General features: G+C 54.1%; 49 protein-coding genes. 32 read left to right on the top strand and 17 right to left on the bottom strand.

The window, feature by feature from the left end:
- Positions 1-445: 445 nt before the first annotated feature.
- The 4 genes from A8O25_RS07315 to A8O25_RS07300 form a co-directional block, all read right to left on the bottom strand.
- Positions 446-1,141 carry a metallophosphoesterase family protein gene (locus A8O25_RS07315; protein ID WP_066832789.1) on the bottom strand — a complete coding sequence of 232 codons (696 nt, stop codon included), beginning with the start codon at positions 1,139-1,141 and terminating at the stop codon, positions 446-448.
- Between the two features lie 410 nt (positions 1,142-1,551).
- Positions 1,552-1,794 (bottom strand): hypothetical protein, encoded by a 243-nt coding sequence (locus A8O25_RS07310; protein ID WP_066832785.1) that lies wholly within the window; start codon positions 1,792-1,794, stop codon positions 1,552-1,554.
- A gap of 56 nt (positions 1,795-1,850) precedes the next feature.
- Positions 1,851-2,138: a hypothetical protein gene (locus A8O25_RS07305; protein WP_066832782.1), complete on the bottom strand. Its 288-nt coding sequence runs from the start codon at positions 2,136-2,138 to the stop codon at positions 1,851-1,853.
- 65 nt (positions 2,139-2,203) lie between these two features.
- Positions 2,204-3,064, bottom strand: coding sequence for an SDR family oxidoreductase (locus tag A8O25_RS07300; RefSeq protein WP_066832779.1), 861 nt, complete (start codon positions 3,062-3,064; stop codon positions 2,204-2,206).
- Positions 3,065-3,263: 199 nt separating this feature from the next.
- Between A8O25_RS07300 and A8O25_RS07295 the strand changes: the two genes are divergently transcribed.
- The 6 genes from A8O25_RS07295 to A8O25_RS07270 all read left to right on the top strand — a co-directional run bounded on the left by A8O25_RS07295 (position 3,264) and on the right by A8O25_RS07270 (position 8,489).
- Positions 3,264-3,515 carry a 4a-hydroxytetrahydrobiopterin dehydratase gene (locus A8O25_RS07295; protein WP_066832879.1) on the top strand — a complete coding sequence of 84 codons (252 nt, stop codon included), beginning with the start codon at positions 3,264-3,266 and terminating at the stop codon, positions 3,513-3,515.
- Between the two features lie 217 nt (positions 3,516-3,732).
- Complete coding sequence (gene rsmI / locus A8O25_RS07290) at positions 3,733-4,422, top strand: 16S rRNA (cytidine(1402)-2'-O)-methyltransferase (RefSeq protein WP_066832776.1); 690 nt, start codon at positions 3,733-3,735, stop codon at positions 4,420-4,422.
- A gap of 19 nt (positions 4,423-4,441) precedes the next feature.
- A complete protein-coding gene (gene lnt / locus A8O25_RS07285) occupies positions 4,442-6,031 on the top strand; it encodes an apolipoprotein N-acyltransferase (protein ID WP_066832773.1) in 1,590 nt (529 codons plus the stop codon).
- 91 nt (positions 6,032-6,122) lie between these two features.
- On the top strand, positions 6,123-6,923 hold the full coding sequence (locus A8O25_RS07280; RefSeq protein ID WP_066832770.1) for an inositol monophosphatase family protein: 801 nt from the start codon (positions 6,123-6,125) through the stop codon (positions 6,921-6,923).
- 103 nt (positions 6,924-7,026) lie between these two features.
- Positions 7,027-8,163 carry a hypothetical protein gene (locus A8O25_RS07275; RefSeq protein ID WP_066832767.1) on the top strand — a complete coding sequence of 379 codons (1,137 nt, stop codon included), beginning with the start codon at positions 7,027-7,029 and terminating at the stop codon, positions 8,161-8,163.
- 137 nt (positions 8,164-8,300) lie between these two features.
- Positions 8,301-8,489: a FeoB-associated Cys-rich membrane protein gene (locus tag A8O25_RS07270; protein ID WP_066832764.1), complete on the top strand. Its 189-nt coding sequence runs from the start codon at positions 8,301-8,303 to the stop codon at positions 8,487-8,489.
- 65 nt (positions 8,490-8,554) lie between these two features.
- Here the strand turns inward: A8O25_RS07270 and A8O25_RS07265 are convergent, their stop codons facing one another.
- Together A8O25_RS07265 and A8O25_RS07260 are read right to left on the bottom strand one after the other, a co-directional pair.
- Entirely contained in the window at positions 8,555-8,965 is a 411-nt protein-coding gene (locus A8O25_RS07265) for a response regulator (protein WP_066832761.1), read from the bottom strand.
- 9 nt (positions 8,966-8,974) lie between these two features.
- The gene (locus A8O25_RS07260) at positions 8,975-10,849 is read right to left on the bottom strand and encodes a PAS domain S-box protein (RefSeq protein ID WP_066832758.1); all 1,875 of its coding nucleotides are present in this window, start codon (positions 10,847-10,849) and stop codon (positions 8,975-8,977) included.
- Between the two features lie 274 nt (positions 10,850-11,123).
- Here A8O25_RS07260 and A8O25_RS07255 point away from each other — a divergent pair, with 274 nt between their 5' ends.
- Positions 11,124-11,462, top strand: coding sequence for a hypothetical protein (locus tag A8O25_RS07255; protein WP_066832755.1), 339 nt, complete (start codon positions 11,124-11,126; stop codon positions 11,460-11,462).
- Here A8O25_RS07255 and A8O25_RS07250 read toward each other — a convergent pair.
- From A8O25_RS07250 to radA, 4 genes are all read right to left on the bottom strand, one after another.
- Positions 11,412-12,290: a mechanosensitive ion channel family protein gene (locus tag A8O25_RS07250; RefSeq protein WP_066832752.1), complete on the bottom strand. Its 879-nt coding sequence runs from the start codon at positions 12,288-12,290 to the stop codon at positions 11,412-11,414. The two genes, A8O25_RS07255 and A8O25_RS07250, sit on opposite strands and share 51 nt — an antisense overlap.
- A gap of 402 nt (positions 12,291-12,692) precedes the next feature.
- Positions 12,693-13,718 (bottom strand): SPASM domain-containing protein, encoded by a 1,026-nt coding sequence (locus tag A8O25_RS07245; RefSeq protein WP_066832750.1) that lies wholly within the window; start codon positions 13,716-13,718, stop codon positions 12,693-12,695.
- Positions 13,719-14,213: 495 nt separating this feature from the next.
- Complete coding sequence (locus A8O25_RS07240) at positions 14,214-15,656, bottom strand: peroxiredoxin family protein (protein WP_066832748.1); 1,443 nt, start codon at positions 15,654-15,656, stop codon at positions 14,214-14,216.
- A gap of 157 nt (positions 15,657-15,813) precedes the next feature.
- On the bottom strand, positions 15,814-17,193 hold the full coding sequence (gene radA, locus A8O25_RS07235) for a DNA repair protein RadA (RefSeq protein WP_066832745.1): 1,380 nt from the start codon (positions 17,191-17,193) through the stop codon (positions 15,814-15,816).
- A 197-nt stretch (positions 17,194-17,390) separates the two neighbouring features.
- Between radA and A8O25_RS07230 the strand changes: the two genes are divergently transcribed.
- The 4 genes from A8O25_RS07230 to A8O25_RS07220 all read left to right on the top strand — a co-directional run bounded on the left by A8O25_RS07230 (position 17,391) and on the right by A8O25_RS07220 (position 20,854).
- Positions 17,391-17,813 (top strand): hypothetical protein, encoded by a 423-nt coding sequence (locus tag A8O25_RS07230; protein WP_066832742.1) that lies wholly within the window; start codon positions 17,391-17,393, stop codon positions 17,811-17,813.
- A gap of 56 nt (positions 17,814-17,869) precedes the next feature.
- Positions 17,870-18,943 carry a hypothetical protein gene (locus A8O25_RS07225; protein WP_066832739.1) on the top strand — a complete coding sequence of 358 codons (1,074 nt, stop codon included), beginning with the start codon at positions 17,870-17,872 and terminating at the stop codon, positions 18,941-18,943.
- A 494-nt stretch (positions 18,944-19,437) separates the two neighbouring features.
- Entirely contained in the window at positions 19,438-19,809 is a 372-nt protein-coding gene (locus A8O25_RS23755) for a hypothetical protein (RefSeq protein WP_338152736.1), read from the top strand.
- Complete coding sequence (locus A8O25_RS07220) at positions 19,691-20,854, top strand: methyltransferase RsmF C-terminal domain-like protein (protein WP_241498952.1); 1,164 nt, start codon at positions 19,691-19,693, stop codon at positions 20,852-20,854. The genes A8O25_RS23755 and A8O25_RS07220 overlap by 119 nt, the downstream gene beginning before the upstream one ends.
- Before the next feature lie 523 nt (positions 20,855-21,377).
- Here the strand turns inward: A8O25_RS07220 and A8O25_RS07215 are convergent.
- The gene (locus A8O25_RS07215) at positions 21,378-22,565 is read right to left on the bottom strand and encodes a class I SAM-dependent rRNA methyltransferase (protein WP_066832736.1); all 1,188 of its coding nucleotides are present in this window, start codon (positions 22,563-22,565) and stop codon (positions 21,378-21,380) included.
- Between the two features lie 529 nt (positions 22,566-23,094).
- On the opposite strand from A8O25_RS07215, the gene A8O25_RS07200 reads away from it, so the two are divergent.
- From A8O25_RS07200 to A8O25_RS07175, 6 genes are all read left to right on the top strand, one after another.
- Entirely contained in the window at positions 23,095-24,087 is a 993-nt protein-coding gene (locus A8O25_RS07200; RefSeq protein ID WP_066832724.1) for a dipeptidase, read from the top strand.
- Positions 24,088-24,408: 321 nt separating this feature from the next.
- On the top strand, positions 24,409-27,084 hold the full coding sequence (locus A8O25_RS07195; RefSeq protein WP_066832721.1) for a TonB-dependent receptor plug domain-containing protein: 2,676 nt from the start codon (positions 24,409-24,411) through the stop codon (positions 27,082-27,084).
- A gap of 63 nt (positions 27,085-27,147) precedes the next feature.
- Positions 27,148-29,847 (top strand): MG2 domain-containing protein, encoded by a 2,700-nt coding sequence (locus A8O25_RS07190; protein ID WP_066832718.1) that lies wholly within the window; start codon positions 27,148-27,150, stop codon positions 29,845-29,847.
- Positions 29,848-29,959: 112 nt separating this feature from the next.
- Positions 29,960-31,033, top strand: a complete 1,074-nt coding sequence (gene prfA, locus A8O25_RS07185) for a peptide chain release factor 1 (protein ID WP_066832715.1) — start codon at positions 29,960-29,962, stop codon at positions 31,031-31,033.
- Between the two features lie 139 nt (positions 31,034-31,172).
- Positions 31,173-32,594 carry a hypothetical protein gene (locus A8O25_RS07180; protein WP_066832713.1) on the top strand — a complete coding sequence of 474 codons (1,422 nt, stop codon included), beginning with the start codon at positions 31,173-31,175 and terminating at the stop codon, positions 32,592-32,594.
- Positions 32,595-32,613: 19 nt separating this feature from the next.
- On the top strand, positions 32,614-33,036 hold the full coding sequence (locus tag A8O25_RS07175) for a secondary thiamine-phosphate synthase enzyme YjbQ (protein ID WP_066832710.1): 423 nt from the start codon (positions 32,614-32,616) through the stop codon (positions 33,034-33,036).
- 534 nt (positions 33,037-33,570) lie between these two features.
- Here the strand turns inward: A8O25_RS07175 and A8O25_RS07170 are convergent.
- The 3 genes from A8O25_RS07170 to gpmI form a co-directional block, all read right to left on the bottom strand.
- Positions 33,571-34,491: a ketopantoate reductase family protein gene (locus A8O25_RS07170; RefSeq protein ID WP_066832708.1), complete on the bottom strand. Its 921-nt coding sequence runs from the start codon at positions 34,489-34,491 to the stop codon at positions 33,571-33,573.
- Between the two features lie 71 nt (positions 34,492-34,562).
- A complete protein-coding gene (locus A8O25_RS07165; RefSeq protein ID WP_161947714.1) occupies positions 34,563-35,177 on the bottom strand; it encodes a hypothetical protein in 615 nt (204 codons plus the stop codon).
- Between the two features lie 413 nt (positions 35,178-35,590).
- Positions 35,591-37,126 carry a 2,3-bisphosphoglycerate-independent phosphoglycerate mutase gene (gpmI, locus tag A8O25_RS07155; protein WP_066832702.1) on the bottom strand — a complete coding sequence of 512 codons (1,536 nt, stop codon included), beginning with the start codon at positions 37,124-37,126 and terminating at the stop codon, positions 35,591-35,593.
- 142 nt (positions 37,127-37,268) lie between these two features.
- Here gpmI and A8O25_RS07150 point away from each other — a divergent pair, with 142 nt between their 5' ends.
- The 10 genes from A8O25_RS07150 (at position 37,269) to A8O25_RS07105 (ending at position 46,888) form a co-directional block, all read left to right on the top strand.
- Positions 37,269-37,670: a DUF4783 domain-containing protein gene (locus tag A8O25_RS07150; protein ID WP_066832700.1), complete on the top strand. Its 402-nt coding sequence runs from the start codon at positions 37,269-37,271 to the stop codon at positions 37,668-37,670.
- Positions 37,671-37,948: 278 nt separating this feature from the next.
- The gene (gene nadC / locus A8O25_RS07145; protein ID WP_066832871.1) at positions 37,949-38,806 is read left to right on the top strand and encodes a carboxylating nicotinate-nucleotide diphosphorylase; all 858 of its coding nucleotides are present in this window, start codon (positions 37,949-37,951) and stop codon (positions 38,804-38,806) included.
- A 132-nt stretch (positions 38,807-38,938) separates the two neighbouring features.
- Complete coding sequence (locus tag A8O25_RS07140) at positions 38,939-39,538, top strand: hypothetical protein (RefSeq protein WP_082893507.1); 600 nt, start codon at positions 38,939-38,941, stop codon at positions 39,536-39,538.
- A gap of 46 nt (positions 39,539-39,584) precedes the next feature.
- On the top strand, positions 39,585-39,872 hold the full coding sequence (locus A8O25_RS07135; protein WP_066832697.1) for a hypothetical protein: 288 nt from the start codon (positions 39,585-39,587) through the stop codon (positions 39,870-39,872).
- Between the two features lie 77 nt (positions 39,873-39,949).
- Complete coding sequence (locus tag A8O25_RS23390; protein ID WP_153042629.1) at positions 39,950-40,231, top strand: heavy metal-binding domain-containing protein; 282 nt, start codon at positions 39,950-39,952, stop codon at positions 40,229-40,231.
- A 63-nt stretch (positions 40,232-40,294) separates the two neighbouring features.
- Positions 40,295-41,029, top strand: coding sequence for an SAM-dependent methyltransferase (locus A8O25_RS07125; protein ID WP_066832690.1), 735 nt, complete (start codon positions 40,295-40,297; stop codon positions 41,027-41,029).
- Between the two features lie 4 nt (positions 41,030-41,033).
- Positions 41,034-41,819, top strand: coding sequence for a ZIP family metal transporter (locus A8O25_RS07120; RefSeq protein WP_066832688.1), 786 nt, complete (start codon positions 41,034-41,036; stop codon positions 41,817-41,819).
- Positions 41,820-43,144: 1,325 nt separating this feature from the next.
- Entirely contained in the window at positions 43,145-43,819 is a 675-nt protein-coding gene (locus A8O25_RS07115) for a DUF2939 domain-containing protein (RefSeq protein WP_066832686.1), read from the top strand.
- Between the two features lie 117 nt (positions 43,820-43,936).
- Entirely contained in the window at positions 43,937-44,767 is an 831-nt protein-coding gene (gene purU / locus A8O25_RS07110) for a formyltetrahydrofolate deformylase (protein WP_193788617.1), read from the top strand.
- Between the two features lie 216 nt (positions 44,768-44,983).
- Positions 44,984-46,888 (top strand): redoxin domain-containing protein, encoded by a 1,905-nt coding sequence (locus A8O25_RS07105; protein WP_066832683.1) that lies wholly within the window; start codon positions 44,984-44,986, stop codon positions 46,886-46,888.
- 593 nt (positions 46,889-47,481) lie between these two features.
- Here A8O25_RS07105 and A8O25_RS07100 read toward each other — a convergent pair.
- A complete protein-coding gene (locus A8O25_RS07100; protein ID WP_082893506.1) occupies positions 47,482-48,849 on the bottom strand; it encodes a deoxyguanosinetriphosphate triphosphohydrolase in 1,368 nt (455 codons plus the stop codon).
- A 125-nt stretch (positions 48,850-48,974) separates the two neighbouring features.
- The gene (locus A8O25_RS07095) at positions 48,975-51,131 is read right to left on the bottom strand and encodes an IPT/TIG domain-containing protein (RefSeq protein ID WP_066832680.1); all 2,157 of its coding nucleotides are present in this window, start codon (positions 51,129-51,131) and stop codon (positions 48,975-48,977) included.
- Between the two features lie 354 nt (positions 51,132-51,485).
- Between A8O25_RS07095 and A8O25_RS07090 the strand changes: the two genes are divergently transcribed.
- The 4 genes from A8O25_RS07090 (at position 51,486) to A8O25_RS07075 (ending at position 56,287) form a co-directional block, all read left to right on the top strand.
- Positions 51,486-51,944 carry a hypothetical protein gene (locus tag A8O25_RS07090; protein ID WP_066832677.1) on the top strand — a complete coding sequence of 153 codons (459 nt, stop codon included), beginning with the start codon at positions 51,486-51,488 and terminating at the stop codon, positions 51,942-51,944.
- A complete protein-coding gene (locus A8O25_RS07085; protein WP_066832675.1) occupies positions 51,916-53,064 on the top strand; it encodes a hypothetical protein in 1,149 nt (382 codons plus the stop codon). The genes A8O25_RS07090 and A8O25_RS07085 overlap by 29 nt, the downstream gene beginning before the upstream one ends.
- A 205-nt stretch (positions 53,065-53,269) precedes the next feature.
- Positions 53,270-55,462, top strand: coding sequence for a prolyl oligopeptidase family serine peptidase (locus A8O25_RS07080; protein ID WP_066832672.1), 2,193 nt, complete (start codon positions 53,270-53,272; stop codon positions 55,460-55,462).
- 348 nt (positions 55,463-55,810) lie between these two features.
- On the top strand, positions 55,811-56,287 hold the full coding sequence (locus A8O25_RS07075; protein ID WP_066832669.1) for a GNAT family N-acetyltransferase: 477 nt from the start codon (positions 55,811-55,813) through the stop codon (positions 56,285-56,287).
- A gap of 147 nt (positions 56,288-56,434) precedes the next feature.
- On the opposite strand, the gene A8O25_RS07070 is transcribed toward A8O25_RS07075, so the two are convergent.
- Positions 56,435-56,740, bottom strand: coding sequence for a DUF4286 family protein (locus A8O25_RS07070; protein WP_066832666.1), 306 nt, complete (start codon positions 56,738-56,740; stop codon positions 56,435-56,437).
- Positions 56,741-56,907: 167 nt separating this feature from the next.
- Between A8O25_RS07070 and A8O25_RS22435 the strand changes: the two genes are divergently transcribed.
- On the top strand, positions 56,908-57,636 hold the full coding sequence (locus A8O25_RS22435) for an energy transducer TonB (protein WP_161947713.1): 729 nt from the start codon (positions 56,908-56,910) through the stop codon (positions 57,634-57,636).
- Positions 57,637-57,671 lie beyond the last annotated feature (35 nt).

The raw sequence follows: 57,671 nt of genomic DNA, 5'->3' as shown, positions 1-57,671 counted from the left end.
AAAAATTTAAATTTAGGTGGTAAGGGGCAATACTAATTTATAGGTAAATACCTGTAGTAATTACCTTAGTTGTAATATGACATATTAGCTATAATTAATATAACTGGGAGGCATTACGTAAGGGTAATTAATTTAGTTTTATGATTTTCGAATAAAAAATAGAGCTAATTCATTCTAAATCATTAAGCAGTTGAAAGACAAGTAAATAAAAGTTGAATTTAGTAGTGTTTTCCTACATGAAAAAGTAGTTGATCCGAAAGGAATGAAGAAAAGATTGATTTTGCAAGGAGATATTTATATTCAATTTATTGAATGTTTTTGAAGAGATAACTGGAGGAGAAAGAAAATTATTGATTTAAAAAAATAGAAATTGCTTCAATTAAAGTCTATACATTGAATATAGGTAAAACTATATTTTAGGTAATCCATTGGAGGTGACGGAGATCTATTTAACTTTAATAAAGTATGGCGTGTCTTGGTTGGGCAGCCAGTAGAGTTGCCAAGTGTCTAAGTTAAAGCCGCAGAGCTGCCCAAACTCCTCATTTTTGTAGTACACACACCCCGCGTCTAAATTGATGGCTGCCTTTTTTTTCTTCACTGCTTTCTCAATGGTGGCTTTAGGCACCGGCAGGTGCCCGTGCACCAGCGTTCTGCCGCTCAGTTTCTGCGCCGAAGGCTGCATGCGCTTGATGTTCATGAGCGTGTAGTTCTCTGTGGCCAAGAGGTTGGGCAATGAGAAATCCAGCCCCGCGTGCACCAGTACATAGTCTTCCAGCACCACCAACACCGGTAGGTTCCGCACAAAGCTGAGGTACTGAGCCGGTATCTGGCTGAACTGCCCTACCCCAAAGTTCTCCAGCGTTTTCTGCTTGTCTTCGGGTGTGAGCCAGACGGCCTGCTCGCCTTGGTCTACCGCGTCTAGCAGCAGCTGGTCATGGTTGCCGCGCAGGCAGGTGAGCTGGTAGCCCTGCCGCTGCAGCGAGAAGATGTAGTCCAGTACCCCTTTGCTGTCCGGACCTTTGTTGATGTAATCGCCCAGCAGGTACAGGTGGTCGTTCGGCTGCAGCCGAAGGATTTCTTCTACCATCATCTGAAAGGTCTTGAGGCAGCCGTGGATGTCTGTGAGGGCGTAGCGGGCCATGGGGTGATTTCTGGTTTTTGAAATTAAGAGATTGGAAGCTGTAGAGATACTTTCTGTTTCCGGGCTGTTTTTGTCAAAACAGCCCGGAAAAGTGAGGCTTAGGCCTTCTGCTTCTTTCCAGGTACATGGGCGGGAATAACAGTGTTGTCATTCTGGAAGAACCTTGGTGGCGAACGGTAATAGCCTTTCCTTCACCGCTACTGCCGTTGCCGCCAAGATCTTTTCAAGATGACAGGAGCAGATAAGGGGCTATTCCTTTATAGCAAACTCTTTCCTTAAAAGAAAGGAAAAAACCTCATGCGTTACCCGTTCCTGTTTTTGGCCTGTTTTTCTGAAAACAGGTCAGAAACAGACACAAAAAAGCACCTTCTTGTAGGGAAGAAGGTGCTTTTTTGTGAAGACTTTGTTTATCAAGACCCGCCGTAGCTGGGCTTGTCAATGTCTTGCTTGTCTGTGTTGCGGTTTGGGTGCGTACGGGCTTCTGGCACTGGACGCTCCTGGTCATCTAAGTGCTTGGCCACAAGATCCTCGGCCCGTTGGATTTCATCTGGATCGCCGGGGCTTTTCACGCCGGCTTTGCTGATGCCGCGGTTAGATGGGGCGCCTTTGTTTTCTGAGCCTTGGTGGCTGCTGTTATCGCTCTTATAGGGCATGGTGTCCTCCTTTTCTGGTTTGGTTCAACATTAAACAATCGGCCTTAGGGCCTGGATCACGTACCGCGGCCTTCGTCCTCGGTACGCATGTTGTCTTTCGGATGCTCAGTCGCGTCAGCATCTTCGTTCACTGATACGCCGGTTGGGCCGTCTGAGGAGTCAGTGCCGTAGCCAGACTTGCCGTCGCGGTTCCCGAAGCCGCCGCGCTGGGCCTCATTCTTAGGGGCGTCTGCGCCCGGAATGATGTGGCCGGCCATCATGTCTTCCATGTTGCTCGCCGTATCGTCAATCACGCGCACGGGGCGGTCATGCCCGTTGGGGTGGTTTTTATCTTCAGTTGCCATAGGCGCTTGTGTTTAGGTGAATTGGTCTTACCGTTTACTGGTTTCCACGTGGAAAGGTTGAGGCCCTAGCCGCCAATCTGCTCGCCGCCGTTCACGTGAATGGTCTGCCCCGTAATGTAAGAGGCGTCTTCACAGGCTAGGAACACATAAGCCGGCGCCACCTCAGACGGCTGACCCAACCGGCCCATGGGCTGGTCTTTGCCAAAGTCACCTACTTCTTCCAGCGTGGCGGGAATCAAGGGCGTCCAGATGGGGCCTGGCGCCACGGCATTCACCCTGATTCCCTTCTCCGCCAGATTCGCCGATAATGAGCGGGTAAACGCAGTAATGGCGCCTTTGGTGGCCGAGTAGTCCATTAAATGGCTGGAACCGCGGTACGAGGTAATGGAGGTGGTGTTGACAATGCAGTCGCCTTTCTGCAGATGGTCCAGTGCCGCCTGCGCCACGTAAAAATACGCGAAGATGTTGGTCTTGAACGTCTTCTCCAGCTGCTCAGAGGTGATTTCGCGCAGATCATTTTTCTCGTGCTGCTCGGCGGCGTTGTTCACCAGAATGTTGAGCCCGCCCAGTTCAGCCACGGCTTTCTTCACCGCCTCCACGCAGAATTTCTCCTCGCGCAGGTCACCGGAGATGAGCACGCATTGGCGGCCCTCCTTCTCTACCATCTCCTTGGTTTCCTGGGCGTCTTTGTCTTCATTAAGGTAGACAATGGCCACGTCTGCGCCCTCCCGGGCGAAATGCACCGCCACCGCCCGGCCAATGCCGCTGTCGCCGCCGGTGATGAGGGCTTTCTTGCCTTTGAGTTTGTCGCTGCCCTTGTAGCCGTCTCTGATCACAATGGGCTCTGGGGTCATCTTGTGCTCGTCGCCGGGCTGGTGCTTCTGGTGCTGGTCTGGCACTTCCTTGGGTTTCTGTTCTTCTGCCATCTCTGTAGTTGTTAGTTGGTTGTTCTTAGTAGTTCATGTATTCCTAAAAGGGGAAGCACAAACAGATACTGACTTTTGCCTTCCGCCCCTGGTCGATGGAATAAAAGAATACGAGCCCCATTCAGGAAGTGCTGCGTTTTTGGCCTACTTTTCTGAAAACAGGCCAAAAACAGTAGTTGCCGTAACCCTTTACAGAACCATGTGGATTGAACAAGAAAACGCCCTCACCCGGAGCTTCATCTTCAAAGACTTCCAGCAGGCCTTCGCATTCATGACAGCGGTAGCCGCCGCAGCCGTAGAACTGAACCATCACCCCTGGTGGAGCAACGTCTACAACCGCGTAGAAATCAAACTCACTACCCATGACGCCGGCAACGTGGTCACCCAAAAAGACTGGGAACTGGCAAAACGCATTGATGAAGTGGCGGAGAAATACATTAACAATGATTGAGTAACCGTCTCCTTTGCCATCTTGGAAAGATCTTGTGTGCGTACTAGAAAAGCAGGAAAGAGACGCAACTACCGTTCGCAACCAAGATCCTTTCAGGAGGACAAAAGAATAGGCAATGCGTTTTGGGGCTGTTTTTCTGAAAACAGCCCCAAAACGCATTGCCACTCAGAACTCCAGACTCAGAACTCAGGACTAAAAAATGTAGTATCTTTGACCTATGGCCGAACCTGTAGAAGAGACCGTACTGTATTTAGTGCCCACGCCCATTGGCAACCTGGAAGACATCACGCTGCGCGCCATCAGAATTCTGAAGGAGGTAGACGTGGTGCTGGCCGAAGATACCCGTACCAGTGGCAAACTGCTCCATCATTTGGGTATTGAGAAGCGCATGCACAGCCACCACCTGCACAATGAGCACAAAGCCGTGGCGCATCTGGTGGAACGCCTCAAGAAAGGCGAGAAAATGGCTATGGTCTCAGACGCGGGCACGCCCGGCATCTCTGACCCCGGTTTCTTGCTGGTGCGCGAATGCGTGAAAGAAGGCATCAAGATTGAATGCTTGCCTGGCCCCACCGCGTTTGTGCCTGCGTTGGTCAAATCTGGCTTTAGCACCGACCGGTTCACCTTTGAAGGCTTTCTGCCCGTGAAGAAAGGCCGCCAGACGCGGCTGCAGAGCCTGGCGCAGGAAGAGCGCACCATGATTTTCTATGAGTCGCCGCACCGGGTGCTCAAGACGCTGGAGCAGTTTAAGGAGTATTTTGGGGCGGAGCGCATGGCCTCAGTGAGCCGCGAGATCAGCAAGCTGTTTGAAGAGACGCTCAACGGCACCCTGGAAGAGCTGGTGCAGACGTTTACCACTAAACCTATCAAAGGAGAATTTGTCATTGTTGTTCAAGGAAGCAAATAATCGTTTTTACCTCCCCCTTATGGCGCTGCTGAGCGCCTTTTTGCTGTGGTTGGGCTGGCCGGTGAAACCGCTGGCTATAGTTTTATTCATTGGTTGGGTGCCGTTCCTGTACCTGGAACAGGCTATTTCGGCTAAAGCCGAACCAAAGCGTGGGCGCACGTTTTTCAAGTACACGTACCTGCTGCTGCTGCTCTGGAACATCTTCACCACGTACTGGGTGAGTTATTCTACGCTGGGCGGCGGCATTGCGGCGGTGGTGTTCAACGCGCTGTTCATGTCTGTGCCCATGATGGCTTTTTTCTGGACCAAGCGGGCGGCGGGCAACACCCTTGGTTACCTGAGCCTGCCCGTGTACTGGATTGCCTTTGAGCAGTTTCACCTCAACTGGGACCTGAGCTGGCCGTGGCTCACGCTGGGCAACGGCTTTGCCGCCCTGCCCAGTTGGGTGCAGTGGTACGAGTACACCGGTTTCCTGGGCGGCTCGCTTTGGGTCTGGGCGGTGAACCTGCTGGTCTTCTTTGCGCTGCAGGCGAAGGCAAAAGCTGCGGTGACCAGATGGTTGGCTCCGGCGCTGGCGTTTTTGCTGCCGCTGGCGCTTTCGTTCTTCATTTACAGCCGCTACCAAGAGAAAGGCGCTGCCGCCGAAGTGGTGGTGGTGCAGCCCAACATAGACCCGTACAAAGAGAAGTTTGAAGGCGGCGAAGGCTATATCCCGTTTGAGCAGCAGTTTGCGCGTCTGCTCCAGTTGTCTGAGCAGCAGATCACGCCCAACACCAAATTCGTGCTCTGGCCCGAGACCTCTATCAGCAACGGCCTGAACTGGGAAAAAGGCTTTGAAAACACCTCTGTCAGCTACGCGCTGCGCGAGTTTCTGAATCGTCACCCGGGGCTGGAGCTGGTGGGCGGCATCACCACCGGTGACCTTTACCCAGACTCCACCCAGCGCAGCGGCACGGCCCGTTTCCATCCGCAGGTGGGGTATTTTGATGTCTATAACACGGCCATGCATTTCAAACCGGGCGGGCAGCATGAGTTTTACCACAAGTCAAAGCTGGTGCCGGGCGTAGAGAGAACTCCGTACCCTGGCTTCTTCAAGTTCCTGAAAGCATTTGCCATTGATCTGGGCGGCATAGCCGGAAACTTTGGCGTACAGGAGGAGCGGTCTGTGTTCACCCATTCCCAGGACACGGTATGGTCTGGCGCGCCGGTGGTGTGCTATGAGTCCATTTACGGGGAATACGTGAGCGAATACATCAGAAACGGGGCCAACGCCATCTTCATCATCACCAATGATGCGTGGTGGAGCGACAGCCCCGGTTACAAACAGCACCTGAGCTACGCTTCGCTCAGAGCCATTGAAACTAGAAGAGACGTGGCGCGGTCGGCCAATACGGGTATCTCTGGCTTCATTAACCAGAAGGGCGAAATTGAGCAGCGCTCCGGCTGGTGGGAACAGGCCGCCCTGCGCGGGCAGGTCCGGTTCAACAACGAACTGACCTTCTACACCCGCCACGGCGAGTTCATTGGCCACGGCACCCAGTGGCTGGCCATGGGTTTAGTGGTTTTGGCCGTTGTGCTGGGTTTCACCCGCCGCAGAAGAACGGTGTAGCATTTACTTAAATATTTTTCTGTTTTCGCTGTTTTCCCAAAAACTCGGCCGAAAACGTAATAGTAACAGACGTACCTCATTTTTAGACACCATGACAGACTTATCCGCGCTCCGCGACCAGGTAGTTACCCTCACCAAAGCAGTAGGCCGCTTCATCAGCACCGAAGCCCAGAACTTTGACCGCTCCAAAATGGAGGAGAAAGGCCTGAACAACCTGGTTTCCTACGTAGACAAAGAGGCCGAAAAGCAGCTGGTGGAAGGGCTGGAGCAACTACTCCCCACGGCAGGTTTCATCACCGAGGAAGAGACCAAAAACGAACGCGGCGAGGAATACAACTGGATCATTGACCCGCTGGACGGCACCACCAACTTCATTCACGGACTGCCGGTGTACTCGGTGAGCATTGCGCTCATGCAGCAGGAGGAGCTGGTGCTGGGCGTGGTCTATGACATTACCCGTGACGAGTGCTACCACGCCATTAAAGGCGGCGGCGCCTACTGCAACGACCAGCGCATTTACGTCTCCAAAGCCGCCACGCTGGGAGATGGCCTCATTGCCACCGGCTTCCCGTACTACAGCTTTGACCTCATGCAGAAATACCTGCAGGTCATGGGCTCCTTCATGCAAAGCTGCCACGGCGTGCGCAGATTGGGTTCTGCCGCGCTGGACCTGGCCTACGTGGCCTGCGGCCGCTTTGAAGGTTACTTTGAATTCAACATCAACTCCTATGACGTGGCGGGCGGCGCTATTCTGGTGCAGGAAGCCGGTGGCCAGGTCACTGATTTCAGGGGTGGCCAGAACTACGTCTTCGGGCGGGAGATCTGCGTGAGCAACAGCCCCGCGGTACAGGAGGAAATGCTGAAGTTGATTGAGCCATTCTGGAAGGAGTAGTTTCTGTTTCCGGGCTGTTTTAAGAAAAACAGCCCGGAAACAGGAAGCCAATCGCCTATGGTACTGTTCAATTCGCTATTTTGGATGGATCAACTAAACAGGCATGGGCGAAACAATTTTCCTTCTGGATGAGAATAGAAAGCTGGTAGAGTTAAATGAGGCTACCTATGACTCAGAAGATTTGCTCCAGCAATTGCTGGCAGATTATCCCAATCTTATTTCAGGAAGCCAGATTAACAAAGACAACCCTAGGCGCTGGCTGTTGATCTCCCGTGAGTTTGGCGTGCCAGATGAAGAGAACGCTGGTAACCGCTGGTCTTTAGATCATCTGTTTATTGACCAGGATGGGGTGCCTACGCTGGTAGAAGTAAAACGCAGCACTGATTCCAGAATTAGGCGCGAAGTAATTGGGCAAATATTAGATTATGCGGCCAATGCCGTCTCCTATTGGTCCATTGGGGAGATACAGCGCAGGTTTGAGGAGCAGTGCAAAGCCCGGGGCAGTCAATGTGAGCGGGTGCTGGAGGAGTTTCTGGCAGCCGAAATGGAGTCGGAAACCTTCTGGGAGCTTACCAAGACCAATCTGAAGGCCGGCAAAATAAGAATGCTCATCATTGCTGACAAAATCCCCAAAGAGCTACAGCGCATCATTGAATTTTTGAACGAGCAGATGCAAACCGCCGAGATTCTGGGGCTAGAGATCAAGCAGTTCATTGGGCAGAACAACCTGAAAACGCTGGTGCCCCGCGTGATTGGCCAGACTACTGTGGCTGAGGACCTGAAGAATATTTCCAGAGGAAGGGCAGATCGCTGGACCCAAGATGCTTTTTTTGATGAACTTTTTAACCAATGCGGCAGTAGAGAAGCTGGCATTGCAAAAGAGCTACTTGATTATTTTACACCTAAAGTTACACGGGTTAGGTATGGAAGAGGGCATCAATTAGGGTCTTACCAGCCTGTTTTCCACAGAAATGGACACGACTATCGGCTGTTTGGAGTATGGACGAATGGATATGTGGAAATGTACTTCCAGTATTACAAAGACCAACCAGCATTTCAACACGAGCAAAAGCGTCTTGAATTATTAGAGCGGCTAAATCAGATTGAAGGTGTTTCTATAGCCAGAGATAAGGTTACAATGCGTCCCAGTTTTCGGCTTCATCTTCTAACAGATGAAAAGCAGCTTCAAAAATTTATTGAAGTGATTGATTGGATCATTGAGGAAGTGCAGAACAGCTAATCATTTCTTGAGCAGTAGCTCCTGTTTCCGGGCTGTTTTTGGGAAAACAGCCCGGAAACAGGAATTGCCTCAGGTATACCTCCCTTTTCTGCCCAAGACTAAACTATTTATCCCGTGGCGGGCGTTATCTTTGCGTTATGGTACAGGAAATCATCATCTTCTTGATTTTTGCGGTAGCGGCGGGGTACCTGCTGCGCATGGGCTACAAGAGCTTCTTCGCCAAAGAGGCGGGGTGCGCCAAAGGCTGCGGCGGGGCGTGCTCTGCTATTGACCTGAAAAAGATTGAGCGCGAGATACAGGCGAAACGTGCTTCGGCAAGGCCGTAAAGGAGAGAGGGAGCCTGTAGAACCGGTTTAGCCTGACAGAAGGAGCAGGCTGAAACCGGTTTTTTTTATGCTTCAGGGGTGTTGGTGACAGAATTGATGATTTCTACAAACTGCTCGGCGCGCATGGGTTTGATCATGTATCCTTTCACCTGGGAGTACTTCTTTGCCCGGTCCTGGTCTATCATACTGGCCGAAGAGCTGGCAATGTACAGGGTGACTTCTTTGGCTAACTGCAGTTGGGAGAACTGGTCCAGGAACTGCCAGCCGTCCATGTAGGGCATCTCCAGGTCCAGCAGAATCAGTTCTGGCAGCAGCCCGGCCTCGTGCTGGTGTTGGGTGAGAAACTCCAGGGCTTCCTGGCCGTCAAAGAACTGAAGTACCTTTTCGGCCTTGCCAGAGGTGAGAATGAGGCTTTTGGAGTAGTATTGGTAGATGTTGTCATCATCTATCAGGCAAATGCTTGACAAAACAGTCATTAGGAGAAGTTAAAAGGTTACTATGAATTTGCTGCCTACCAAGGGCTTGCTCTTTACTTGAATAGTGCCCCCCAGGGTTTCAATTTGGTTTTTCACCAGAAAGAGCCCCACTCCCCTGCTGTCAAACCCCTTGTGGAAGATTTTCTTCAGTTTAAAGATGTCATTGCCGTACCGCTTGAGGTCAATGCCCAGGCCATTGTCCCTGACAGACAGCACCGTTCTGCCTTTGGCAGTGTAGGTTTTGATCTTGATATGCGGGTAAACCCCCTTCTGGCTGTACTTGAGGGCATTGCTCAGCAGGTTGTAAAGAATGCTCTCTAAATAAATTTTAGGGTAGGCCACGGTTTCAAGCGCCAGGTCTTCTTCAATGCGGGCGTGGCTGTTGAGGATCTGCCCCTCCAGGGCACTGTAGGTTTTCTCCAGCACCTCTTTAAAGGAGCAGGTGTCATACGCAATGTTCTTGTTCATGCGCGCCTCTACAATGTTCATGAGGTCAGCCAACGTCTCGTTCAGGGCGTCGCTTGATTTGAGCAGCATCTGGAAAGCCGGCACCTCTATGGCCTGCGGCAGGTCAGTGGGCAACAGATCCAGCATGAGCCGCACATTGCCGGCGGGCCCCCGCAGGTTGTGGGAGACAATGCGGTTGAACTCTTCCAGCTGGTGAATCTTGTTTTCCAGGTCATGGGTGGTGATGCGCAGCTTCTGGTTGTTGTCTTCCAGCTGGGCAATCAGATTCTTGGAATGGCTGATGTCTATGATCTGAGAAATGAAGAAAGACGGCTGGCCCGCCGTGTCCCACACCAGTGATACCGAGAGCAGTACCCAGATGAGGTGCCCGTCTTTGTGAAAGTACCGCTTCTCCATCTGGTAAGACGTGATCTCCCGGCTCAGCATGCGCTGCACGTTGTCCAGGTCTGCGCCCAGGTCATCTGGGTGGGTGATGTCCTGAAAGGTTTTGGCCTGCAGCTCATCCTGTGTGTACCCCAGCATCTGGCAGAGGGCGGGGTTTACCTCCATCCAGGCACCTTCCGGGGAAACCAGGGCCAGCCCTATAGACGAGAAGTAAAAGGTCTTGGAGAACTTGCTTTCACTGAGCCGCAGCTGCTGCTCAGCCATCTTGCGGTCATGAATGTCTTTGAGCGTGCCCACTAACCGGAGCGGCTTGCCTGAGGCGGAGCGGGTCATGACCTTGCCAGAGGTGAGAATCCATTTGTAAGAGCCGTCTTTGCAGCGCAGCCGGTGCTCTATCTGGGAGGTGGAGTATTCGCCGCGGGTAAGTCTTTTGATAATGCCCATCACCCGGGGTTTGTCATCTGGGTGAATGCGGTCTTCCCACTCTCTTATGTCATTGCTCAGCTCAGTCTCGCTGTAGCCTATCATTTTTTTCCAGGTGTTGGAGAAATAGGTCTCCTGGCGCTCAACGCGCCAGTCCCAGACCCCCAGGCTGCTGCCGTCTACCGCCAGGTGCCAGCGTTCCTCACTCTGCCGCAGTTCATCCTCCAGCCAGTAATGCTCTGTCACATCCAGCAGGGTGACCATGACAAACGCCCCCTGGTTCAGGGTGAGCAACTTGGTGCTGATCTTTAGCCAAGGCGAGATCTTGCCTTTCACCTTGACCCCGGTTAACACATCCTGCTGAGGGGCACCCGTCTGTAACGTAAGCTGGCAGGGGTACTGGTCTTCCGGAATAACTGCCCCAGAGGCATCTACCAGTTCCCAGCCCTCTGGGTGAGAACCGGGGTTTAGCAGCTGTGGCTTGCTGAGGTGCAGCAGTTGGAGGGCTTTTTCATTGAACCCCACAATCTCCGCGGCGCGGTTCTGGAGCAGCACGCCCTCCTCAATAGAGTCAATGACGGCTTTGAAGAAATCTACTTCTGGTAACATCCTGATAGTGAAAATGAAGGCAGCGTATCACTGGGTATCTGCCTGAAACAAAAAGTCTCTTAATAAGCAGGGTCTTATCTATCAGGGGAGTTAAGATAATGGCAGCTTTTCTGGTAAACATAACGTTGCGGGTGCAAATATAATTGCTTTACACCTTACGCGCCTTTACGGCGAAGAATATTATATTTTGAATATAACCCGGCAACAAACGGTTTGTTTTACGTATAGCCCAAATACGAACAAAAGCTATTCACCATACCTAACCATACTAGCTATGCAAGACAAGGAAGAACTTACCAGCCAGCTGAAAGTAGAGGCAAAGCTGAAAAATGAAGGCTATACAGAAGATTTCAGGGTCACAGAAGATAACCGCCTTTGCTCTTACAGCGGTGACAAGAGCTACAGCGTTGATGAAGTAAGAATTGTAGACTTTTACCGCTTTGAGGGCGAGACCAACCCAGATGACATGGCCATTCTGTACGCCATTGAATGCAATGACGGTACCAAAGGCAAAATCTCCAACTCCTACGGCCCGTACGCTGACCAGAACATAGACGCCTTCTTAAAAGAAGTAGAAGACTTGGGTAAGAACATAGATGAGAGCGGCGTGTAAGCCCCCAATCACCAAAAGCAAAAGCGGCCGAAGACTATTCTTCGGCGCTTTTGCTTTGTCCCGGTCTCCGCCCGTGGCAGAGGGGGACAAAGGAGACCCCGCACCTTCCTCTGCCTCTGCCGGCTGTGACAACTGCGGAAGTGCCTCCTTGAGCTGGATAGACAGGTCTTTGCCGCCCTTCACCCCAAAGTTGAGCGTACGTATTGGGAACGGAATCTCAATGTTGTGCTGATCAAACGCCTTCTTGATGCGCATAATGGCCTCGCTCTTGGCGTAGACAAAATCAGTCTGGCGCTTGTACTGGATCCAGTAGCGCACCAGAAAGTTAATACTGCTGTCTCCAAACTCCTCATACACCACCTCTACCTCTTTGCCTGAGATCATGTTGGGGATGTCTACCATGGCCGCCTTCACCACCTGCTGCACGCGCTCCAGGTCCTCTGCATAAGAGACGCCCACCTTTAAGTCAATGCGCCTGATGCCGTAGTGCGAGTAGTTGATCAGGGCAGACTCAAACACCTTGCGGTTAGGCATTTTCACCAGTTCACCGGTTTGCCGCCTTATGTCTACCGTGCGCAGGTTAATGCGCTCAATGGTGCCAAAGTGCTCATTGGTGTCAATCACATCACCCACCACAAACGGTTTCCTGATGGCAATAATCACCCCTGAGATAAAGTTGGCTGCAATGTCTTGAAATGCAAAACCCAGGGCCAAACCTATGATACCGGCACCCGCCAGCAAGGTGGTGACGGTCTTGTCCAGCTTAAGAATGCTCAGGGTGAAAAAAATACCCAGGGCCAGGGTGGCCACGTACACCGTGGTTCCCACCAGGTTATTGAGGGAGCTGCTGTGCGTGAACCGGATGAGAAGTTTATCTGACGCCCGGCGGGCCAGGCGGCCACTAAAAAAGAGAGAATTAAAACAACCGTGGCCAGGAAAAGCTCAGGCAGCATGAGCACAATCTGCTTGAGCCAGCGCTCCAGTTTACCCCACAAAAGTTGAAAAGCTTCATTAAGTTCAGTCACAGGCGAGCAAGTAAGAGGTCACAGAATTGGGAGCCGCTGAAAGCGTGGCAACAACTCCCATACGAAAGATAACGCGTGCGGGGTACACAAACTAATGGGGCCACGCAAATACCTGCCGCTGCGCCTGCATGACGGTGCAAGAAAGCCACCGGCTGTTTTTGACCTGTTTTCCCAAAAACAGCCCTAAAACAGCTTTCACCAGAGATTACCCCCAGACTTTGGTGCCTTCTGAGCAGTTGCGGCACATGTCTAGCTGGCTCCGGCTTTGCAGCAGCGACCCCCTGAACTGGCGGTAGGCATCACTCTTCCAGAGGTCGTTGAAGGTTTGCTGCTGCAGGTTGCCCAGGCGGTAGTGGGCGTCTTTGTCAAAGCAGCAGGGCACCACCAGGCCGTCCCAGGTGATGACGCAGGAGTGCCACATCTTCCAGCAGCCGTCAATCAGTTTATTTTTAAGCGAATACCTGCCGTTGGGCTGCGCCTGGTAACGGCTGTAATAATCAATGGTGGGGATGAGCGGCGAGCCGTGCTCATAGTCATAGATCTGCGCGGTCTTAAACCACACGTCATCTACGCCCAGCGCTTTGGCCAGCTGCCTGGCGTCTTCAATCTGGTGCTCATTGGGCTTGACCACCAGAAACTGGAAGATGAGGTACGGGGTTTTGCTCTTCAGTTCGCGCTTGTATTTCACCAGCCGTTTGGTGCCTTCCAGCACCTTGTCCAGTTTTCCGCCCACGCGGTACTGCTGGTACACGTCTTGGGTGGTGCCGTCTAAGGAGATGATCAGGCGATCCAGCCCAGATTCTACGGTTTTGCGGGCGTTTTCTTCGGTTAAATAATGGGCGTTGGTAGAGGTGGCGGTGTAAATGTTCTTGCCGGCGGCGTATTTCACCAGCTCCAGGAACGACGGGTTCAGGTACGGCTCCCCCTGAAAATAGAACAGCAGGTACAGCAGCCGGTCATGCAGCTGGTCAATGGTCTGCCGGAACAGCTCTGGTGACAGCATACCCGTGGGCCGGGTGAACGACCGCAGGCCGCTGGGGCACTCAGGGCAGCGTAGGTTGCAGGAGGTGGTGGGTTCCAGCGAGATGCTCACCGGGCTCCCCCAGTGGCGGGGCTTCTTGGTGAGGCGGGCCAACGCATAGCTGCTCACCACCTGCAGCGCGTTCCAGGCGCGGCGCGGCGTGAGTTTAGATGCTAAGTTGAGTCCGTCCTGTAAAGTGCCTCTGGTCAAGGGGTCAAAGGGCTAAGCAGTGAAGTTCGGCTACGCCGATGCAAGAGTAGCACGTGAAACCGCACCGGTTGGTTGTGCACAAATGCGTTTTAGCGCTGTTTTTGCAAAAGTAGCCCTAAAACAGGAAGTAGCCTACTCCCGGGGTTGCCCTCAGCGCTGAAACCAACCGTCTCACCGCCCGGCCGCAGCGGGAGCTGACTGTAAAATACGCTAGTGGGCTATTTAGCGCCTGTTTACATTTTAGGTTCATCAGCGAAAAAAGCAAGAGCGAGGTTCTGCCAAAGCGTTTTTTGAGCCTCGTAGCAGCGCCACGAAGGCGCTAAAAGTGCTAGCCAGCTTCTTGCTGTGGCCTGTATGAAAGCATGAAGGCCATTTTTTAAACAGGCTCTTAACCCACACTTTCTTCAGAAGTTTAAAAGAGAAGAAGTTAACCCATGCTGCCGTTTAAGCCGTTCTGTTTTGGGGCTGTTTTCTGAAAAGGAGGCCAGAAACAGCTTATTTCCCCTTTGCCTGGGTTTGGGTCAGGCGGTACTGGTCAATGAGGGCGGCTATCTCGCGGGCACCTTCGGCGTGGCCGGGGCGGCGGGCGTTAGAGCTGATGATGTTGCCGTTGGGGTCAATCAGATAATAACTGGGGAACGTTTTTAGGTCATAGTCTTTCACCAGCTTGGCAGATGGGCTGGCCAGGTGCAGCTGGAGCGCAGGAATGGGTTTTTGGGCTACTTTCTGTTTCCAGGCCTCCAGCTCCTCCCCCACAGACACTTGTACCAGCACCACGTCTTTGGGGGCCAGCTGTTCGGCAAAGAACTTGTACGCCTGCTGGTCAACGGTGCAGATACCGCAGGCGGCGCGCCAGAAACCCAGGTAGACGATCTTGCCTTTTAAGCTGCTCAGGGAGACGCTGTCACCGGTAGAAGACAGCAACGTGAAGTTAGGGGCCGCGCTGCCCATGCCTACTTTTCTGAACTGCTGGTACTGGCCTTTCACGTAGCTGATAAACTGGGGTATTCTTGCTTCCTGCTGAAAATCACGGTACATGGCATCTGTGTCTGGCACGTACCCAAACTTGATAGACTGAGACAGGATGCGGGACATCATCATCTCCCGGGCGGGGCCTTTGAGTTCCTGCTTCACCATGTTGTACATAATGGGGTAATAGTCCCGCTCCGGGTTGCCGCGGCGGTCACTCAGGGCCTTGTGCTGGAAGTAGTTCACCAGAAAGTCAAGGTAGGCCTGGTTGCGCACCGCCCCCGCCTTGTTCAGGTCAATTTCTTTCAGGTAGCCATAATAGCTGCTGGAGAGCTGGGGCGGGAGGCCACCCACCCGCTTGCGTACTTCCGGGTAGGTCAGGCGGTCATTGGCGTAGCTGAACTCAATCTGGGCCTGGGCATATTGCATGAACGCCTCTGAGACGGGGGAGCTTTTGGTGAATTTCTCCAGGAAATCGCGCTGGTCCTGGCGGCGCTCCTCCAGAAACTGCAGGAACTCCTTCTCCCGTTTGTGCACGTTGTCTGGCAGCACCTGGTAATCTTCCTCCTCCTCAAACTTGCGCTCGTATTGCAGCAGGTAAGCGTTCTCATTGGTACCTTTGCCTTTGAATTTGATGCTGTAGATAAAATCATCAGCGTTCACCTTGACATCCAGGTTGTCTCCCGGCTGCAGGAACAGCATGATAGACTCTGAACCGTGCACCAGCTCAGCCAGCATGGGCTCTGCCAGGGGGGCGGTGATAGTGAAGTCGCCGCTCTTAGACAAGGCCGTGGTGTGCGACTCACCGGTGTAGGAGGCCGGTACGGTGTAAATCTCCAGCAGCACGCTGTCACTAATAGGCTTATTGATTTTGCCAGAAATGGTCACCGTTTTCTGCGCCCACGCTGAATAGCTCAGCAGGAGCGTAAGAACCAGAGCGGTCAACAGCTTTTTAGAGAACTCAAGCATAGCTGATAAAATATAGGTTGGGGATGCCGGTACGCGTTGTTGAAAATCAGAACAGGTTACAGGTTGGTTTGTTCCGGCCACTGGCCGCCCCTATGCCAAACTATAAACATGTCCTTACAACATATTCTCCAAAAAACAGTTCAAAAACAGGAAAGCCTTACCCGAAAAGTCCGCTGAACACTTCCTCTAACCGGCTCACCGCGTGAATCTTAATGGTAAATCTACTTAAATCAACGCCTTTCTTGTTGTATTTGGAAATATAAATATCCTGGAAGCCTAATTTTTCTGCCTCAGAGATGCGCTGCTCAATGCGGTGCACCGCCCGTACCTCGCCGCCCAGGCCCACTTCTGCGGCAAAACAGGAGGTATGCGGAATGGCAATGTCTTCAAACGACGACAGCAGCGCCGCGCAGATAGCCAAATCCAGCGCCGGGTCTTCTACTTTCAGACCGCCGGCAATGTTCAAAAACACGTCTTGGGTGCCCAGCTTAAAGCCGCCGCGTTTCTCCAGCACGGCCAGCAGCATGTTCAGGCGTTTCACATCAAAACCCGTGGCAGTACGCTGCGGTGTGCCGTACGTGGCAGGCGTGACCAGGCTCTGTACCTCAATGAGCAAAGGCCGGTTGCCTTCCATGGTGCCGCCAATGGTAATGCCGCTGAACGTCTCCTCGCGCTGCGAAATCAAAATCTCAGAGGGGTTGCTCACCTCTCTTAGGCCGGTGCCCAGCATCTCGTAAATGCCCAGTTCAGACGTGCTCCCGAAACGGTTTTTGGTGGTGCGCAGAATGCGGTACGTCATGTGGCGGTCGCCCTCAAACTGCAGCACCGTGTCTACCATGTGCTCCAGAATCTTAGGCCCCGCCAGGTTGCCTTCTTTGGTGATGTGCCCAATCAGGAACACTGGCGTGCCGCTCTCCTTTGCGAACTTTAGCAGCTCTGCCGTACACTCGCGCACCTGCGCCACGCTGCCCGCCCCGCTCTCAATAAACGATGAATGCAAGGTCTGGATGGAGTCTACAATCAACACCTCGGGCCTTAGCTGTTCAATCTGCTTGAAAATGTTCTGGGTGCCGGTCTCGGTGAGAATAAAGCAGTTGGGGTGTTGGGCGCCCAGCCGCTCGGCGCGCATTTTAATCTGCTGCTCGCTTTCCTCGCCCGAAATGTACAAGACGCGCTCGTTCTTCAAACTCAGCGCAATCTGGAGCATGAGCGTAGACTTACCAATGCCCGGCTCCCCGCCAATTAAGACCATGGAACCCGGTACAATGCCGCCGCCCAGCACGCGGTTCAGTTCGCCGTCTTGGGTCACAATGCGGTGCTGCTCAGAATAGGTAATCTCGGCAATGGGCTTGGGTTTGGCGGCTACGGTCTGGCTGCTGGAACCCACTTTCCAGGCGGTGGTGGGCGTCACGTCCTCGCGGGCCACCACTTCCTCTACGTACGTGTTCCATTCGCCGCAGGCCGGGCAGCGCCCCACCCACTTCGCCGACTGCGCCCCGCAGTTCTGACAGAAATATGCTGTTTTAATCTTCGCCATAAATAAGAGAATTCCGCGCCGCGGAAAACGGTTCAAGTTAGGGATTTGCGGCTGATAAATACGGACAGCAGAAGAACAATTTCTAACAGAGAAAAACTCCGTTTTCGGGCTGTTTTCCTGAAAACAAGCCAAAAACAGGTATATCTACCATTGGCTTGCCGCCGTTAAAAGAGAAAATAGATCAAGGAGGTAAAAGGATGGAATACAAGAATATAAGAACGGTTTTCTTTGCTTTTTGGGTGGTGGCCCTTGGTTGGCTGTCAGGCTGTAAAACGGCCAACGCGCCGGCAGATGCCAACGCTGAGGCGGCTACGGTGCAGTATAAAAGCATGGCCCCGCAGCGGGTAGACATTAGAGGTTCTATTTTTCAGAGCCGCTATGACCAGGGGCAGGTGATGCTGGAGGTAGAGGGCTTTGGTTCTACCCCAGATTCGCGCTACAACCGGGCGTATGTGCTGGTGCTGCCCACTACCCAGATTGTGGACCCGGAAGGGAAAACCATAAGCCTGAGCGAGCTGCGGCAGGGGCAGGACGTGGCCATTGTGCTGCGCGGCGGCGGCCGGGGCAATTTTGTAGGCGTGGGTGTGGCCCGGAAAGTCTGGCTGGAACAGCGGCTCTGAATCTGACCTGTTTTTCGTAAATTGCAGCAAAACTGACCTTTACGATTCTCTGCCCTATGGCTTTTCTCTCCCCACGGCGCATTCAGGTTCTGTACGGCCTGCTCCTGCTGTGTTCTTTTCAAGCGCTTGCCCAAGGCGGCAAGGCCCTCAAAATAGCTGATCTGGAGGTGCAGGTGGCGGGCACGGCCCAACCGGTCACCCAGTTCCATTATGCGTTTCAGGCGGGTGATGTGGTGGTGCTGAACCTGGAGAACAAGGCCAAGGTCAACTACAAGCTCACCGTGACCGAGTATTTCTCCAACTCCCCGCTGTATGCCACAGAGGAAGCCAAGAAGGTGAACAATCTGAAACTCAACATTCCGCAGAAGTCTGTGTACACCATTACGCTGCAGAGTCTGTCTGAAACCAGCACCAGGAGCCACTTCACCCTCACCAGAATCCCGGGCAGCGCAGCCACGCAGCATTTCAACACCCACGTGGCCTGGCGCACGGTACAGGACACCACCTGGACCACCGCCACCCAAAAGGTGCTGGTGAAAACCGAGCTGGTGCCGGAGCCGCTGCTGGACAAGACGTTCAGGGTGTCTTCCCGGGCCAGCCTGGGCAGCAACAACCGCACGTATGAGCGCTTTAAATTACCGGCTGGTACCAAGCATTGGGTGTACTGGGTGGGGGTGGGCCAGGAGTCTGTAGAGGCGCTGCAGGAGACGGGCAAAACCCTGGCCAAAGGCGCCTCTGCGTTGCTGACTGGGAGTAACCCGCTGGTGGCGTTCGGGCTGGGGCTTTTGCCGCAGTTGCCCCAGGTGAAGAGCAGCGGCTACATCAGCTACTACCTGCTCAACCAGAAGAATGCCGCGCTGTTCAAGAATGAAGAGGAAGGCTGGAAACCCTACGCTGTGGCCAAGGGGCAGGACGTGCTCAGCGACTACGGCAAAGTGCTGGCCACGCAGACGCCCAAAACCGAAGACGGCTACCTGTACCTCGGCTTTGACAACCCCAGCACCATCACCGGCCTAGACCTGACCTTGAAGGTGGTGGCCTTTGTGGAGCAACCCACGTACCAGAACAAAACCATACGCAAGCCCGGCAAGATTACCACCCGCAAAGAACCCATTGTTCCGGCAGAGTAATTCTATTTTTGGCCTGTTTTTCTGAAAACAGCAAAAACAGGACCTCACACCAGCCCCTCTCCCGTGGAGAGGGAGTGTGCTGTTCATCACTTCCATTCATCGCACGTTGCTGCTTTGCTATTCGGGATTTATAATCCCGAACCACTCTGTCGGGGATTTCCTAATCCCCGTAGCTGGCTGGCTGCAATAACGCAGGCACGGGGATTGGTAAATCCCCGACAAACAACTTTCGGATTAATAAATCCGAAAGGGCGATGTTTACATCATGATAGCCGTGCCCCCCCATATCTTGTCATCCTGAAAGGATCTTGTGGGCAAGCTAGAAAAGCCCTGATTACTTATTAATGCCGTTCGCTGCCAAGATCTTTCCAGGATGACCACATTCTTGATTGAGTCTGAAATCCTGTCTTTCTGTGCCTGTTTTTCAGAAAACAAGCCAAAAACAGAAATGGTATCTTTGCGGTGGCTTAGGCTTTACGTTTTGACTTTCATTTATGCCTGTACAACTTCCGTCTTCGTTCCAGAACCGTATGCAAACCCAGTTGGGAGCAGATTTTGACGCTTTCACGGCGGCTTTGGGCCAAGCCTCGCCCACCAGCATACGGGTGAATACAGGCAAAGCAGATTTGCCATCGGGCTTGCCCGAAGTGCCCTGGACCCAAACCGGCTTCTACCTCCCCACCCGCCCCAGCTTCACGCTGACCCGCTGTTTCACGGCGCGCCTACTATGTGCAGGAGGCCAGTTCTATGTTTCTGGAGCAGGCGCTCACCCAAAGCGTAGACCTGGAGGAGCCGCTGGCGGTGCTGGATTTGTGCGGCGCTCCTGGCGGAAAATCGACCCATTTGGCTTCGCTGCTTTCGCCTGAGAGCCTGCTGGTGAGCAATGAGGTCATTAGGGCCCGCGCCGGCATTCTGGCCGAAAATATTCAGAAATGGGGCAGCGGCAACGTGGTGGTGACGAACAATGACCCCAGCCATTTCCAGTCGCTCACCGGGTTCTTTGACGTGCTGGTGGTAGACGCGCCCTGCTCGGGCGAAGGCATGTTCCGGAAAGACCCGGATGCCATTCAGGAATGGTCAGAGGCCAACGTGAAACTCTGCTCTGAGCGCCAGCGCCGCATACTCATGGATGTCTGGGACTGCCTCAAACCCGGCGGCATGCTCATTTACAGCACTTGTACCTATAATGCTGAGGAAAACGAAGAAAACCTGGCCTGGCTGGCGCAACAGCAAGATGTAGAAACCGTTGCCCTGGAACTGCAATCCGACTGGCAGGTCACGCAAACGGTGGAACAAGGCATGCACGGCTACCGTTTCTACCCCCACAAAACCCAGGGCGAAGGTTTCTTTTTAGCCGCGGTGCGCAAAACCGGCGGCGACGAAGCGGGCAAATACCGCAAAAGCAAACGGCCTTATCTGGTATCAGCGTCAAAGCAGGAGAAAGCGCTGGTGCAAAACTGGCTCAAGGAGCCGAAAGACTGGGAAATAGTCAAACATCAGGACACCCTCAGAGCTTTACCCGCCGCCTGGATGCTGGAACTGGAGCAGGTGTATGAGAATCTGCGCGTGGTCTATGGTGGTATTGAACTGGCCGAAGCCGTCAAAAACAACGTAAAACCGCTCCCCGCTTTGGCGCTCTCGCAGCACTTGGCCCCAGACGCTTTTCCGCGGGCGGAGGTAGACCTGGCCACCGCCCTCAAGTTCCTGCACCGCGAAGACGTGTCTTTGGAAGAAGCCGCCAACGGCTGGGTGCTGGTGCAGTTCAACGGCGTAGGGTTGGGCTGGGGCAAGAAGCTCCAGAACCGCGTGAACAACCACTACCCCAAAGAATGGCGCATCAGAATGAGTCTGGATGAAGCCCTGCAGCCGGAGAATTTGGAGAAGCAGTTTGTGCTGGGGCGCTTCGCTTAGTATCAAGTATCGCGTATCAGGTAGCAAGACTTTATTTTCCCGTTTTTGGGCTGGTTTGGCGAAAACAGGCCAAAAACGGAATATTCAAGTCTTTGCGTGCCTGTTCTGACGCGGAAGTGATTCCTGTGGCTTATCAAGTTAACAACCTTCTGGCGCGAGTCTCCAGACTCGCGCCTACGGATAACTGGTAGTCTCCAGACTACTCTCGCTGCCCAGCAGCGAAAGGTCCATTCCCGATCCTCTATTGGCTCAAATTTATTTCCATGTCCTCTGAGTCATATAAATAATTGATACACGTTCAAGAAATAACAGGTGGTTCCCGGCGGGTCTGGAGACTCGCTTCATCCCCAGTCACGAGACTGGAGTCTCGCGCCAGTGCTTCTCCGGCAACTGGCGGTTAGAAAAAAACAGAAAGGCCTCTGCCGACATCAAACGGCAGAGGCCTTCCTGTTTTCGGGCCGTTTTTCAGAAAACAGCCCGAAAACAGGAATCACAAGTCTTGCTACGTGCTACCTGCTACTAACTATTCTACATACAGCACCAGGCCCTTCAAATACTCACCCTCCGGGTGGAAGATGCTCACGGGGTGGTCAGCGGGTTGGGAGAGGTGGTGCATGACTTTCACGTTACGGCCGGCTTCAATGGCGGCGGCCATGACGGTGCTCTGGAACAGGTCTTTGTCCACCACGCCCGAGCAGGAGAAGGTGAAGATGATCCCGCCGGGCTTGATCTTTTCAATGGCCTCGGCGTTGAGGCGCTTGTAGCCCATGAGCGCGTTGTGGCGTACTTTCTGGCTCTTGGCAAAGGCAGGCGGGTCCAGGACAATCACATCATACAGACCTTCTTTCCCACGCAAGAACTCAAACGTATCAATGGCGGTGGCTTGGTGGCGGTCCTGGCCTTGGTTTAATTCGGCGTTCTGCTCTGTGAGGGCAATGGCTTTCTTGGAGACATCTACTGAGTGCACGGCGGTGGCCCCGGCGTTCAAAGAGTAAATAGAGAAGCCGCCGGTGTAGCAGAAGGTGTTCAAGACGGTTTTGCCTTTGGAGTAATGCGCCAGCAGGGCCCGGTTTTCGCGCTGGTCAATGAAGAAGCCGGTCTTCTGCCCCGTCACCCAGTCCACCAGAAACTTGTTGCCGTTCTCAGTGACCACGTGCGGCACGGGCGTTTCGCCAATGAGGTAGCCGTTCTGGCCCTGCTCGGTTCCTTTGCTGGGCAAGGTCTCGGCGCTTTTGTCATACACGGCGGTGAGGGTGCCGTCATAGACTTCTACCAGCGCCCGGGCAATCTCATGACGCACGTGGAACATGCCCACGTTGTGCGCCTGCAGCACGGCGGTGTTGCCGTACACATCTACTATGAGGCCGGGCAGGCTGTCACCTTCGGCGAAGATGACCCGGTACACATCTGTCTGGGGGTTGTCCAGGAAGCCCTGCTCCCGGCGGTAGTCCACGGCGCGCTGCACGCGGCTCTTCCAGAAGGCGTAGTCAATCTCTACTTCGTCAAACGAGAAGATGCGCACCGCAATGGAGCCCGGCTGGTAGTGACCAATGCCCAGGAACTCGCGGCGGTTGGTATAGACGGCCACCACGTCGCCCTCCTGCACGCCCTCGTCCATCTTTTTGATGGCCCCTGAGAAGACCCACGGGTGAAAACGTTTGAGCGAGTGCTCTTTGCCGTTGTGCAGGATGATAGAAGGTAGTGCGGTCATAATCTGTGGGCTGTGCTTTCGGCTGCGCCGAAGTTTGTTTCTGCAAAAATCGGGAAAAAATATGGCTTTGTGGTGCGGGAGCCGCCGCTTCTTTGTATGTTGGCAGAACAGGAAGCCCAAAGAAGGGGGAATCTGCCTTCAGGATAGCCGCTGGGCCACCAGGACAGAAGCAGGTGTTTTTGACCTGTTTTCCAGAAAACAGGCCAAAAACAGAAATTTTTTGTCCGCTCTGGGGCTTGAGTTGGTTTTTAGCTGAATTTCTGTTTTGGAGCTGTTTTTCTGAAAACAGCCCTAAAACAGAAGCCCAGGGGAAGGCCGTAAATGACAGGGGTGCAAAGACAAACCGGGCCTGTGCTTTTTACCGTGCCTTCTGAAAAATATTTGGGCCGAATGGGAAAGGCTTCCGTAGACCGCCTTTTCACTTTGTGGGCAAGCTTCTGTATTGCTTTTGAATACGTTCACTCAGGCTTAGGGGTATGCCCCGGGCGGAAAGAGATATACCTTAAGAAATAACACAAGGAATAATACATTGAACCATCCCCTTCCCATCATTGACCTGCACTGCGACCTTACCGGGTACCTGGCGTGGGTACCGCAGGCCACAGCCATGGATGTAGACATGATAGGCTGCGCCATTCCGCATTTGCAGGAAGGGCGGGTGAGGCTGCAGGTCATGGCGTTCTTCACCCCCACCGAGCCCGGAAGTGCGGCGTTTACTTTGAAACAGGCCCGGCTTTACAGGGAGGACCTGCTGCAGGCGGAGAGCTGCTTTGCCGGGGTAAACCAGCAGCAGGTGCTGGCGCAGGTGACGCAGGGCGAGCGGGTGGCCATCATGGGGGCTATTGAGAACGCGTCTGGCCTGGTGGAAGAGGGCGAGCCGCTGGAAAAGGCCTTTGAGCGGCTGGAGGAAATCATACGCCTGGCCGGCCCGCTGCTGTACATCAGTTTCACCCACGCTGAGGAGAACCGGTTCTGCGGCGGCAACTTTACCCCGGGCATAGGTCTGAAACCAGACGGCGAGGAGCTGCTGCGCTACCTGCACGGCCGCCGCATTGCCCTGGACCTGGCCCACACCTCAGACGCCGCCGCCTATGCCCTGCTGAATTTTATTGACCGGCATGGGCTGGAGGTTCCGGTGATTGCCAGCCACTCCAATTTCAGGGAGGTGTACGGCAACGCCCGCAACCTGCCGCTGGAGTTGGTGCAGGAGGTGGTGCGGCGGGAGGGGCTGATTGGGCTTAACTTCCTTAAGAAGTTTGTGCACCCAGAGCGGCCCGAGGTCTTGCTGGAGCATGTGCACTACGGGCTGGAGCACGCGCCGCAAGCCCTCTGCTTTGGCGCAGATTTTTTTCAGGAGACGGGCATCATGGCTGGCGGGGAATCTAATTTTCATGAGGGGCACCGCAACGCCCGGCAGTACCAGGTTATCTTACAGGAGCTGAGGGAGCAGTACCCTGAGACAGCGCTGGCAGCCGTGAGTCACCAGAATGCGCTGAGGTTCCTGCAACGGTTGTGGGCATAAGGTGTCTTTCAGGGAATAGCTGCCAGCCATCTGTAAATGCTCTGCAAACTAGTCAAGCTCAGACTTTGGCAGGGCAATCATAAAACCTAACCAGTCTAATGATTGCAGCTTCATGAGCGGCTTCTTCTATGTTAAAAATTATATTTGATCACCTATAGTTTAAATCAATTCTTTCAGTAGATTTATTGATTCATATAGTTTGTATACACTAGCCTATCCCCTTTATTCATGTCCCCAAAATCAAAGATTGCCTTCAGGTTACTGTCTGTGGCCTGCTTTTGCTTGTTTGTTGCTTTTGTCCCCAAGGCTTGGCAAGAGGGAATGCTGGAAAAAATAATTGGCAAGCTCACTTTCTTTGAAAATAACTATCCGCAGGAGAAAGTCTACCTCCATCTTGATAAGCCCTACTATGCCGCCGGGGAAGATATGTGGTTTAGTGCCTATCTGGTGAACAGCTCAGATCACGCCCCTAGCCCCATCAGTAAAGTATTGTATGTAGAATTGGTGAACCCGCAGGATTCCATTGCCCAGCGGGTGGTGCTTCAGATAAAAGAAGGGAAGGGGGCTGGTGATTTTACCTTGTCAGATACTATTCCGGCAGGGCTGTACCGCCTGCGGGCCTATACCAGCTGGATGCAGAACTTTGATGAGGCGTATTTTTATCACCAAAATGTGCAGATCTGGAACCCGCGGGAAAGTGACTTAACCCCTGCTGCTGATTTTGCCTTCAAGCCTCAGGCCAAAGGGGACTCTGTTCTGGTTGACCTGCAGTTACTGACTCCCTCTGCCGCGCCCGGGCCGCAAACAGCGCTTACTTATACCGTGCTGCAAGGGGCAAAAAAGATGGGTACCCGTAAAGTGACCACCAACCCTTCGGGTAAAACCAAACTCAGGTTCTTCCTGCCAGATACAGATGGTCTGCAGAACGCCCAGCTGCGGTTGGCTTTTGTGCAGGGGCAGCAGACAATCACTAAGAACCTGCTTATACCTAAACCGAACAAGATAGACCTGCAGTTTTTTCCGGAGGGAGGAAATTTAGTGAGCGGGTTCTGGAACACCATAGGTTTTAAAGCGGTAGATGCCCAAGGCCTGGGGGCAGAGGTGAAGGGCGGTATATTTGATCAGAGTGGAAACAAAGTCGCAGATTTTGCCAGCCTCAAGTTTGGCATGGGCCGTCTGGGGTTTATGCCAGAGAAAGGAAAGCGGTATGAAGCCAAGGTCAAAGACGCAACCGGATCTGAGACCACTTATCACCTGCCGCTGCCTTTGGACCAAGGCATGGTTATGGCGGTAGACAATACCAAGTCACACAAGGTGCGGGTAAAGTGCTATGCAGTTGGGTTTGCAGAAGGCACTGGCAAGCCTACGGGGCTGCATGTGGTAGCGCAAGCAAGAGGTGTCACTTTCTTTGGGGCCAGCAGTGCCACTGGGCGTGATGTCTTCCAGGTAGATATCCCTAAAGAGAAATTTCCTTCAGGGGTGTCGCAGATTACGCTCTTTAATCAGGCTGGCGAACCTCTGGCAGAACGGTTGGTTTTTGTAAATCAAAGCAAGAACCTGAAGATAGCTGTTATCCCAGACAAGCCTGCTTACAAGCCAAGAGAAAAGGCTACGCTGCAAATTGAAGTGAAAGATGCAGCGGGTGCGCCGGTTGTTGGCAATTTCTCCCTGAGTGTGACAGACAGCAAGACGGTAGTACCCGCCCCCCATGCTGCCAACATAGTTTCGTATCTGCAATTGTCTTCAGATCTGAAGGGGTACATTGAGCAGCCAGATTATTATTTCTCTTCTGATCAGCCAGAGGTGCAGCTGGCGCTAGACAATCTTATGCTCACGCAAGGCTGGCGCCGGTTTGTCTGGCAAGAGATCATGAAAGATAAGTTTCCAGTTATGTCTTCTCCGTTAGAGCAGGGGCTGTCAGTGAGTGGCGTGGTAACCCAATATAATGAGAAGAAGCCTGTGAAAGATGCGGTGGTGACTATGTTTGATGTGGCTAAAATGAAGAATATGCTGGTAGGGCAGTCAGATGCGCAGGGAAGGTTCTCTATTGCGTTGCCACCCTTAACAGATAGTTCCAGGGTGGTGCTGCAGGCCAGTAACCAAAAAGGGAAGAGTAATTTACTGGTCAACCTTGAGACGTTGGCTCCTGCTGTTGTGCAGCCCAAGGTGCCTTATGCACCGCTTGCCACTCCGTTGTCTGGCCCACAGTGGGCATACCTGCGCAGCAATAGGGAACAGTTGAAAGTAGATCAGTCTATGGGCAAGGGAGTGATGCTGGGTGAAGTGGTTATCAGAGGCCGTAAAGATCCTGATGCAAACAGAAGTATGGCTGACCGCAGTACCCTTCATGCCCCCAGAGATGTTAGTTACTCCGTTTCTGGCAGCAGATTCTCACCAGGTATAGACATTATCTCCAGTCTGCCTGGAAGAACACCGGGAGTTGCCATGGTTGAGGGTAAGTTGGTGCTCAGGGGGGCGGCAAGGCAATCGTTTGATTTCGGCGGAGAAGGAGGGGCAAGTGAAGCCGGTTCTACAGAACCACTGTACTTGATTGACGGCGTTCGGGCAGACATGGGTATGGCGCAAGCGGTTGATGTGACAGAGGTGGAGCGGGTAGATGTGCTTATGCCAGGTGCCCCCTCTGCTATTTATGGTTCTGAAGGGGTATATGGAGTGATTTCCATTATTTTAAAGAGACCAGGTACGTATGCCGCAAAGACCAATGCCCGTTGGCAAGGTGTAGCAATTTATAGGGGGCCAAAATTTCTGACGGAGCGGGAGTTCTACATGCCCAAATATGATAAGCCGTCTGAGGTGCATGTGCCAGATTGGAGAACCACCTTGTACTGGCACCCCGCCATCAAGACCAATGCAGAGGGAAAAGCGCAGGTGGCCTTCTATTGTGCAGACTCTAAGACAAGTTATATGGCCGTGGTAGAAGGAGTCACTTCAAAGGGAAGCCTAGGTAGGGGTATTGGCGAAATGCAGGTGCGGTAACGGCTATAGAAACTTTCACGCTGCTGCATTTAGGGTCTGTAAGAATATCAATTTATATTAAAGATGAAGTCAAGGATACGGGTACTGGTTTTCTCCTGCCTTCTGCTGGGGCTGTTCTGGGTTTCAGCCTTTGCGCCTAAACAGTGGCAGGATGCAAGCATGCTGGAGAAGATTCTGGCAAAGCTCGCTGCCTTTGGGAAGAATTACCCGCAGGAGAAAGTCTACCTGCACCTGGACAAGCCGTATTATGCCGCCGGGGAAGACATCTGGTTCAGTGCCTATCTGGTAGACGCGGCGTACCATGTGCCCAGTCCGTTGAGCAAGGTGCTGTACGTGGAACTCATCAACCCCCAGGACTCTGTGTACCGGCGGGCGGTGGTAGACATACAGAATGGGTTTGGGCAGGGTGACTTTGCCTTAGAAGACACTATACCGGCGGGGTTGTACCGGGTGCGGGCTTTTACCAGCTGGATGCAGAACAAGGGGGAAAGTTATTTCTTCCACCAGAACGTGCAGATTTGGAACCCCCGGGTAGACGGTATTTTGCCTGCGGCGGAATTTACGTTCAAGCGGAAGGGCAACGGAGACTCTGTGCTGGTGAACCTGGGGTTATCTAATTATAAAAAAGAGGCGTTGGGCCTGCTTCCGTTTACCTCTGCCATTCAAATGGGTAAGAAAACAGCTGGTAAGCAAAAAGGCACCACCAACCTGGGCGGAGCCGCCCAACTGCGCTTTTACTTACCAGACAATGAAAACCGGCAGCAGGCCCAGTTACTCCTGAATGTGCAGCAAGAAGGCAGGCAAATTCAGAAGGTGCTAAAAATTCCCACCGCCACAGAGAAAATTGACTTGCAGTTCTTCCCGGAAAGCGGAGAGTTGGTGAATGGCATCTGGAGCCGGATTGGTTTCAAAGCAGTTGGGGCCAACGGTCTGGGAAAAGACGTGCAAGGGGAGATACTGGATGAGACAGGGGCCAAGGTGGCAGATTTTAAGAGCCAGAAGTTTGGCATGGGGCGGTTTGGGATGATGCCCCAGGCGGGCAAACGCTATGAAGCCAGGCTGCAAGACAGCAAAGGTACTGTGACCGTTTATCCGTTGCCGTTAGCGAAGGAAAAAGGTGTGGTCATGATGGTAGACAACACTAAGCCAGACAAAATTGTGGCCCGGGTGGTTTTGAATGGCTTCTCGCCCACTGATAGGCCTAAACTTATCAATGTAGTGGGCCATTCCCGCGGCAGGGCATGCTATTCTGGTTACAGCGGTACGGGCAAAGACATGCTGTTGCTGGATATCCCCCGCAAAACGTTACCGGCGGGTGTCATTGAGCTGGCCTTGTTTTCTGAGACGGGTGAACCGTTGGCGGAACGGCTGTTTTTCATGCATGAATCACAGGGGTTACAGTTGGCTTTAACCTCTCCAAAAGAGGCCTACAAGCCCCGGGAGAAGATAACGATGCAGCTGCAGGCCAAAGATGTGACGGGCAAACCGGTGCAGGGCCGTTTCTCAGTAGCCGTGACAGATGCCAAAAAAGTAGAGGCAGATCCGCAGGCAGGGAACCTGTTCACCCACCTGCTGCTTACTTCAGACCTGCAGGGGTTTGTAGAGCAGCCGGGGTACTATTTCCGGTCACAGGACACAGAAACCCAGATAGCCCTTGACAACCTCCTGCTTACCCAAGGCTGGCGGCGGTTTGTCTGGAAAGACGTGCTACAGGAAAAAGACGTGATGTTGGCTTATCCGCTGGAGCGGGGATTGGCCATTAGCGGAACAGTACAACGGCTTTCGGGCAAGCCCGAACCGGGGGCCGTGGTTACCCTGCTGGGGCTGAAAGAGTCGCCGCTGTTTGTCATCGCCACGGCAGATGCCCAGGGTAAATTCATCTTCGGGGTGAAAGACCTCACAGACAGTGCCAAATACGTGGTGCAGGCGCGCGGGCCTAAAGGCCGAAGCAGCCTTAACGTGCTCTTGGACAAAGGAGTGCCTTTGGTACCTGTAGTTGGGAGGCCCCCTTACGGCCTGCCGCTATCCTTGCTGTCTGATCAGATGTGGGCGTACCTGCGGGGCAATCAGGAACAGCTGCGGCTAGACCAGCTGGCCGGCAAAAGTATTCTCTTAAATACAGTAGAAGTGCACGGCAGAAAAGAAGAAAACGATGAGGTTGACCTGAGGCGGGGTATTCATAGCACTGCTGACCGAACCATCAAAGGCGCAGACCTGCCCCCGGGCCTGGACATCATCAGCAGCCTGCAAGGCCGGGTGGCTGGGCTACAGGTCATCAACGGCGAAATCTCCATGCGCGGTAGCCAGTCGCCGCTGTACTTGCTAGACGGCATGCCCGTAGACGCGGAGCAGATCAGAATGCTCAACTCAGAAGAGGTAGAAACCATTGATGTGCTGAAGCCGGGGCCCATGGCCGCCATTTATGGGCTGCAAGGCGGCGGCGGTGTGATTGCAGTCACTTTAAAGCGAGGCCAAAGTGTAGTGGGCAGCAGCCGCAACGAGGGGTTGGCAGCCTATAACGGCTTCCGGTACCAGAAAGTACGGGAATTTTACGCTCCCCGCTATGATCAACCCCAGGAAGTGGATATGCCAGACATACGCTCTACGCTGTACTGGAACCCATCAGTCACCACCAACGCCCAGGGGCAAGCTGAAATTGCCTTCTATGCCGCAGACCCCAAAACCACATACCGGGCAGTGGCAGAAGGACTTACGGCGCAGGGCCAGCTGGGCCATGCCGTGGCAGAGGTACAGGTGCGGTAATGGCAACTTTTTGCGTTTCCGGGCTGTTTTCAGAAAAATAGACCAAAAACGGCCACGGGCAAATGCAAGGGAAATTCCCTATCTTTGCGGCCTGAATTAAGTAACGCAGAAGATGTTAGATAAACTGGAAGCGATCAAGCAGCGGTTTGAAGAGGTAAGTGAACAGCTTATCCAGCCAGACGTGATCAGCGACATGAAGAAATACAAGTCGTTGAACAAAGAGTTTAAGGACCTGGAGAAGATCGTGGCCGAATACGAGCGCTATAAACTGTTGCTCAGCAATATTGAACATACCAAAGTGGTCATTGCCACTGAAAAAGACGAAGATTTCAGGGAGATGGCCAAAGAGGAGCTGGATGAACTCCTTCCGCAGCGCGAGGAGATGGAAGATACCATCAAGGAGATGCTCATCCCCAAAGACCCCAATGACAGCAAAGACATCATCATGGAGATCCGCGCGGGCGCGGGCGGTGACGAGGCTTCGCTTTTCGCCGGTGACCTGTACCGCATGTACAGCCGCTACGCAGAAAAGCAAGGCTGGAAAATGGAAGTCATTGACGTGATGGAAGGCACCGCGGGGGGCTACAAAGAAGTGATTGTGGGCATCAAGGGCGAAGACGTGTACGGCAAACTCAAGTTTGAGTCTGGGGTGCACCGCGTACAGCGCGTGCCGGCCACAGAAACCCAGGGCCGTATCCATACCTCGGTGGCCTCTGTGGTGGTACTGCCTGAAGTGGAGGAGCTGGACATTGAGCTCAACATGAACGACATCCGGAAGGACCTGTTCTGTTCCTCAGGGCCGGGCGGTCAGTCTGTGAACACCACCTATTCGGCGGTACGCCTCACCCACATTCCCACCGGGTTGGTGGCGCAGTGCCAGGACCAGAAGTCACAGCTCAAGAACTTTGACAAGGCACTGGCGGTGCTGCGCTCCCGTATCTATGAGCAGGAACTGGCCAAGAAAAACGAAGAGGAAGGTGCCCAGCGCAAGAGCATGGTAGGCGGCGGCGACCGGTCAGACAAGATCAGGACCTATAACTACCCCCAAGGCCGTGTCACAGACCACCGTATTGGTTTGACCGTGTACAACCTGCCCAACGTGGTTGACGGGAACATTGACGAGTTTGTGGAGCAGCTTAGAATTGCGGAGAACGCCGAGCGCCTGAAAGAAGGCGCCCAAGCGTAAGAAATACCCTGTGAAAAGCGCAGCCTTGGCTGCGCTTTTTTTGTTTCTGCCGTTTTTGGCCTATTTTTCTGAAAACAGACCTAAACCGGATTCCGTAGCCAGACTAGCTGCTGCCGTACCTTTACCCGTTCCTGCATAGATGTTCAATCACCTGATACGCCGTTCCCGCAACGCCCTGCTGCCAAGCCTGGCGCTGTTGTGCGTGTTGGTCTGGTGGAGCGCCTGCACCCCGCAGGAAGAAGAATTCACCCCAGACGCCGGCGCTCTGTTAAGGTTTGAGGCAGATTCAGTGGTGTTTGATACGGTGTTCACAGAGGTTGGCTCTATTACCAAACGCCTGAAAGTGTACAACCCCCACAAGAAGGCCGTCAGAATCTCTGAGATCAAAGTAGGGGGATTGGGAAACTCCCCGTTTCAGGTGCTGGTGAACGGGAGGCAGGGGCCACAGCTGCACGGGGTGGAGTTACTGGGCGGTGACAGCCTGCTGGTCCTGGTGAAAGCGGCCATCAATCCCCACGCAGATGACACGCCCTTTCTGGTAAATGACTCCATCCTGTTTTTGACCAACGGCAATGAGCAGAAGGTGAAGCTGGTGGCCTACGGCCAGAATGCCGCCTATTTCCGGCGCAACTACCAGACGGCCTGTGCCGAGACCTGGGCCGGGAAGAAGGCATTTGTGATCTATGATTCTGTGACGGTGCCGGCCGGCTGTACCCTTACCATAGAAAAAGGGGTGCAGGTGTACCTCCAGAACAAGGCCAAGCTGAAGGTGCTGGGCACGCTCAACGTAATGGGGACCCATGAGGAGCGGGTGCGGTTCCAGCAGATCAGGCAGGAAGAGCCGTATAGAAATGCCCCAGGGCAATGGCAGGGCATTGAGTTTCGGGCGAGTAGCCCGGGGAGTGTGCTGCGCTATGTAGAGATCAAAAACGCAGTGACGGGCTTAAAGCTGGTGGCGCAGGGGGCTTCTTCCCCTGAGGTCACGGTAGAGCACGGTTTCCTGAAAAACATGCTGCAGGCCGGGGTGCTGAGTGTGGGGGGAAAGGTGCAGCTGGTCAACAGTGTGGTCACCAACTGCGGGGAGTATGCCTTGGCAGGCCTGGGGGGCGGGACCTACAAAATCCTGTACAGCACCATTGCCAACTACAGCAGTGACTTTATCAGGAATTCGGCCTCTGTTGTTTTTCAGGAAAGATATGTGGTGGAGGGTAAGGTGCAGCGGGAGGCGCCGTACCAGGCAGAGGTGGTGAACAGCATTCTGTGGGGCCGTCTGGATGAAGAGCTGCAACTGGGCGGCATGGGGGCGGGATCAGGCCGAAGCATCAGGTACTCGTTCGTGAAAACCCTGCTGCATAAAGGGGAGCTGGAGGCCGGCGCCCTGCGCAATCAGGTGAATGTAGACCCCAGGTTTGTAGACGGCGAAAAATTCAACTTCCAGCTCATTAAACTTTCTCCCGCCAACAAAGCGGGCACTCCCCTGCCCGGCCTCCTGCTGGACTATGAGAACAAGCCGCGTGACCCCGCTACCCCAGACGTAGGGGCCTTTGAAGTAGACTTTTAATGCATTCTTCCCGCCTGACATGAAATGGTTTCAGAAAACGCTTCGTCTGCCCGCCGTGAAGCGGGGCTTTCATCTTATCACTGATCTGCTGGAGGCACAGCTGCCTGAGCTGGAGGAGATACAGATAGGGCTGGCGCATATTTTTATACAGCACACCTCGGCCAGCCTTTCTATCAATGAAAACGCAGACCCCACGGTGCGGCATGACTTTGAGCAGCATTTTAACCGCATGGTGCCAGAGAACGCCCCATACTACCGGCATACCTTAGAAGGGCCAGATGACATGCCCGCCCACCTCAAAGCCTCTATGCTGGGGGCATCAGTCACCGTACCCATCACCAACGGAAGCTTCAACTTAGGCACGTGGCAAGGGGTCTATCTCTGCGAGCACCGGGACCACGGCGGCAAGCGCACGGTGGTGGTAACGTTGCAGGGGAAGTAAGATGATCACCTCCAGCTGGGGTGGAAAGAAAGCGGCAACCTGTTTTGGCACTCTTTTCAGAAAAACACGCCAGAAACAGGAAGATATTTTTCCTGATAAAAAGGTGCTCTCCCTGCGGCGGCAGCGGGCGGTGAAACGGTTTGGGTATGCTTGAGCCGTCTGGCGCAGCCCGTTACTTTGTCGCCACCTGTGGGTTGCTAATTCCTGTTTTGGGCCTGTTTTCAGAAAAACAGCCCTAAAACAGGAGGCAGGCAAATATCCCTTCCCTCAGCGCCCAGAGGTACCATTTCTAACCCAGGGAACTCCCTGCCTAGCAGAAAAAGACTTGCCCGCCAGGCACAGACAGGTATGACGCCGAAAACAGATTTTGGCTACCCCTGTTTTGGGGCTGTTTTCAGAAAAACAGCCCCAAAATAGCCCCAAAAAGGTTCTTCGGATTCAGGCAGATGTAAAGCGCAGGGTACTGCGGGTAGCTGTGGGCAGCAAGCCATTGTTGCCAGAAACGTGTTAATAAGGGCAAACAGAAACGTGCAGTTACCGCTTCTTGAGCGCCTCATAGATTTGGGCATAGGTGGGGGTGGGTACACCCAACTGCTGGCCCAGCTGCACCACGTAGCCCGTCAGGGAATGCACCTCAGTGGGTTTGCCCGCTTTGAAATCACTGTGCATAGAGGAGGTGGCGCCGGCGGGAATATTCTCCAGGCGGGTAAAAATCTCCTGTGAGACAGTGTCTGGCAATGAAATGTGTTTGGCGGCGGCTACCGCCGTGATTTCAGCCAAGAGCTGCCGCAACAGCTCCTTGTTCTGTGCCTCAGAGACTATGCTTTTGAAGTCAGCGTCTGCGTAAGAGGTGAGGGTGGCGGTAGAAGAAATGAAAACAAACTTCTGCCAGATAGTCGCCTCAATGTCTGGGGCCAGCGTGGCCTGCATGCCAGCGGCTTTAAACAGTTGCTCGGTTGCCTTCAGCTGGGCTGGGGTGCCCTGGGTGGCGCCAAAGAACAGAGACCCGAAGTTGCCGTTCACCGTCACCCGCCCGGGGGCGCGCAAGCGGGAGAGAATGTACACGCAACCGTCCCAGACCTCGTTCTGCGGGTAAACGGCCTTAATACGGTCACTGGAGTCTACGCCGTTGAGCAGTGGCAGCAGAACGGTATGCGGGCCAATGCACGGGGCCAGCTGCTGCAGGCTCTGCTCCAGGTCATAGCTTTTGGTGCAGCAGATGAGCAGGTCTACCCCGCCTAGCTGGGAGGCGTCTGAGGAGATGAGGCTGGGGCGGACGGTAAAGTCTTCCTGAGGGGTTTCAATGCGCAGGCCGTGTTCTCTGATCTCCCGCTCGTTTTCGCCCCGGGCAATGTAGATGATCTCAACTTCGCCTGAGGGGGCATAGTGCCGTGCCAGTAGGCCGCCAAAGTACCCTCCTACCCCTCCTATTCCTGCAATGGCAATTCTTTTCATAGTTGTGTGCTTGTGGTGGTGTGTGCCTTGTCATGTACGATGGGCGCGGCGTAAAAGGATTGGACGCCGTGTTACTTCTGCTGTACTTTCCCTGCCACACTGTACCGCTGGGGGCCCATGAACATCAGTTTCTGGGTTTCGTCTAGCGAGTAGCTCTGTAGTCTGGGGGAAGCAGCTGGCTGCAGTTCCAGGTGGAGCTTTTTCTGCGTGTTGAACAGCATATTCTCCTGTACCAGGGTTGCGTCTACCTGTACCAGCTGACCCTGGGCGTCAAAGGTGTAAGCCACGTCACGCACGGTGGCGTCTGCCTCTTCTTTGGCGCGGTACCGGTGCACCGTCTGGCCGGCGGCGTTGGTGGTTTTTTCTTCCGTGAAGGCGCCCAGCAAGGCAGGTTTGTTAATGTCTGCCTCGGCAAACGGACCCAGCTCCTCTGCCCAGTTCAACTGGCTGAACGTTTTAGTCTCCTGCGCCTTGCCGTTCTCAGAAACCGTTTTGGTTACGGCTGCCGTTGCCTGGTGCAGGTTCTGTGCCTCCTGGTTCAGATAGGCTTCTAAGCCAAAAGCCTGCTGCTTGCTTTGAGCCGCGGTAGGCGCTGGCTGCTCCTGGCAACTGCTGACCCAGACGGCAAGGGCGCAGCAGGAAAGGGTAAAGTTTTTTTTCATCATAAAGTAGTACGAAGGTAGCATTCTAACTTCTCACCTGCTTTTGTTATTTCGCAACAGCAGGTTTCCCCGGTGAAAGCATAAGAACAGATCTTTCCTGTTTTTGGGCTGTTTTCAGAAAATTAGCCCAAAAACAGGATTCTGCAGGAGGCTTCTTCATGAACAGTATCTGCCATCCTGGAAGGGGCTGCGGGGCAAGCGGTAGCGGCTTTTCCTGTTCGCCCACAAGATACTTTCTGTATGACACTGTGGAGTTGGTTTGGCATGTTTTTCAGATCATGGCTAAACTTCTGTTCATAAGCATTAGAGATGAAAGACCGCTATTCCCCAGGTGCGTTTTGGAGCTGTTTTCAGAAAAACAGCCCTAAAACAGGAAATGCGTTAGCCTCTGTCATAAGAACTAACGCATTTCCTGGTGGTTTTGTATTCCGGTGAGGTTAACCGGCAGAAGGAATCAACAGTGAGGTACCGGTCATGTCTGCGGGGGGCTGTACGCCCAGCAATGCCAAAACGGTGGGGGCTATGTCTCCCAGTTTGCCGTCTTTCAATTCTCCTTTATAAGACTCGTCTGCCAGAATGAAGGGCACCAGGTTGGTGGTGTGGGCGGTGTTAGGCGTGCCGTCTGGGTTGCGCATCACATCTGCGTTGCCGTGGTCAGCAATGATGATGCTGGCGTAGTTGTGGGCTAGGGCGGCGGTCACCACCGCCTGGGCGCACTGGTCAACGGTTTCTACGGCTTTCACGGCGGCTTCAAACACGCCGGTGTGGCCCACCATGTCTGGGTTGGCGAAGTTCAGGCAAATGAAATCTGCGGTCTCCTGCTCAATCTCCGGCACAATGGCGTCTCTAATATCAAAGGCGCTCATCTCGGGCTGCAGGTCATAGGTGGCCACTTTGGGCGACGGGCACAGCAGGCGCTTCTCGCCGTCAAACGGTTTTTCACGGCCGCCGGAGAAGAAGAAGGTCACGTGCGGGTATTTCTCGGTTTCCGCTATGCGAATCTGGGATTTGCCAACCTGCTCCAGCACCTGGCCCAGTGTGTTGGCCAGGTTGTCTTTGTCAAAGATGGGTTGCACGCCCACAAAGGTGTCATCATAGTTGGTGAGCGTGTAGTAGCGCAGGTGCAAAGGCTGCATGTCCTGCTCCGGGAAGGCGCGCTGGGTCAGGGCCTGCGTGATTTCGCGGCCGCGGTCTGTCCTGAAGTTGAAACAGATCACCACGTCGCCTTCCTGGATCCTGGTCATGGGCTCGCCGTTCTCGTTCAGGCAGATGATGGGCTGGATGAACTCGTCGGTCACGCCTTCGTCATAAGACTCCTGCAGGGCTTCGCGCCAGTTGACAGAGGCTCTGCCCTGCCCTTTCACCAGCAGGTCATAGGCCAGCTTCACGCGCTCCCAGCGGTTGTCACGGTCCATGGCGTAATAGCGGCCAATAATAGAGGCAATCTTGCCGGTGGTGGTGTCCAGGTGGTTCTGCAGGTCTGTCAGATAGCCTAGTCCGCCTTTGGGGTCAGTGTCACGGCCGTCTGTGAAGGCGTGCACGTACACCTGCTCCAGCCCCTGCTGCTGCGCCAGCGAGCAGAGGGCTTTGAGGTGGTCAATATGCGAGTGCACGCCGCCGTCTGAGACCAGGCCAATCAAATGAACCGGTTTCTGGTTCTCTTTGGCGTACTGCCACGCATCTTGCAGCACCGGGTTCTGGCCTAAGGTATTCTCTCTGATGGCTACGTTGATGCGCACCAGGTCCTGGTACACCACGCGGCCTGCGCCCAGGTTCATGTGGCCCACCTCAGAGTTGCCCATCTGGCCTTCGGGCAGGCCCACGGCTTCGCCGGATGCCTCCAGCCGGGCGTGCGGGAAACGCTGGAACAATGAATCAATGAATGGGGTATTGGCGTGCTCAATCGCCGATACGGAAGGGTCTGTTCCAAGTCCCCAGCCGTCTAGAATCATCAAAAGTACCTTCTTGCTCATGCGCGTAAAGATACAAGCCTCTGGTTAAAATGCAGCTAAAACGGGTTGGTTCTCTCAAATTGCTGTATATTTAAGCAGTGAAACCGCCTTTCCTTTGGCATAGTTTTGGCTTAACAACAGGTAAATCTGCATAAACATAGACATGAAAAATTTGAAGAGATGGCTGGCAATGGCCGTGGTGCTGATGGGAATCTTGGTGGGTGCCGGACAAGTGGCGGCCCAATCTGACATTATGGGGGGCGTGCAGTCTGCCATCAAAGCCGGTTCCTCCCGTGACCTGGCCCGCTATTTCAACTCTAAGGTAGAAGTGAGCATTAACGGTGACAACGCCAGCTACAGCCAGAGCCAGGCAGAAATGGTGCTGCGCAACTTCTTCGGGAAGAATGCGCCGGTCAGTTTCAGCTTTGAACACCAGGGTGGCTCTGAAGACGGCCAGAAGTATGCCATTGGGAAATATACCCACAAAGGCGGCCGCTACAACGTGGTGGTGCGGGTAAAACGTTACGGTGATGCCTATAAAATTGACACCATTGAGTTTAAATGAGTGAAACGTTAGATTTTAGACTTTTTCTGATCTTTCTCCAGGAATGATGTTCTTGTAGATAAAGAGGCGTGTTGAGGTGAAGTTATAAGGTAGCGGTTAAAAGCTTGATATTTAGTTATTTGATCATTGAAGCCGCATGCTTTGTGCCACCTAATGTTAAAACTTCTATCTGGCGTCTTATGTCTAACATCTAACACCGTAAAATTTATAATAGACTGGTTTTGGTCTTATCACAGAAAAGGCACCGAATGTTCGGTGCCTTTTTTTATTTTTGCACCGTGAAAGCACCGTACCTTACCCCAGAAGGCATCAGGGCATTTATCCGGCAGGCCCTGCAGGAAGACGTCAGAGACGGCGATCACTCTTCGTTGGCCGCCATTCCGGAAAGTGCCACCAACCAAGCCAAGCTTTTGGTGAAGGATGAAGGCGTGTTGGCGGGCGTGGAGCTGGCCTGGAAAATCTTTCATGAGGTAGACCCTGCGCTAAGGCTGGAGGTGCTGCTGCAAGACGGGGCGCAGGTGCGGTACGGTGATGTGGCCTTTACCGTGCACGGCAAGGCGCAGTCTATCCTAACCGCTGAGCGGCTGGTGTTGAACTGCATGCAGCGCATGAGCGGCATTGCCACTTACACGCAGAGCATTGCCAAACTGATTGAAGGCACCGGTGCCAAACTGCTGGACACCCGCAAGACTACCCCCAACTTCAGAATGATGGAGAAATGGGCGGTTCTGATAGGCGGCGGCACCAACCACCGGTTTGGGCTGTTTGACATGGTCATGCTCAAAGACAACCATGTAGATTACGCAGGCGGCATAAAACAGGCTATCAAAGCCACGCATGAGTACCTGCAGAAGCTGGGCAGGCAGTTGAAGATTGAGGTGGAGACCCGTAACCTGGACGAGGTGCGGCAGGTGCTGGAGGTAGGCGGCGTAGACCGCATCATGCTGGACAACTTCAAGGTGGAACTGCTGCGTGAAGCCGTAGAACTGATTGGCGGTAAGTATGAGACTGAGGCCTCTGGCGGGATCACAGAAGAAACCATCAGGGCCGTGGCCGAAACCGGGGTGAACTATATTTCAGTAGGAGCCTTGACGCACTCCAACCGCAGCTTAGATTTGAGCCTGAAAGCGTTTTAGGGTATCAGGTAGTACGTATCAAGACAGAAGAGGAAAGAATAAAAAACCATTTAAGGTAGTAACGTAGGAAGCAGCAAGTTGGCAAGACAGTAGTCATGATACGTGATACTTGCTACGCGATACCATTGAGTTATGCAGCAACCAAACCAAAGAGGCGGACACCGCGTGGCGCAACAGCAGCCATCCAATCCGCTGGCCATTAAGACGAAGAAGAACCAGGTAGACAAGAATGACTACGCCAAAATGGCGCTGGTGCAGGTCTGGAAGAAAGAGTGGTGGCGGGCATTGATTCCGCTGGTGCTGATTTCCCTGCCTGCGGTCTTTGACTTCTCCTGGTGGTGGATCAGCATTGCCGTGGTTGTGACCATTCTGTATGTGCTGGTGCGCTCAGCGCAGGTGATGGGCGTGACCCAGATGGAGCAGAGCAGCGTGCTGTTTGAGCGGGTCATGTTTGAGATTGACCAGCGCCAGATCCTGATGAAGCGCAATGACCGGGAGGGCATGGCCCTGCAGTGGGACATGATTGACAGCGTAACCCAAACTAAAGATGCCTATAAGATGTATCTGAAGGGCCCAACCCCAGATCAGCTGCCGGCAGGTTTCAGAGGTTGGCTGGCCAAAACGTTCAACGTGCCTATCTTCCTGTACCTGCCGCACCGCATCTTCAACAGCCCTAATGACTTAAAGCTCATGGATTCGCTGCTGCGCCGTAAGAACTTTCTGGCCGCGTAAGCGTCTAACCCTACTAAAACCCGTTTTTGCCTTAAACTCCTGAGAAATGATAAAAAATATTCTTTCCGTTTTTGCCGTGGCCAGTGTGCTGGTTTTGTCTTCTTGCAGCAGCGAACCGTCTGACCTGCGCCCAGAAACCAAAGTATCTGTTGACTCTGTGCCTCCGGGGCACCGTAACAATACGTCTAACATTGATGCCGGCTCTTACCAAGAAGGGCATGATGATGTGTACATCAACCATGATGAGCATGCCAATGAGATCAAGAAAGAGGTAGAGGGGGTGCCGGCCTCACAGAAAGCCACCAACGCCGAGAACGTAACCAACCACGAGTAATACGTTTGACCGTGAACCCGTTTCTGGCCTTCTTTTTAGAAAACAGGCCAAAAACGGGTTCACTTTATTTTACCCTTATGAAAAAGAATGTAAAGGCCTTACTGCTTGCTTTGGCGGTTTTCTCGTTTGCCGCCTGCCAGTCTTCTTCTAAAGAGGCCCCCCAGGCAGAGGCAGGCGTAGAAGGCGCAGCAACGGTTGCGGCAGACAGCACCTCGGCCGCAGGCCGGCAAATGGCGTATATGTGCCCCATGGAGTGTGAAGGGAGTGCGAGCATGCAGCCCGGCAAGTGCCCGGTATGCGGCATGGACCTGGTAGAAAACCCAGACTACACGCCCGCAGACTCCACCATTACACAATAACGGGTACGCCCACGCCCGCCCTTGGGGCGCGGATTTCAGATTCTATCCTTTCCCCCTCCACCAATGGCACAGCCGGCAGATTGGTTTAGCACCTGGTTTGACTCTCCGTATTACCATGTCCTGTACAAGAACCGTGACGTACATGAGGCGCAGCGGTTCATGGACAACCTCCTGGCCTATCTGCAGCCCAAGCCTACCTGCCAACTGCTGGACTTAGCCTGCGGAAAGGGAAGGCACGCCATTTACCTGAACCAGAAAGGCTATGACGTGATCGGGCTGGACCTGTCAGCCCGCAGCATTGCCTATGCCCGGCAGTTTGAGAACGAGCGCCTGCATTTTTACCGGCATGACATGCGGGACGTCTTTCGGCCGGAGGCGTTTGACCTGGTGCTGAACCTGTTCACCAGTTTCGGGTATTTTGCCAATGACTATGAGAACGTGGTGGCCTTGCGGGCAACCACAGCGGCGCTCAAACCGGGCGGCAGGCTGGTGATTGACTTCATGAACACCCCCAAGGTCATCTCGCGGCTGGTGGCCAGGGAAACCAAAGAAGAGGCCGGCATTGCCTTTCATATTACCCGGCAGGTGGAGCAGGGGTTTCTGGTGAAAACCATCAGGTTTCAGGACCGGGGGCAGGAGTTTGAGTTTGTAGAGCGGGTGCGGGCCTTGCATTACGGGGAGTTTCTGGAGTACTTCGGGCTGGCGAACCTGCGGCTGCGGGCTGTCTTTGGAGATTACCAGTTAGGGCCGTTTGACCCCGAAAAGAGTGAACGCATGATTTTCGTGCTGAAAAAATAAGACCATGGTCATAGCCGTAGCTATTCTTTTTATCACTGTTTTAATGGCGGGGTGGCTGGTGCGGTTTCTGCCGCAGAACAACCAGCGCTGGCTTAAGTTGTTGCTGGCCTTTAGCGGGGCCTATCTGTTCTCCCTTACCATTCTGCACATTCTGCCAGATGTGCTGCTGAGTACCCAGGAACCGCACCGGGTGGGTTTTTACATCTTGGGCGGGTTCTTTCTGCAGTTGGTGCTGGAGGTGTTCTCCCACGGGATTGAGCACGGCCACATTCACGCCCACGGTGGCCATGGCCATGGGGGGCAGCACAGCCACTCAGTGCCGGTGCTGCTGCTGGTGTCTCTGATCATACACTCGCTGCTGGAAGGCAGTGTGTTGATTCAGAGCAGGATGGCGGCGCAACAAGCCCATGAGCACCTGCACACGCACGCCCACGTGGGCGATAACTTCTACCATATTCTGGCAGGCATTGCCCTGCACCATATTCCGGCGGCCATTGCGCTCATGTCTGTGCTGGTAGACCGGTTACACAGCTTCAAAAAGGCATTTGGGTATCTGCTGCTGTTTGCGTTGGCGGCACCGGCGGGGTTGCTTTTTAGTAACTATGTGGCGCTGGAGCAGCTGCTCTCCGGCGAGGCCTATACGGTTCTAACGGGTCTGGTGGTAGGCAACTTCCTGCATATTTCCACTACCATTCTGTTTGAAACCAGCCCGGAGCACCGCTTTAACCAAGGGAAGCTGTTGGCAACCCTTGCCGGGGCGTTTTTAGCGATTGGGGCGGGGATGTTGTAGGGGCACTGTTTTTAGCCTGTTTTACGAAAAACAGGTCAAAAACAGGTTTCCCAAGCCTGTCTGGGCTCTTCTTTTATCAATTTGAATCCCTTCCTTTGCTGTTGTGATGCATAGTTGGCTGCTCCGCTGGCTTAGCCGGTTGGTGCTACCTGAGTTTGATAACTGCCAATTGCTGCCGCTGCAGTGCATAGCCTGCATGTTCCATGCTGCTGTTGCAATGCAATGCGTAGTCTGCTGTTCCCCTGGCTCTCCCGTTTGCTGCGGTGCTTCACTTATTGAGTTGTTTCATCTTTTCCGGTAAGCGCTCACGGCCGCGGGGCCCCGTCCTGGCGGCTCGCACTGCTGTTAAAACTACGCCTTTGGCGTTGCCTTCGGCACCGTATTAACAGAGGCGCTCACCCCCAGGACTGGTTTCGGTTCCTCTCCTATAATAGCTTGTGATGTTATGTCTGCCTCTGCAGGTAACCGTTGCTGTTCCGCTAGCCTGAGGCGAGCCCGTGCTGCGCACATCAGTCAGAGCAGAAGGGTTGATTGATCATTGTTGCTTGCCTGTTGCGATGGTTTCCCACATCCCGCGCTGGCGCGAGTCTTCAGACTCGTGCCCGTCTCTGCCTGCCCTCGCGGCGCGGCTGCGAGACCAGGCATTGCTGCTTCATTCGTGCTGAAGTACCTGAGATGAAAAGAAAGGATTCAGAACTCATAACTCAAGACTCAGAACTCACTTTGATACTCCCCCTTTGAAGGGGGCGAAGGGGGATGTTGACACAGGAGGACACGCATTCCTGAATAATCTTTCTTGCCGCATATAGTCGCGTTCTGCCAATCACAGTGCTCTTCCGGATTTGCAATCCGGAAGCTGGTACACGGGGATTTGCAATCCCCGCAGCGGCACGTTTGATCTGCAGGCGCCGCAGATTGCAAATCCGGAGGTAGCAGGTCCAGAATGGCAAATCCCGGACAGCCGAGGACATGCATTGCAGATCTACGGTCACCCGGCACTTGCCCCACGCATTCCAGATCATTCCCCGCCAGGGAGGGGTTGGGGCTGGGATCCACGTATGGCTGAACTTCCCGCGGTTTCCCGCCAGGCTGGAGAATCGCCCCATCTCAGGGTACGGAACCGGAGTCTCGCGCCAGTCCCATCTTCCAACCATCACAAATGCCAAAGGCCTCATAGCGTCTGCAGGGCCTGCGGGCGTCTGGGCCCATTTCTGTTTCTGGCCTATTTTTCTAAAAACAGCTTGAAAACGAAGAAGTGGTCCTAAACTTTAGCCGCGTGTGTATTTTCGCGTAGAAGGAGTAACGTCTGGTTTAAAGGCTGAGATATGAAAAAATCTGTGATCTGGGTAGTGGTGCTGCTCCTGCTGGCGGCGGCGGGCTACTGGCTTTATAAGCGGTACGGGCAGGGGCCGGAGTACTCCCTGTGCAAACTCAAAGAGGCCGTAGACGCCCGTGACATGCAGGCGCTGGAAAAATATGTAGACGTGGAGCAGACCACCACCAGCCTGCTCAACCAGACGGTGCAGGCCGGAATGGCCGACCTGCCGGAGCAGGAACGGGCCATGGCGGCCATGTTTCTGGGTATGGCCATGGCATCACACAAAGACCAGATGCTGGAGGCCATCAGGGAGCAGGTGACGCGCTATGTGGAGCAGGGTACGGCAGAGGGCGGTCCGCCCGCGGGGGTGACGCAGCAGGAGTGGGAACAGGTGCAGGCGCTGCTGCCCATGCAGAAACTGCTAGAAGAAAGCCAACTGGCCCAGAGCAAATTGGAAGGAATCTCGTACGTGAACAGGAAAGACTCGCTGGCCGTGGTGGGGCTGGACCTGCGGGTGCCGTCCAGGGCAGAGCCGGTGGTGGTAGAGGTGCAGATGCGCGACCGTAACGGCTACTGGCAGGTCATTGGCCTGCCCAATGCGGGGCTGGTGCTCAAAGAACTGGGGCTGCTGGAGCTCTGGCGCAACAGCCGAAACCTGCCCAGGCTGAAGCTGCGCATGTAATAAGAATACTTTTCCTCGGCGGTGCCGAACCCGAATTTTTCAACCCATGTAGGCACATTTGCTGTTTTTGACCTACTTTTCTGAAAACAGCCCCAAAACGGCGGCGGCTCCTGACTCATGAACCATATCCTTTTGATTGACTGCCCAGACCGCAAAGGGCTGATCTTTACCATTACACAGATTGTCTTCGGGGCAAACCTGAACATCACCAGCAATGACGAGTTTGTAGACCGCCAGCGCAATCATTTCTTCTTGCGGGCTGAACTGGCCGGCGAGGTGCAGCCCCCGCACCTGGTGGCGCAACTGCAGGCCGTTCTGCCGCCAGAGGCCCACATCAGGCTGGTGCCGGAGCGTAAGAAAGACATTGTGGTGCTGGTTACCAAAGAGCACCACTGCATTGGCGATCTGCTGCTGCGCCATGAGTACGGCGACCTCAACGCCAACCTGCTGGCCGTGGTGGGGAACTACGCAGAGCTGGAAACGCTGGTGGCACGGTTCAACATCCCGTTCCATTTCATTACGCACGAAGGCAAAACCCGGGAGGCGCATGACGCCGAGATGGCGCAAGCCATACAGGCCTACAAGCCCGAGTACGTGGTGCTGGCCAAGTACATGCGCGTGCTGAACCCCCAATTTGTGGAGCAGTTCCCCAACCGCATTATCAATATTCACCACTCGTTTCTGCCCGCTTTCATTGGTGCCAATCCTTATAAGCAGGCGTTTGAGCGCGGCGTGAAGATTATTGGCGCCACCGCCCATTTTGTGAACAATGAGCTGGATGAAGGTCCTATCATTGCCCAGAACGTGATACAGGTGAACCACGCCCAGAGCGCCAGAGATATGGCGCAGGCGGGGCGTGATGTGGAGAAGATTGTGCTGGCGCAGGCGCTTAAGCTGGTATTCTCAGAGAAGGTGTTTGTGAGCAACAACAAGACCATCATCTTTTAGGGATTAGACTTCCTGTTTTGGGGCTGTTTTTCTGAAAACAGCCCCAAAACAGGAAGTCCCTTTCGGCAGGGCCGCCCTGGGTTGCCCGCCCAGCTGCTGGCGCAGATGTTAACGTCCTGTTAAAGTGGGGTATAGATGGTGTAAGTCACGGGGGTTCTGCTAACTTTACTGGAGTTAGTTCTGAAAGAAGTTCCACGTTTTCCCCCTTGCCTGCCCATGAAAACCAAACTACTGTTGCTGCCCGTGCTGTTTAGCGGGGCGCTGGCGTCTGCCCAAATCCCCTCTGGGGCCCTCACGCTAAAACCGGCCCAGCCGAAAGCAGGCCAGGAAATCAAGCTCACCTACAACCCCGCCGGCACTAACCTGGCCAACGTTTCATCGGTGACGGCGCTGGTGTATGCCTACAATGATGACAAGCCCAACGTGCAGGAGGTGGCCATGGCCAAAACCAAGAACGGCTGGGAAGGGAACTTCAAACCCGCCCCCGAGGTAGACGGGGCCGTGGTGCTGTTCCGGCACGAGGAAACCATTGACCACAACAAAGGCAAAGGCTATCCCTTTTACCTCTATGATGCCAAAAAGCAACCGGTGGCGGGAGCGGCGTTTGGGCTGGGGGCTATGCGCGCCGAGTGGGGCTCTTTCATTGAACTGGACCGCGATCCCAAGCAGGCGTTAGAGCTGCTGGAGCAGGAGGAGGCCCGTTTCCCGGCCCGCAAGCGCGAGGTGCTGCCCATCAAGCTCTACACCCTCATGGCCGTGTATAAGGGAGACGAAGGAAAACAGAAAGTAAAGGCTGAGCTGGATGCCCTGAGCAAAGAACCAAACCTGACCGTGAAGGACCTCTCTACCCTGGCTACCTACTACGGCCGCGTGGGCGAAAAAGAGAAAGCCGCGGCCTTTGCCGATCAGGTGAAAGCCAAAGAGCCCAAAGGCGAGTACGTGCAGAGCCAGCGCCGCATGGCCTATTTCATGGAGAAAGACCCAGACAAGCGCAAGGAGCTGGCGTTTGCCTTCGCGGCAGATTTCCCTGCCTATGAGCAGCTGCCCAGCCTGTTGGGCAGTATTGCCATTGACTATGCCGTAGAAGGCAAGATGCAGGAATTTGAAAGCCTGCTGCAAAAGTATCCTTCGGTAGGCACGTCTGGCACGTATAACTCGGCGGCCTGGAAACTGTATGAAAGCGGCGAGAACCTGCCCCAGGCCAAAGCTTTGGCCCAGAAAGGCTACCAGCTGGCCCAGAAGGAAGTAACCCAGCCAACTGCCAAGAAAGATGAGTTCACCCCTGCCTCAGACTGGAAAAAGAGCCGGGAGTATGCCTTAGGCCAGATAGCCGATACCTACGGGGCCATTCTCCTGAAAGAAGGGGACAAAGCCGGGGCCGCCCAATACCTGGCTGAGGCGTACACCTACACCCGCGGCCGCAGCACCAGCATCAATGACCGCTACGCCGAGGTGCTGGCTGCCAGCCCAGACCGTGCGCGCGCCCAGAAAACGTTAGAAGAGATAGTGGCCAGTGGCAACAGCACCCCCAAGGTGAAAGGCTACCTTAAAGACCTTTACACCCAGGCCAAAGGTGAAACCGGCTTTGATACCTATTGGGCAAAAGTAGAGGCCCCGGCCATTGAGAAGCTTAGGGCAGACCTCAAGAAGAAGATCATATCAGAGAAAGCCCCCTCTTTTGAGTTGCTAGATTTGAACGGCAAGCCCGTTTCGCTGGCGTCTCTGAAGGGCAAAACCGTGATAGTAGACTTCTGGGCCACCTGGTGCGGCCCGTGTGTGGCCTCGTTCCCGGGCATGCAGCAGGCCGTGAACAAATTCAAAGACGATGACAAAGTGGCCTTCGTGTTTGTGAACTCCTGGGAAAACGGGGAAGACAAGAAGAAGAGCGCCGGTGACTTCATGGCCAAGAAAAACTACACGTTTCAGGTGCTCCTAGACGACCAGAACAAGATGATAGAAGCCTACAAGGTGACGGGTATCCCCACCAAGTTCGTCTTAGACGGCAACGGCAACATCCGGTTCAAGAGCGTGGGCTACTCTGGCAACAACGAGAAGACCGTGCAGGAGATCAGCATGATGGTAGAACTGCTCAAGCCGGAACTGCTGACCAGCGCGAAGTGATAGATAGCTTGAGTTATGTTAAACAGGAGGGGCCACCGCTGCAACGGTGGCCCCTCCTGTTTTTGGCCTGTTTTTGAAAAAGGAGGCCAAAAACGCGTTTCGCTTTCTTGAGGAAATGAAGAAGAAGCCCACACGACTAATTGCCCTCAACCAGTCATTTAGAGCATGTTTAAATTTTGATGTCGCAAGCGAAAGATAGACTGGTAAGATTCTGCGAAAGCGGTTTTTAAGATGCGTAGGGGAACTACGGGGCGAAAAAAGTGCGAACGCAGGTTCTTAGTAGGGCGTTTTGCAGCGCAAAAGACAAATTTAATGAGCTCAAAGTAATTGGACAGAAATACCTATACAACCTCTCCGCTCTGTCATCCTGGAAGGATCTTGGTGGCGAACTAGATTGGTTCTTATGAACCGCTACTGCCGTTCGCCACCAAGATCTTTTCAAGATGACAAAATAGATAGTTTAATTGGCATCATGCTTAATGCATGTTAACAATTACGCTTGACCGGCAAATGTAAAGCGCTTTTAGCCTGCTCTACCTCACTCAAAATCCCTTTGCTCAATCAGTTACCATCAACTCGCCTCAACCATTCACCTAGTACATCTTGGGCAACTCAATTCCCTTGATCTTGCGGTATAAACTAATGGCAGTGCTGTCTGTGAGCCCAGAGATAAAGTCTGTGATGTTCAGGATGCGCTCATAAGCATCTGTCGCAATTTTCCGGTCACGGGCCAGGTACTGGTCTGGGATCAGGTCCAGGTATTTTCTGTGGCGGCTGGCGGTGGGGTTGAACACGGCTTTGAGGAAGGCATCCAGCAAACCGCCCAGCACCTCAAAGCCGGCGGCCTCAATCTCCAGCACGGGGCGGTTGCGGTATATCTTCTCAATAGACACTGCCTTGATCTGGTCTAGGGCCGCCTTCTGCTGGATCTCATTGATGAGCGGCTGGTCATACGTGCCTGCCAGAATGGCTTCTTCGTGCCGCAAAAAAATAGCGGCGCATTCCTGAATCAGGTTGCCTATGATGAGGGCCCGCCAGAAGCCCAGCTGCTCATGCCGGTCATAAAATTCTATGCTGGACTTTCTGCCCGGGTCCCGGTTCAGGAGGGGCTGCAACAGGGCTTCTGCCTGCTCAAACGGGATCAGGCCCAGTTTGCAGCCGTCTTCAAAGTCAATGATGCGGTAACAGATATCATCAGCGGCTTCTACCAGAAACGCCAGCGGGTGCCGGTGAAAGGTGTGCTCCCCGCTGGGGATCAAGCCCAGTTCAGTGGCAATCATCTGGAAATGTGCCTGTTCAGACTGGAAGAAGCCGTATTTTTTCTCGCTGGTGCGCCGGGTGCCTTTCACTACCTGGTCAGAGGGGCGCGGGTATTTGGTGAAGGTGGCCAGGGTGCTGTAGGTGAGGCGCATGCCGCAGCTGCCGCTGCTCTGGCCCGGGTGCGTGTGCGTGAGAATTCTGAACCCGGCGGCGTTGCCCTCAAAATTCTGCAGGTCGGTTTTCTGGGCCTGGGTGAGCGAAAGCAGGTAAGGCGCGGCTTCGTCACTCTTGAAATAGGCAGAGATGGCGTCTTCGCCGGAATGCCCGAAGGGCGGGTTGCCAATGTCATGCGCCAAACAGGCCGCCGCCACCATGTCGCCAAAGTCAGAGGGTTCCAGGTGCGGGTGTGTCTCTTTCAGGGCGGGGTACTTTTCCAGAATAGTCTTACCCACCATGCGGCCCAAAGACCGGCCTACGCACGAGGTTTCCAGGCTGTGGGTGAGGCGGTTGTGCACAAAGTCACTTTCGGGCATGGGCATGACCTGCGTCTTGTTCTGCAATCGCCGGAACGGCGAAGAAAACACAATGCGGTCATAGTCTATCTGGAAGTCTCCGCGCACCGAGGTGTCTGTGGCGGCGGATGAGGCTGGGGCGGCAGCGCGCTCTTTGGAGATGAGGCGCTCCCATTTCATCTGTGGCATGGCAAACTCTAAAACACTAAGCTACGGTTACCCGCGCTCCCATGCAAGCCCCTGGCTGCCCATCTGGGCAAATTGCGTTTTGGGGCTGTTTTTGAGAAAACAGCCCCAAAACAGCATGTGCGCTTCTACTCCAGTTTCAGGTACCGGAACACGCCGTTGCCATTCTTAGACTGCCACCTGATCAGGAAGAGCCCGCGGGCAATGCCCGGTAAGGTGAGCTCATACCTCTTTACCTGGGGCACTACAAGAATGGTGAAGCCAGAATACCTGCGGCCAGAGGGGTCAAAGATGGCCATCTCCAGCTGGTCAACCTCCGGGGATTCAAAGTACAGGAAGGTGGTGGCCCCGCCCGGGTTGGGAGAAAGCGCTTGGGTGAAGGAAGGCCCCATGATTTCTACGGCCTCAGAATACTCTACATTGCCATTCCCCTTGATCAGCCGCAGGCGGTAATAGGCGAGGTTGGCAAGCGGGGAGTCATCTGTAAACTGGTAGGTGCGGGGCGTGGTAGAGGTGCCGCCTGCCGTTACCCGGGCTATCTCTGTAAAAGAAGACCCGTTGGTGCTGCGTTCTATGGCATAGGCCACCAGGTTCTCTTCTGTCTCTGATCCCCATTGCAGGAGCACGGTATTGTCTGCAGGCTGGTACTGCCCCTGCAGCGGCAGCAGCTTTACCGGAATGGCGCAGGCGCTTGTAGGTTTCCGGACCATGGGAGCGGCGTCACACCCGTTTGCCTGCACACTGAGGTTCATGACATAGTTGCCGCCGGCAATGTCATTGGTGGCGTTGAGGCTTCTGGAGATCTGTGCCCGGGCCACGGCGTAATGCATCACCGCCCGGGGCAGAATCAAATGGCTTAACTGGTGGCCGTGCCCCAGCTCATGCAGCACCACTGAATGAAAGTCAAACTGCTGGTTACTGGGGTTGCCGGGGCCGTACTGCCAATCAGGCCGCTGGGCAAACTCCAGGTCCATCTCCCTGGCCCAGAAAGTAACATCAGAGCCGGTGAGGCAACCGGTGTAGCGGCTAATGCACCGGCCCAGTACGTTGGCGGGCAGTTCCCCTGACTCTACAAAGCGTACAGAGTTCACCTTGTCATCTGCGGTGCGGGCCACGGCGGCATTTGAGGCCACATCCCAGTTCACAAACGTGTTGCAGGACCACTCGTTCATAGACTGCTTAAAGGCATAAAGGGCAGGCTTGTTGGTTTCAAAGCTGGCGCCAAACCTGAAGGTATAGCCTCCGCGGCCGTTCTGGTTAATCAGCCGGGGCATGTAGCTGCGCTCAGGCATGTTGCGGCTGTCATTTTTATACAGCACATTGGTGTGCGCATACTGGATGACCAGTTGCGTGAGAGAAGTACCCGGGGTGGCGTCTTCATTGCTTGCCACCCTGAAAACCCCGCTTCCGGCGGTGCCGTTGTCTAGCCCGGCAGTTGGTACCAGCACCTTGATCTCTGTATTGGACCAGCTTACGTAGTCAGTGGGCAGCGGTTTTATGTACGTAGCCCCGCCATCATCTGCGTTTTTGAACTCTACGTAGCCATTGCCGCGGCTGGCGCCGAAGTTGTTGCCCGTGATGGTTAACACATCACCGGTGCCGGCCCGTAGGCTTTTGGGGCTGAAGTCAGAGATGGAGGGAACCAGCCGGCGTTGGGTGGGGGCGGGATTGGTGTCAGGTTTCTGCTTAAGCGCTTTTTCTAAGGGAACATTGGTCTTCACGGCCCTAAGCGCCGCCCCGGGCAGACGGGTGAGCGCCGGGTACAGCTGCTGCGGAATTGAGGCGTACCGGGCAAAGGGATCACGGGCGGTGCCCTGCGGAAGCTGGTACTGGATAAACCCCTGCAGACTGCCGTACACGCTAAACTGGGGCTGACCGGCAGTGCCTTTGGCAGGCTGCAGGAAGAACACCCCTTGCTGCTGGGGCTGTAGTTTAAGCGTGGCAGAATAGACATGCAGGTCCAACCCCACCTGGCCGCCCTCAGTGATCACTTCTACGGTTCCGGCAGAGGGCAGCCCCTTGAACACCTTGTAGACTTCTACCTGGTGGGCGGTGTAGATGTTCTCATGGCGGCTGTCCCAGAAGGAGCGGCTGCTCAGAACCTGGCCCTCCACCACTAAGGTAGCTTGCTGCATACGCTCTTCCAGCGGCAGCGGCAGCAGCGAGCAGGCATCTTGCGCCCAGGCGGGGGGCGTACTTGTCAGGCAAAGGCCTAGGATCACCAGAGAAGTGAAAAAGCAGGTATTCTTCAGGAAAAGGGCACGGCGGGTAAACCAGTGTTTCATACGGTGGCGTGTGACAGGGACAAATGCGCTGGAAAGCGTTCAAACTACTCTGGGGGGAGAAAGATACCAGACCCGCTGCAGGTTTCCAACTGGCCTGTCTACGGGAAAGGAAGCAGCGGGGATTGACAAAAAAAGAGAGGCATTCACCCGTAAACAGGTAAACGCCTCTCTCGCTAAACAGGAACTACTTCCCTTTTAGAACGAAAAGCAGGCGGTCATATTGTAATCAGGGAGAAGAAACCTATTTTGGGCCTGATTTCTGGAAAACAGGCCCAAAACGCGTACCCTTGCCCTGCCTGCTTGCCCGGTTGTAACGCTGTAAAAAAGCAGGATTGGATTTCTTCGTTACCCTTTATGCTGTCATCTTCTAAAAGGCTGTTGTACACCAAAGTGCTGGTAGTGGTGAGTGTGGCAGGGTCTCTGTGCACAAGCCTCACGCTGCGGGCCGGCTGGGGCGAACTTTACCCCTTTGCCAACTGGAAGCTGTTTACCCAGCCGCGCGGCAGTAACGGGCTGTACAGCAGCTACCGCATCTATACCCTGCAGCCGGGAGACTCCGTCTTTCGGCGCCAGCCGGTTAGGGCTACGCGCCTCTTTAACCAGGATGATTATGTCTACGCCCTGGACTATCTGGTAAACAGCACCCTGGCAGACTCCACGGGAACCGGTGCCAGCTCTCTCAAGCTGCAGGCGCTGGTAAAGCATCTGTACCCGGGCGCCACGGCCTACCGGGTTGTGCGGGAAAGCACTACGCCGCAGCAACTCCTTCACCAACCTCACATGTATGAAGCAGACACCGTTGCCCGTTTCTGACCGGGTGGTTGATACGTCAACGCAGCGGGGTGGCTGGAGCGCCGCCGGCAGGCACAACCGTTACCTGAGGACAGCGGTAGATTTTTTCTATGCAGAGACGGCCTTCAGAGCCTTCACTTTTCTGTGGCTCTATTGGGCTATGGCCAAGTTTGAGTTGCTCCTGGAGCGCCCCCGTGTCTTATACACCCCCATGAACGCAATCGCTGAATCTATAGCGCCGGTGCTTCCGGCTAAACCTGCTTTCTGGGCTGTATTGTGCGTAGCCGCAGTGGCCAACCTGGCCAAGATTTTCTGCCGGCAGACTGTATGGCTGCAAGGGCTGTTGGTGGGCTGCCTTCTGTGGGCCAATCTTGTTCTGTGGGGTTACGGTTTTCTTTCACATATAAACCACGTGTTCCTGTTGGCGCATCTGTTTCTGGTATGGGTGGCGGTGGAAAAACCATCTAACAACCCGCCCAGCCGGGAGCAGTTCCAGACTATTAACTGGTTTTATCTGGGGTTGCTCTTCACATACACCCTGGCGGGGCTCTGGAAAGTGGGGGCTTTGGGGCGTAAGTTGCTGATGAGCTCGGGAGATGTGCACTGGCTGAAACCGGAGGCGGCGCTGTACAACGCCCTGGTCAGTTTCAGGGATTATGACCAGCCGTTCCCGTACGCGCAGCTGTTCCTGGGTTACCCGTGGGTGTGGCAAGTAGGTTTTGTGTTGGTGGTGTACCTGCAAGTGGCCTCGGTTTTTGCCGCCTGGCGCCCCGCGCTGCGCCCCTGGGTGGGCTTCTTTCTCGTGTGTTTTCACCTGCTGAACCAGTTCGCTTTCCTGATATTCTTTAAAGTGACGTGCCTGGTACTGCTGTGTCTTTTCTTCCCGTACAGCTGGCTGCTGCCGGCTTACCGCCGCAGGAAGCTGTCTCCGGCGCACGCAGCCTTCCAGGGGAAATTCTTGGCGGCTACGTACAAACGGCTCTACGCCAACGGCGAAGAAGATTCTTTTAACGGGTTTGAGGCGTACCGGCAGCTGTGGGTAGATACGTACGGCTATGCGGCAGGCATATTTTACCTGCCGGGCATCAACACTGCAGTCTCTTTTTTTATGCGGGTATTCAGAGGGGGAAACGCTGGTTGACATATGCCTTAAAAAAAACTGGGCAAGCTTGAATTCAGCCATTGTGGGGGTACTTCTTCTGTTTTCGCTGTTTTGACAAAAACAGGCCGAAAACAGGACTGCCTCCTCCTTTCAAAGCAGAAGGCCCACTTCCTGCAGGCGTAAAACCATGGCCGTTGTTTGTCTGGATGGGAGCCGGTAAATTAGGGAATCCAAAAACAATCTTATGAGAAAAGCGTCTTTGTATTGGTTGGCCAGCGCGCTCCTGGTGGGGGCCGGCTGTAAAACCAGTTCCCCCGCCAGTACCCCTGTGTCAGATGCAAAAGCTGCCGCCCCCGTAATGGCGAGTAAACCTTTCACCATGTACCCGAAAACCAAGAAGACAGAGCATGTTGATACCTACCACGGCTTCCAGGTGCCAGACCCGTACCGCTGGCTGGAAGCCGATACCGCCCAGGAGGTAGCCGACTGGGTGAAAGCCCAGAACGAAGTGACCTTTGATTACCTGGCCAGGATCCCGTTCAGGGGGCAGATCAAGGAGCGCCTCACCAAGCTCTGGAACTACCCCAAATACGGCGCACCGTTCAAAGAGGGAGACTATTACTACTTCTACAAGAATGACGGGCTGCAGAACCAGGCGGTGCTGTACCGTCAGAAAGGCCTGAACGGAGCCCCAGAGGTGTTCTTAGACCCTAATAAACTGTCTTCAGACGGGACCACCTCTCTGGGGAGCGTGGCTTTCAGCAAAGATGCCAAATATGCCGTCTATACCACCTCCACCGGTGGTTCTGACTGGCGTGATGCCTACGTGCTGGACGTGGCCACCGGTCAAAAACTTTCTGATGAGCTGCACTGGATCAAGTTCTCCGGCACCAGCTGGCACAAAGACGGCTTCTTCTACAGCCGCTATGATGAGCCAACCAAAGGGTCTAAACTGGCCAACAAAAACGAGTACCACAAAGTGTACTACCACAAGATTGGCACGCCGCAGAGCCAGGACCAGCTGATCTGGGAAGACAGGGAACACCCCCTGCGTCTGCTGTTCGCCAGCACCACCCAAGATGAGCGCTACCTTGTTCTCACCGCCTCTGAAGGCACCAGCAACAACAGCCTCTATGTGAAGGATCTTACCAAGGCCAACAGCCCCATTCTGCCGCTGGTAGAGAGCTTTGACAAAGAGTACGGCGTGGTGGAGAACATTGGGGACCAACTGGTGGTACTCACCAACCAAGGTGCGCCTAAATACAAGCTGATCCAGATTGACCTCAAGAAGCCGCAGCCGGCCCACTGGAAGACCCTGGTGCCAGAGACCGGCCATGTGCTGAACTACGCCACTTTGGTGGGCGGGCGGCTCATCTTGAACTACATGAAAGACGCCGCTACGCTGGTGCGGGTGCATGACACGGCGGGTAAATGGCTGCATGACGTGCAGTTGCCTACCATTGGCACGGCTGGCGGCTTTGGCGGGAAGAAAGAGGACAAGACGGTTTTCTACACCTTCACCTCCTACACCTACCCCAGCGCCATTTACCAGTATGAGGTAGCCGCCAACAAATCTACCCTCTTCCGCAAGGCGGAGGTAGACGTAGACATGGATGCCTATGAGACCAGGCAAATCTTCTACACCAGCAAAGACGGCACCAGGGTGCCCATGTTCATCACCCACAAGAAGGGGCTGCAGCTGAACGGCAACAACCCCACCTACCTCTACGCCTACGGCGGATTTAACAGTTCGCAGACCCCGGGCTTCAGCATCTCCCGCATGCTGTGGCTGGAGAATGGCGGGGTGCTGGCCATTGCCAACATCAGGGGCGGCGGTGAGTACGGGGAGGCGTGGCACAAGGCGGGCATGACACACAACAAGCAGAACGTGTTTGATGATTTCATTGCCGCCGCAGAGTATCTGGTCAATCAGAAATACACCTCTTCGCAGAAACTGGCCATTGCCGGTGGCTCTAACGGCGGGTTGTTGATTGGCGCGGTGGCCAACCAGCGTCCTGACCTGTTCAAAGTGGCTCTGCCGGCCGTGGGCGTGATGGACATGCTGCGGTTCCACAAATTTACCATTGGTTGGGCGTGGGTGCCGGAATACGGTTCTTCTGATGATGCTGCGCAGTTCCAGAACCTGCGTCAGTTCTCTCCTGTCCACAACATCAAAGAAGGCGTGCAGTACCCGGCCACACTGGTGACCACGGCAGACCATGATGACCGCGTGGTGCCGGCGCACTCGTTTAAGTACATTGCCACGCTGCAGGAGAAAGCCGCCCCCGGCAACCCGTACCTGATCAGGGTAGACGTAAAAGCGGGTCACGGCGCCGGTAAATCAACGGCCGCCCAGATTGCCGAAGCGACTGATATCTGGTCGTTCACGTACTTTAACATGGGCGTGCACCCATTTGGGGCACAGGAGCAGCAATAGAGCGTGCTGCACAGGCTCTGCCGCCCAGAAGCGGTTTCTGTTTCTGGGCTGTTTTTCTGGAAACAGGCTTAAAACGGATGAACCTGCGCTTTTCCTTCCGGCAGGAACTATAAGGCTCAGATTGCGAGCGGCTTTTGGTCTAGCGGGAGATTTAATTCGTATATTGAGGAATATTCACCTAACCACTACCGCTATGGCCAAAGGAAAAGCACCCGCTAAAGAAAAAGGGAAAAAGGAAGCCACCAAGACCCTGAAAGAGAAACGGGCCGAGAAACAGCAAAAGCGGGACTCTAAAAGGGATTAAACTATTGGCAGGGCTGTGTATATTTGGCCTTTCTACCCTTGTTTATGAGCCTTACCGTCACCATTAGAAAAGGAACCCAGCAAGATCTGGCCGCCGTGCACGCGCTGGTGGTGGAGTTGGCCGTGTATGAAAAAGCGCCCAATGAAGTCACCAACACCTTAGAAGACATGCAGCGCGACGGTTTTGGCGGGCAGCCTATCTTTGAGTTCTACGTGGCAGACGCTGCCGAGGAAGGCATTGTAGGCATTGCCCTCTACTATACCGCCTACTCCACCTGGAAAGGCAAGATGCTGTTTCTGGAAGACATTGTGGTGACTGAGCGGGTACGCCGCCAGGGAATTGGCCGCCTGTTGTTCAATGCGGTAGTGAAAGCAGCCCAGGCAGGAAACTACAAGCGCATGAAATGGCAGGTGTTGAACTGGAACGAGCCCGCCATCAACTTCTACCGCAGCATTGGCGCCAATCTGGACGGCGAGTGGATCAACTGCAACCTTACCCAGGAGCAGCTGCAGCAGCTCTAACGGCCCCTATCATAGAAACAGCCCGAAAGCGCCTCAGGCGTTTTCGGGCTGTTTTGGTAAAAACAGGTCAGAAACAGGGAGCCGCCAGTTGGCTTAGCAAGCTTTGGCTTACGGCCTAACCACGGTGCACGGTACCCCCGTCACAGGTTACCCTACTACTTCCAGCACGGTTCTGAAGGCCGCGTACTTGCCGGGGTAGCGGGCTTGCATCTTGGCCTGCATGTTCTTGTCATGGTCACGGTGGTACTCCTGCAGGTCGGTTAGGTGGCGGGCAAAGTACTGCACCGCAAACGTGGTGCCGCCGGTGTCTTCGTCTTCCATGACTTTGGCAATCTGGTAGTTTACAAAATAGGTGGTGGCCATCACCTCCGGAATATGGGTTTCCTTCATCCACTCCAGCCACTCAGCGGCCACGGCATTGTCTATGCTAACGGTTTCGTTGAAAAGAATCATTCTCAAAAATACTGCTTATCTTGTTATAACATGCAAGTGCGCGTAAAGGTGCCCTTGCTCTTTCAGGCTTTCAGACTCTCATCTTTATGTGCAGGTTGCTGGTTCTCTTGTTTTTTTCTCTGCTGGTGCCGTTTTCCGGTTTCTGCCAGACAGATAGTGTTCAGTATTTGGATGAAGACTTTGAGCCGGTGCCGCAAGCCCAGGCCACTTACTATAGAATAAGGCAGGTAACAGATGCCCAAACCGGCAGAGGTTACCAGAAAGACTTCTTTCTGACAGGAGAGAAAGTGGAGGAAATAAATTTCAGCAAAATGGATTCCCTTCGGGAGGGGCTTTCTGCCAAATGGTTTAAAAATGGGCAGCTTAAAGAAAGGGACATCTACGTAAAGGGCGTCCGGGAAGGTAAGTCAGAGGCATGGTTTGAAAACGGCCAGCAACGGTGGGTGTATACCTACCTCAATGGCAAGCCACATGGCATCTTACAGTCGTTTCATAGCAACAGCCAGCTTAAGCGGCATGATGTGTATAAACAGGGGAAATTAATAGAAGGCCATTGCTATGATGAAAACGGCAAAAAGATCCCCCACTTTTACTACGAGATAATGCCTGAGTTTCCCGGGGGCTTCCAGGAAATGATGAGATTCCTGGCCAGGAACATGAAAAAGGAATTTATGAAAGGGCCTGATAAAGTAGACGGTTTGGCGGTAGTTACATTTGTGATAGATGAAAAAGGCGAGGTAACCAGCGTAAAAGTTAAGAGAACCACCCATGCTTTTCTGGGAGACATTGGTGTGAGGGTGGTGCAAAGTATGCCCAGGTGGAAGCCAGGCCTGCAAGACGGGGAGCCTGTCCCAGTAAAATTCACGGTGCCGGTAAGGTCTGTCGCCACCAATTAAGCATTCCTGTTTTCGGCCTGTTTTCACAAAAACAG

It is taken from the genome of Rufibacter ruber (assembly GCF_001647275.1).
Taxonomy (GTDB): Bacteria; Bacteroidota; Bacteroidia; order Cytophagales; family Hymenobacteraceae; genus Nibribacter; species Nibribacter ruber_C.
This window is presented reverse-complemented; position numbering and strand designations above follow the sequence as displayed.

What these genes read in the sequence shown, in the direction of transcription:
- A8O25_RS07215 (WP_066832736.1), bottom strand. Translation starts at nt 22,565, where the DNA reads ATGACCGCACTACCTTCTATCATCCTGCACAACGGCAAAGAGCACTCG.
- A8O25_RS07135 (WP_066832697.1), top strand. Translation starts at nt 39,585, where the DNA reads ATGATAAAAAATATTCTTTCCGTTTTTGCCGTGGCCAGTGTGCTGGTT.
- purU (WP_193788617.1), top strand. Translation starts at nt 43,937, where the DNA reads ATGAACCATATCCTTTTGATTGACTGCCCAGACCGCAAAGGGCTGATC.
- A8O25_RS07260 (WP_066832758.1), bottom strand. Translation starts at nt 10,849, where the DNA reads ATGTTACCAGAAGTAGATTTCTTCAAAGCCGTCATTGACTCTATTGAG.
- A8O25_RS07255 (WP_066832755.1), top strand. Translation starts at nt 11,124, where the DNA reads ATGCAAGACAAGGAAGAACTTACCAGCCAGCTGAAAGTAGAGGCAAAG.
- rsmI (WP_066832776.1), top strand. Translation starts at nt 3,733, where the DNA reads ATGGCCGAACCTGTAGAAGAGACCGTACTGTATTTAGTGCCCACGCCC.
- A8O25_RS07275 (WP_066832767.1), top strand. Translation starts at nt 7,027, where the DNA reads ATGGGCGAAACAATTTTCCTTCTGGATGAGAATAGAAAGCTGGTAGAG.
- A8O25_RS07115 (WP_066832686.1), top strand. Translation starts at nt 43,145, where the DNA reads ATGAAAAAATCTGTGATCTGGGTAGTGGTGCTGCTCCTGCTGGCGGCG.
- A8O25_RS07125 (WP_066832690.1), top strand. Translation starts at nt 40,295, where the DNA reads ATGGCACAGCCGGCAGATTGGTTTAGCACCTGGTTTGACTCTCCGTAT.
- A8O25_RS07295 (WP_066832879.1), top strand. Translation starts at nt 3,264, where the DNA reads ATGTGGATTGAACAAGAAAACGCCCTCACCCGGAGCTTCATCTTCAAA.
- A8O25_RS07300 (WP_066832779.1), bottom strand. Translation starts at nt 3,064, where the DNA reads ATGGCAGAAGAACAGAAACCCAAGGAAGTGCCAGACCAGCACCAGAAG.
- A8O25_RS07190 (WP_066832718.1), top strand. Translation starts at nt 27,148, where the DNA reads ATGAAGTCAAGGATACGGGTACTGGTTTTCTCCTGCCTTCTGCTGGGG.
- A8O25_RS07090 (WP_066832677.1), top strand. Translation starts at nt 51,486, where the DNA reads ATGCTGTCATCTTCTAAAAGGCTGTTGTACACCAAAGTGCTGGTAGTG.
- A8O25_RS07070 (WP_066832666.1), bottom strand. Translation starts at nt 56,740, where the DNA reads ATGATTCTTTTCAACGAAACCGTTAGCATAGACAATGCCGTGGCCGCT.
- A8O25_RS07280 (WP_066832770.1), top strand. Translation starts at nt 6,123, where the DNA reads ATGACAGACTTATCCGCGCTCCGCGACCAGGTAGTTACCCTCACCAAA.
- A8O25_RS07225 (WP_066832739.1), top strand. Translation starts at nt 17,870, where the DNA reads ATGGCTTTTCTCTCCCCACGGCGCATTCAGGTTCTGTACGGCCTGCTC.
- A8O25_RS23755 (WP_338152736.1), top strand. Translation starts at nt 19,438, where the DNA reads ATGCCTGTACAACTTCCGTCTTCGTTCCAGAACCGTATGCAAACCCAG.
- gpmI (WP_066832702.1), bottom strand. Translation starts at nt 37,126, where the DNA reads ATGAGCAAGAAGGTACTTTTGATGATTCTAGACGGCTGGGGACTTGGA.
- A8O25_RS07230 (WP_066832742.1), top strand. Translation starts at nt 17,391, where the DNA reads ATGGAATACAAGAATATAAGAACGGTTTTCTTTGCTTTTTGGGTGGTG.
- A8O25_RS07085 (WP_066832675.1), top strand. Translation starts at nt 51,916, where the DNA reads ATGAAGCAGACACCGTTGCCCGTTTCTGACCGGGTGGTTGATACGTCA.
- A8O25_RS07305 (WP_066832782.1), bottom strand. Translation starts at nt 2,138, where the DNA reads ATGGCAACTGAAGATAAAAACCACCCCAACGGGCATGACCGCCCCGTG.
- A8O25_RS07195 (WP_066832721.1), top strand. Translation starts at nt 24,409, where the DNA reads ATGCTGGAAAAAATAATTGGCAAGCTCACTTTCTTTGAAAATAACTAT.
- A8O25_RS07170 (WP_066832708.1), bottom strand. Translation starts at nt 34,491, where the DNA reads ATGAAAAGAATTGCCATTGCAGGAATAGGAGGGGTAGGAGGGTACTTT.
- A8O25_RS07220 (WP_241498952.1), top strand. Translation starts at nt 19,691, where the DNA reads ATGTTTCTGGAGCAGGCGCTCACCCAAAGCGTAGACCTGGAGGAGCCG.
- A8O25_RS07310 (WP_066832785.1), bottom strand. Translation starts at nt 1,794, where the DNA reads ATGCCCTATAAGAGCGATAACAGCAGCCACCAAGGCTCAGAAAACAAA.
- A8O25_RS07180 (WP_066832713.1), top strand. Translation starts at nt 31,173, where the DNA reads ATGTTCAATCACCTGATACGCCGTTCCCGCAACGCCCTGCTGCCAAGC.
- A8O25_RS07120 (WP_066832688.1), top strand. Translation starts at nt 41,034, where the DNA reads ATGGTCATAGCCGTAGCTATTCTTTTTATCACTGTTTTAATGGCGGGG.
- A8O25_RS07270 (WP_066832764.1), top strand. Translation starts at nt 8,301, where the DNA reads ATGGTACAGGAAATCATCATCTTCTTGATTTTTGCGGTAGCGGCGGGG.
- A8O25_RS07315 (WP_066832789.1), bottom strand. Translation starts at nt 1,141, where the DNA reads ATGGCCCGCTACGCCCTCACAGACATCCACGGCTGCCTCAAGACCTTT.
- A8O25_RS07175 (WP_066832710.1), top strand. Translation starts at nt 32,614, where the DNA reads ATGAAATGGTTTCAGAAAACGCTTCGTCTGCCCGCCGTGAAGCGGGGC.
- A8O25_RS07140 (WP_082893507.1), top strand. Translation starts at nt 38,939, where the DNA reads ATGCAGCAACCAAACCAAAGAGGCGGACACCGCGTGGCGCAACAGCAG.
- A8O25_RS07080 (WP_066832672.1), top strand. Translation starts at nt 53,270, where the DNA reads ATGAGAAAAGCGTCTTTGTATTGGTTGGCCAGCGCGCTCCTGGTGGGG.
- lnt (WP_066832773.1), top strand. Translation starts at nt 4,442, where the DNA reads ATGGCGCTGCTGAGCGCCTTTTTGCTGTGGTTGGGCTGGCCGGTGAAA.
- A8O25_RS07100 (WP_082893506.1), bottom strand. Translation starts at nt 48,849, where the DNA reads ATGCCACAGATGAAATGGGAGCGCCTCATCTCCAAAGAGCGCGCTGCC.
- A8O25_RS07265 (WP_066832761.1), bottom strand. Translation starts at nt 8,965, where the DNA reads ATGACTGTTTTGTCAAGCATTTGCCTGATAGATGATGACAACATCTAC.
- prfA (WP_066832715.1), top strand. Translation starts at nt 29,960, where the DNA reads ATGTTAGATAAACTGGAAGCGATCAAGCAGCGGTTTGAAGAGGTAAGT.
- radA (WP_066832745.1), bottom strand. Translation starts at nt 17,193, where the DNA reads ATGGCGAAGATTAAAACAGCATATTTCTGTCAGAACTGCGGGGCGCAG.
- A8O25_RS07240 (WP_066832748.1), bottom strand. Translation starts at nt 15,656, where the DNA reads ATGCTTGAGTTCTCTAAAAAGCTGTTGACCGCTCTGGTTCTTACGCTC.
- A8O25_RS07105 (WP_066832683.1), top strand. Translation starts at nt 44,984, where the DNA reads ATGAAAACCAAACTACTGTTGCTGCCCGTGCTGTTTAGCGGGGCGCTG.
- A8O25_RS23390 (WP_153042629.1), top strand. Translation starts at nt 39,950, where the DNA reads ATGAAAAAGAATGTAAAGGCCTTACTGCTTGCTTTGGCGGTTTTCTCG.
- A8O25_RS07150 (WP_066832700.1), top strand. Translation starts at nt 37,269, where the DNA reads ATGAAAAATTTGAAGAGATGGCTGGCAATGGCCGTGGTGCTGATGGGA.
- A8O25_RS07095 (WP_066832680.1), bottom strand. Translation starts at nt 51,131, where the DNA reads ATGAAACACTGGTTTACCCGCCGTGCCCTTTTCCTGAAGAATACCTGC.
- A8O25_RS07165 (WP_161947714.1), bottom strand. Translation starts at nt 35,177, where the DNA reads ATGCTACCTTCGTACTACTTTATGATGAAAAAAAACTTTACCCTTTCC.
- A8O25_RS07075 (WP_066832669.1), top strand. Translation starts at nt 55,811, where the DNA reads ATGAGCCTTACCGTCACCATTAGAAAAGGAACCCAGCAAGATCTGGCC.